The organism is Arthrobacter sp. C152 (assembly GCF_054890965.1).
In genome coordinates this window covers 1-55,969 of sequence record NZ_JBTZSU010000020.1, presented here as the reverse complement: position 1 = coordinate 55,969, position 55,969 = coordinate 1, and the positions used below count along the sequence as shown (strand labels likewise).

General features: G+C 66.2%; 58 protein-coding genes and 1 tRNA gene (1 of these 59 cut by a window edge). 35 read left to right on the top strand and 24 right to left on the bottom strand.

The window, feature by feature from the left end:
• Together ACYSM9_RS14250 and ACYSM9_RS14245 are read right to left on the bottom strand one after the other, a co-directional pair.
• On the bottom strand, positions 1–722 hold the 5' portion of the coding sequence (locus ACYSM9_RS14250) for a M50 family metallopeptidase (RefSeq protein ID WP_461857605.1). Its footprint begins 19 nt before the window's first position; only the first 722 of its 741 coding nucleotides appear in the window; the start codon lies at positions 720–722; its stop codon lies off the left edge, out of view.
• 142 nt (positions 723–864) lie between these two features.
• Positions 865–1,167 (bottom strand): DUF4193 domain-containing protein, encoded by a 303-nt coding sequence (locus tag ACYSM9_RS14245; protein WP_015937093.1) that lies wholly within the window; start codon positions 1,165–1,167, stop codon positions 865–867.
• 205 nt (positions 1,168–1,372) lie between these two features.
• On the opposite strand from ACYSM9_RS14245, the gene ACYSM9_RS14240 reads away from it, so the two are divergent.
• The 3 genes from ACYSM9_RS14240 to ACYSM9_RS14230 all read left to right on the top strand — a co-directional run bounded on the left by ACYSM9_RS14240 (position 1,373) and on the right by ACYSM9_RS14230 (position 4,028).
• Positions 1,373–2,512, top strand: a complete 1,140-nt coding sequence (locus tag ACYSM9_RS14240) for a glycosyltransferase family 9 protein (protein WP_461857604.1) — start codon at positions 1,373–1,375, stop codon at positions 2,510–2,512.
• Entirely contained in the window at positions 2,509–3,480 is a 972-nt protein-coding gene (locus ACYSM9_RS14235) for a glycosyltransferase family 9 protein (RefSeq protein ID WP_461857603.1), read from the top strand. Before ACYSM9_RS14240 ends, ACYSM9_RS14235 begins: the two co-directional genes overlap by 4 nt.
• Before the next feature lie 356 nt (positions 3,481–3,836).
• Positions 3,837–4,028 carry a three-helix bundle dimerization domain-containing protein gene (locus tag ACYSM9_RS14230; protein ID WP_461857602.1) on the top strand — a complete coding sequence of 64 codons (192 nt, stop codon included), beginning with the start codon at positions 3,837–3,839 and terminating at the stop codon, positions 4,026–4,028.
• A 51-nt stretch (positions 4,029–4,079) separates the two neighbouring features.
• Here the strand turns inward: ACYSM9_RS14230 and ACYSM9_RS14225 are convergent, their stop codons facing one another.
• The 3 genes from ACYSM9_RS14225 to ACYSM9_RS14215 all read right to left on the bottom strand — a co-directional run bounded on the left by ACYSM9_RS14225 (position 4,080) and on the right by ACYSM9_RS14215 (position 5,768).
• Complete coding sequence (locus ACYSM9_RS14225; protein ID WP_461857601.1) at positions 4,080–4,478, bottom strand: YybH family protein; 399 nt, start codon at positions 4,476–4,478, stop codon at positions 4,080–4,082.
• Positions 4,479–4,510: 32 nt separating this feature from the next.
• Complete coding sequence (locus ACYSM9_RS14220; RefSeq protein ID WP_461857600.1) at positions 4,511–5,533, bottom strand: NADPH:quinone reductase; 1,023 nt, start codon at positions 5,531–5,533, stop codon at positions 4,511–4,513.
• Positions 5,534–5,685: 152 nt separating this feature from the next.
• Positions 5,686–5,768 (bottom strand) — tRNA-Leu (locus tag ACYSM9_RS14215).
• 166 nt (positions 5,769–5,934) lie between these two features.
• Between ACYSM9_RS14215 and ACYSM9_RS14210 the strand changes: the two genes are divergently transcribed.
• Positions 5,935–7,239, top strand: coding sequence for a M20/M25/M40 family metallo-hydrolase (locus ACYSM9_RS14210; RefSeq protein WP_461857599.1), 1,305 nt, complete (start codon positions 5,935–5,937; stop codon positions 7,237–7,239).
• Positions 7,240–7,248: 9 nt separating this feature from the next.
• A complete protein-coding gene (locus tag ACYSM9_RS14205) occupies positions 7,249–8,409 on the top strand; it encodes an acyl-CoA dehydrogenase family protein (protein ID WP_461857598.1) in 1,161 nt (386 codons plus the stop codon).
• A gap of 41 nt (positions 8,410–8,450) precedes the next feature.
• Here the strand turns inward: ACYSM9_RS14205 and ACYSM9_RS14200 are convergent, their stop codons facing one another.
• Positions 8,451–8,684: a DUF5703 family protein gene (locus ACYSM9_RS14200; RefSeq protein WP_018771130.1), complete on the bottom strand. Its 234-nt coding sequence runs from the start codon at positions 8,682–8,684 to the stop codon at positions 8,451–8,453.
• A gap of 40 nt (positions 8,685–8,724) precedes the next feature.
• Between ACYSM9_RS14200 and ACYSM9_RS14195 the strand changes: the two genes are divergently transcribed.
• The gene (locus ACYSM9_RS14195) at positions 8,725–8,991 is read left to right on the top strand and encodes a hypothetical protein (protein WP_056333876.1); all 267 of its coding nucleotides are present in this window, start codon (positions 8,725–8,727) and stop codon (positions 8,989–8,991) included.
• Positions 8,992–9,019: 28 nt separating this feature from the next.
• Here ACYSM9_RS14195 and ACYSM9_RS14190 read toward each other — a convergent pair whose 3' ends face one another.
• The gene (locus tag ACYSM9_RS14190) at positions 9,020–9,955 is read right to left on the bottom strand and encodes an aldo/keto reductase (RefSeq protein ID WP_461857597.1); all 936 of its coding nucleotides are present in this window, start codon (positions 9,953–9,955) and stop codon (positions 9,020–9,022) included.
• 51 nt (positions 9,956–10,006) lie between these two features.
• On the opposite strand from ACYSM9_RS14190, the gene ACYSM9_RS14185 reads away from it, so the two are divergent.
• Positions 10,007–10,840: an undecaprenyl-diphosphate phosphatase gene (locus tag ACYSM9_RS14185; protein WP_461857596.1), complete on the top strand. Its 834-nt coding sequence runs from the start codon at positions 10,007–10,009 to the stop codon at positions 10,838–10,840.
• A 15-nt stretch (positions 10,841–10,855) separates the two neighbouring features.
• The gene (gene mshC / locus ACYSM9_RS14180; RefSeq protein ID WP_461857595.1) at positions 10,856–12,133 is read left to right on the top strand and encodes a cysteine--1-D-myo-inosityl 2-amino-2-deoxy-alpha-D-glucopyranoside ligase; all 1,278 of its coding nucleotides are present in this window, start codon (positions 10,856–10,858) and stop codon (positions 12,131–12,133) included.
• Positions 12,134–12,203: 70 nt separating this feature from the next.
• Here the strand turns inward: mshC and ACYSM9_RS14175 are convergent, their stop codons facing one another.
• Positions 12,204–13,109, bottom strand: a complete 906-nt coding sequence (locus ACYSM9_RS14175) for a PAC2 family protein (protein ID WP_461857594.1) — start codon at positions 13,107–13,109, stop codon at positions 12,204–12,206.
• A 151-nt stretch (positions 13,110–13,260) separates the two neighbouring features.
• On the opposite strand from ACYSM9_RS14175, the gene ACYSM9_RS14170 reads away from it, so the two are divergent.
• From ACYSM9_RS14170 to ACYSM9_RS14085, 18 genes are all read left to right on the top strand, one after another.
• The gene (locus ACYSM9_RS14170) at positions 13,261–13,971 is read left to right on the top strand and encodes an HAD family hydrolase (protein WP_461857593.1); all 711 of its coding nucleotides are present in this window, start codon (positions 13,261–13,263) and stop codon (positions 13,969–13,971) included.
• Entirely contained in the window at positions 13,958–15,130 is a 1,173-nt protein-coding gene (locus tag ACYSM9_RS14165) for a site-2 protease family protein (RefSeq protein ID WP_461857616.1), read from the top strand. Before ACYSM9_RS14170 ends, ACYSM9_RS14165 begins: the two co-directional genes overlap by 14 nt.
• Positions 15,131–15,225: 95 nt before the next feature.
• Positions 15,226–16,290 (top strand): tRNA (adenine-N1)-methyltransferase, encoded by a 1,065-nt coding sequence (locus ACYSM9_RS14160; protein WP_461857592.1) that lies wholly within the window; start codon positions 15,226–15,228, stop codon positions 16,288–16,290.
• Positions 16,291–16,372: 82 nt separating this feature from the next.
• Positions 16,373–18,124 (top strand): proteasome ATPase, encoded by a 1,752-nt coding sequence (gene arc / locus ACYSM9_RS14155; protein ID WP_461857591.1) that lies wholly within the window; start codon positions 16,373–16,375, stop codon positions 18,122–18,124.
• The gene (gene dop / locus ACYSM9_RS14150) at positions 18,121–19,794 is read left to right on the top strand and encodes a depupylase/deamidase Dop (protein ID WP_461857590.1); all 1,674 of its coding nucleotides are present in this window, start codon (positions 18,121–18,123) and stop codon (positions 19,792–19,794) included. The genes arc and dop overlap by 4 nt, the downstream gene beginning before the upstream one ends.
• Before the next feature lie 86 nt (positions 19,795–19,880).
• Positions 19,881–20,084 carry a ubiquitin-like protein Pup gene (locus ACYSM9_RS14145; protein ID WP_221385045.1) on the top strand — a complete coding sequence of 68 codons (204 nt, stop codon included), beginning with the start codon at positions 19,881–19,883 and terminating at the stop codon, positions 20,082–20,084.
• 79 nt (positions 20,085–20,163) lie between these two features.
• Positions 20,164–20,985 carry a proteasome subunit beta gene (gene prcB, locus ACYSM9_RS14140; protein ID WP_461857589.1) on the top strand — a complete coding sequence of 274 codons (822 nt, stop codon included), beginning with the start codon at positions 20,164–20,166 and terminating at the stop codon, positions 20,983–20,985.
• Position 20,986: 1 nt separating this feature from the next.
• Positions 20,987–21,697, top strand: a complete 711-nt coding sequence (gene prcA, locus ACYSM9_RS14135) for a proteasome subunit alpha (RefSeq protein ID WP_461857588.1) — start codon at positions 20,987–20,989, stop codon at positions 21,695–21,697.
• An 8-nt stretch (positions 21,698–21,705) separates the two neighbouring features.
• Positions 21,706–23,070, top strand: coding sequence for a Pup--protein ligase (pafA, locus tag ACYSM9_RS14130; RefSeq protein WP_461857587.1), 1,365 nt, complete (start codon positions 21,706–21,708; stop codon positions 23,068–23,070).
• 130 nt (positions 23,071–23,200) lie between these two features.
• Entirely contained in the window at positions 23,201–24,166 is a 966-nt protein-coding gene (locus tag ACYSM9_RS14125) for an FKBP-type peptidyl-prolyl cis-trans isomerase (RefSeq protein ID WP_461857586.1), read from the top strand.
• Between the two features lie 65 nt (positions 24,167–24,231).
• Positions 24,232–24,627, top strand: a complete 396-nt coding sequence (locus ACYSM9_RS14120) for an FKBP-type peptidyl-prolyl cis-trans isomerase (RefSeq protein ID WP_461857585.1) — start codon at positions 24,232–24,234, stop codon at positions 24,625–24,627.
• 100 nt (positions 24,628–24,727) lie between these two features.
• Positions 24,728–26,728, top strand: coding sequence for a helix-turn-helix transcriptional regulator (locus ACYSM9_RS14115; RefSeq protein ID WP_461857584.1), 2,001 nt, complete (start codon positions 24,728–24,730; stop codon positions 26,726–26,728).
• Positions 26,729–26,738: 10 nt separating this feature from the next.
• The gene (locus ACYSM9_RS14110) at positions 26,739–27,086 is read left to right on the top strand and encodes a hypothetical protein (protein WP_461857583.1); all 348 of its coding nucleotides are present in this window, start codon (positions 26,739–26,741) and stop codon (positions 27,084–27,086) included.
• 32 nt (positions 27,087–27,118) lie between these two features.
• On the top strand, positions 27,119–27,391 hold the full coding sequence (gene tatA, locus ACYSM9_RS14105) for a Sec-independent protein translocase subunit TatA (RefSeq protein ID WP_045731378.1): 273 nt from the start codon (positions 27,119–27,121) through the stop codon (positions 27,389–27,391).
• A 48-nt stretch (positions 27,392–27,439) separates the two neighbouring features.
• The gene (gene tatC / locus ACYSM9_RS14100) at positions 27,440–28,234 is read left to right on the top strand and encodes a twin-arginine translocase subunit TatC (protein ID WP_461857582.1); all 795 of its coding nucleotides are present in this window, start codon (positions 27,440–27,442) and stop codon (positions 28,232–28,234) included.
• Positions 28,235–28,254: 20 nt separating this feature from the next.
• The gene (locus ACYSM9_RS14095; protein ID WP_461857581.1) at positions 28,255–31,164 is read left to right on the top strand and encodes a DEAD/DEAH box helicase; all 2,910 of its coding nucleotides are present in this window, start codon (positions 28,255–28,257) and stop codon (positions 31,162–31,164) included.
• A gap of 51 nt (positions 31,165–31,215) precedes the next feature.
• Positions 31,216–32,871, top strand: coding sequence for an amidohydrolase (locus tag ACYSM9_RS14090; RefSeq protein WP_461857580.1), 1,656 nt, complete (start codon positions 31,216–31,218; stop codon positions 32,869–32,871).
• A gap of 93 nt (positions 32,872–32,964) precedes the next feature.
• Positions 32,965–33,711, top strand: a complete 747-nt coding sequence (locus ACYSM9_RS14085; protein WP_461857579.1) for a polyprenol monophosphomannose synthase — start codon at positions 32,965–32,967, stop codon at positions 33,709–33,711.
• Between the two features lie 79 nt (positions 33,712–33,790).
• Here ACYSM9_RS14085 and ACYSM9_RS14080 read toward each other — a convergent pair whose 3' ends face one another.
• The 5 genes from ACYSM9_RS14080 to ACYSM9_RS14060 all read right to left on the bottom strand — a co-directional run bounded on the left by ACYSM9_RS14080 (position 33,791) and on the right by ACYSM9_RS14060 (position 37,588).
• A complete protein-coding gene (locus ACYSM9_RS14080) occupies positions 33,791–34,138 on the bottom strand; it encodes an RNA polymerase-binding protein RbpA (protein ID WP_018761356.1) in 348 nt (115 codons plus the stop codon).
• Positions 34,139–34,396: 258 nt separating this feature from the next.
• Positions 34,397–35,341: an SPFH domain-containing protein gene (locus ACYSM9_RS14075; RefSeq protein WP_461857578.1), complete on the bottom strand. Its 945-nt coding sequence runs from the start codon at positions 35,339–35,341 to the stop codon at positions 34,397–34,399.
• Between the two features lie 22 nt (positions 35,342–35,363).
• Positions 35,364–35,837: an NfeD family protein gene (locus ACYSM9_RS14070; protein ID WP_461857577.1), complete on the bottom strand. Its 474-nt coding sequence runs from the start codon at positions 35,835–35,837 to the stop codon at positions 35,364–35,366.
• Positions 35,838–35,964: 127 nt separating this feature from the next.
• Complete coding sequence (locus ACYSM9_RS14065) at positions 35,965–36,849, bottom strand: putative RNA methyltransferase (protein ID WP_461857576.1); 885 nt, start codon at positions 36,847–36,849, stop codon at positions 35,965–35,967.
• 58 nt (positions 36,850–36,907) lie between these two features.
• Positions 36,908–37,588, bottom strand: coding sequence for a peptide deformylase (locus ACYSM9_RS14060; RefSeq protein ID WP_461857575.1), 681 nt, complete (start codon positions 37,586–37,588; stop codon positions 36,908–36,910).
• Between the two features lie 53 nt (positions 37,589–37,641).
• On the opposite strand from ACYSM9_RS14060, the gene ACYSM9_RS14055 reads away from it, so the two are divergent.
• Positions 37,642–38,055 carry a nuclear transport factor 2 family protein gene (locus tag ACYSM9_RS14055; protein WP_461857574.1) on the top strand — a complete coding sequence of 138 codons (414 nt, stop codon included), beginning with the start codon at positions 37,642–37,644 and terminating at the stop codon, positions 38,053–38,055.
• Here the strand turns inward: ACYSM9_RS14055 and ACYSM9_RS14050 are convergent.
• The 7 genes from ACYSM9_RS14050 to ACYSM9_RS14020 all read right to left on the bottom strand — a co-directional run bounded on the left by ACYSM9_RS14050 (position 38,052) and on the right by ACYSM9_RS14020 (position 45,962).
• Entirely contained in the window at positions 38,052–39,218 is a 1,167-nt protein-coding gene (locus ACYSM9_RS14050) for an FAD-dependent oxidoreductase (protein WP_461857573.1), read from the bottom strand. The two genes, ACYSM9_RS14055 and ACYSM9_RS14050, sit on opposite strands and share 4 nt — an antisense overlap.
• A gap of 1 nt (position 39,219) precedes the next feature.
• Positions 39,220–39,915 carry a class I SAM-dependent methyltransferase gene (locus ACYSM9_RS14045; RefSeq protein WP_461857572.1) on the bottom strand — a complete coding sequence of 232 codons (696 nt, stop codon included), beginning with the start codon at positions 39,913–39,915 and terminating at the stop codon, positions 39,220–39,222.
• A gap of 16 nt (positions 39,916–39,931) precedes the next feature.
• Positions 39,932–41,119 carry a type III polyketide synthase gene (locus ACYSM9_RS14040; protein WP_461857571.1) on the bottom strand — a complete coding sequence of 396 codons (1,188 nt, stop codon included), beginning with the start codon at positions 41,117–41,119 and terminating at the stop codon, positions 39,932–39,934.
• A gap of 231 nt (positions 41,120–41,350) precedes the next feature.
• Complete coding sequence (locus ACYSM9_RS14035) at positions 41,351–42,124, bottom strand: hypothetical protein (protein ID WP_461857570.1); 774 nt, start codon at positions 42,122–42,124, stop codon at positions 41,351–41,353.
• On the bottom strand, positions 42,121–43,119 hold the full coding sequence (locus ACYSM9_RS14030) for a TniB family NTP-binding protein (RefSeq protein WP_461857569.1): 999 nt from the start codon (positions 43,117–43,119) through the stop codon (positions 42,121–42,123). Before ACYSM9_RS14030 ends, ACYSM9_RS14035 begins: the two co-directional genes overlap by 4 nt.
• A gap of 51 nt (positions 43,120–43,170) precedes the next feature.
• Positions 43,171–45,252: a Mu transposase C-terminal domain-containing protein gene (locus tag ACYSM9_RS14025; protein WP_461857568.1), complete on the bottom strand. Its 2,082-nt coding sequence runs from the start codon at positions 45,250–45,252 to the stop codon at positions 43,171–43,173.
• Positions 45,195–45,962, bottom strand: coding sequence for a TnsA-like heteromeric transposase endonuclease subunit (locus ACYSM9_RS14020; protein ID WP_461857567.1), 768 nt, complete (start codon positions 45,960–45,962; stop codon positions 45,195–45,197). The genes ACYSM9_RS14025 and ACYSM9_RS14020 overlap by 58 nt, the downstream gene beginning before the upstream one ends.
• 337 nt (positions 45,963–46,299) lie before the next feature.
• Here ACYSM9_RS14020 and ACYSM9_RS14015 point away from each other — a divergent pair, with 337 nt between their 5' ends.
• From ACYSM9_RS14015 to ACYSM9_RS14005, 3 genes are all read left to right on the top strand, one after another.
• A complete protein-coding gene (locus ACYSM9_RS14015) occupies positions 46,300–46,647 on the top strand; it encodes a hypothetical protein (RefSeq protein ID WP_461857566.1) in 348 nt (115 codons plus the stop codon).
• A gap of 254 nt (positions 46,648–46,901) precedes the next feature.
• Positions 46,902–47,303, top strand: a complete 402-nt coding sequence (locus ACYSM9_RS14010; protein WP_461857565.1) for a DUF3054 domain-containing protein — start codon at positions 46,902–46,904, stop codon at positions 47,301–47,303.
• Positions 47,304–47,411: 108 nt separating this feature from the next.
• On the top strand, positions 47,412–47,693 hold the full coding sequence (locus ACYSM9_RS14005) for an Lrp/AsnC family transcriptional regulator (RefSeq protein ID WP_461857564.1): 282 nt from the start codon (positions 47,412–47,414) through the stop codon (positions 47,691–47,693).
• 9 nt (positions 47,694–47,702) lie between these two features.
• On the opposite strand, the gene trpD is transcribed toward ACYSM9_RS14005, so the two are convergent.
• Positions 47,703–48,758, bottom strand: a complete 1,056-nt coding sequence (gene trpD, locus ACYSM9_RS14000; RefSeq protein ID WP_461857563.1) for an anthranilate phosphoribosyltransferase — start codon at positions 48,756–48,758, stop codon at positions 47,703–47,705.
• 112 nt (positions 48,759–48,870) lie between these two features.
• Here trpD and ctaE point away from each other — a divergent pair, with 112 nt between their 5' ends.
• From ctaE to qcrB, 4 genes are all read left to right on the top strand, one after another.
• Positions 48,871–49,545, top strand: a complete 675-nt coding sequence (ctaE, locus tag ACYSM9_RS13995) for an aa3-type cytochrome oxidase subunit III (protein ID WP_217509392.1) — start codon at positions 48,871–48,873, stop codon at positions 49,543–49,545.
• 86 nt (positions 49,546–49,631) lie between these two features.
• Positions 49,632–50,420, top strand: coding sequence for a cytochrome bc1 complex diheme cytochrome c subunit (gene qcrC, locus ACYSM9_RS13990; protein WP_461857562.1), 789 nt, complete (start codon positions 49,632–49,634; stop codon positions 50,418–50,420).
• 99 nt (positions 50,421–50,519) lie between these two features.
• Complete coding sequence (gene qcrA, locus ACYSM9_RS13985; protein WP_461857561.1) at positions 50,520–51,590, top strand: cytochrome bc1 complex Rieske iron-sulfur subunit; 1,071 nt, start codon at positions 50,520–50,522, stop codon at positions 51,588–51,590.
• Positions 51,568–53,238: a cytochrome bc1 complex cytochrome b subunit gene (gene qcrB, locus ACYSM9_RS13980; RefSeq protein ID WP_461857560.1), complete on the top strand. Its 1,671-nt coding sequence runs from the start codon at positions 51,568–51,570 to the stop codon at positions 53,236–53,238. Before qcrA ends, qcrB begins: the two co-directional genes overlap by 23 nt.
• 86 nt (positions 53,239–53,324) lie before the next feature.
• On the opposite strand, the gene ACYSM9_RS13975 is transcribed toward qcrB, so the two are convergent.
• Positions 53,325–54,095 carry a GntR family transcriptional regulator gene (locus ACYSM9_RS13975; protein WP_221384985.1) on the bottom strand — a complete coding sequence of 257 codons (771 nt, stop codon included), beginning with the start codon at positions 54,093–54,095 and terminating at the stop codon, positions 53,325–53,327.
• Between the two features lie 166 nt (positions 54,096–54,261).
• On the opposite strand from ACYSM9_RS13975, the gene ACYSM9_RS13970 reads away from it, so the two are divergent.
• On the top strand, positions 54,262–54,555 hold the full coding sequence (locus ACYSM9_RS13970; protein WP_461857559.1) for an HPr family phosphocarrier protein: 294 nt from the start codon (positions 54,262–54,264) through the stop codon (positions 54,553–54,555).
• Between the two features lie 70 nt (positions 54,556–54,625).
• On the opposite strand, the gene ACYSM9_RS13965 is transcribed toward ACYSM9_RS13970, so the two are convergent.
• Both ACYSM9_RS13965 and ACYSM9_RS13960 read right to left on the bottom strand, forming a co-directional pair.
• On the bottom strand, positions 54,626–55,027 hold the full coding sequence (locus tag ACYSM9_RS13965) for a cytochrome c oxidase subunit 4 (protein WP_461857558.1): 402 nt from the start codon (positions 55,025–55,027) through the stop codon (positions 54,626–54,628).
• Positions 55,024–55,969 (bottom strand): cytochrome c oxidase subunit I (locus ACYSM9_RS13960; protein ID WP_461857557.1); only part of this gene is annotated, 946 nt, incomplete at its 5' end. The genes ACYSM9_RS13960 and ACYSM9_RS13965, both read right to left, overlap by 4 nt.

The following is a 55,969-nucleotide window of genomic DNA, read 5'->3' as shown; positions in this document are numbered from 1 at the left end:
ACGGCCGCGACCGGCTGCCAGGCCACAAACCACGCCCCGGCCACGAGGACGCAGAAGACGGCGATCCACACCGCGGCAGGTACAGCGGTGGCGCGGTAGAGCAGGTAGGCGTCCGAAGTTCCCAGGCGGTCCCGCCGCCGCAGGTGGACCTGTGCCAGCTTCGAAAGATCCCTGACGGCGGCGACGAGCAGCGCCATGCCGAGGCAGACAGCCGCATGTCCCGTGAACGTGGCCGGTACCAGAAGCATGAGGGCGCCAAGACCGGCGATGGCGCCGCCGGTGACCAGGAAACCTGCGAGGTTCCGGAGGAAAAGCAGGGACGCCGCCAGCGCAACCGTGCCGGCCGCCATGGCGGCCGGCCCCCAGCCGCTGACACCCGCCCAGACGAACGCCGCGCCAACGATTGCGGGGACCGGGTATCCCCAAAAGCAGGACCAGGCGGCCGCCGCCCGGCTCCGGCTGTAGCTGGTAGTGGTCCCCGAATGGTCCAGCCGAAGTCGGACGCCGGACAGCCGCTGCCCGGTGGCGACCGCGGCAAAGGCGTGGCCCAACTCATGCGTGGCTGTGGCCAGGAGGCCAAAGTAGCGCCAGGAGCGGCGGGGGACGGACAGGGCCACCGCTGCCCCAAGCGTGACCAGCATCTCGGTCCAGGTGATATCCGGAACTGGTGCCCGTGTGAAGGCGTCTGTGAACGCGTGCCAGTAACTGCCGGGGATGTCCATCGTTGCCTCCTGGCCGATCGTCGTCGTCGGAAATATCCTGTCCGCTGCCGGTCCGCGGGCTTAAAGCCGAATGGCACGCCGAAGCGTGCCTACGGATCAGGACCGGGAGGCAGCTTGCCCCGCCCCCGGGAATGCGCCCTGTTTAGCCTTCGCACTCAGTGCAGTAGCTGTGGCCATCCTTCTGGCGTGCAATCTGGGAGCGGTGCCGGACCAGGAAGCAGGAGTAGCAGGTGAACTCGTCATCTGCCTGCGGAATGACCTGGACCACGAGTTCCTCGGCGACGAACTCACCGCCAGGAACCCCGGCGCTGTCCAGCCCGTCAGCTTCGTCAAGCTCCAGCACAACGCTGCGTGCGTCGGGAGCATTTGCTGACTGGAGCTGCTCGAGGGAGTTGTCCTGCGATTCCTTGACGTCGGAGCGCAGTTCATCGTAATCGGTTGCCACTTTAGGTGCTTCTCTTTTCTTTGGTTCGCTTTCGGGTATGAAACGTACAGCATCAACCCCATATTCCCCAACAGGAGGGCGTACATCCGACGCCGATTGGGTAAAGGACCAGGAGGCAGCCAACAGGTTTGGGACCGCGTTCCGGCTGCATGGGCAACGAAGGGGCGGTGCTTGCCGTTCCCGCTGACAATGGAAGGGGCCGTGCATGGAGCAACTGACCGCAGAGTTCGGTGGTGCAGGGCAGGTGGGCATGGGCGTTGGTCCCGTCCTGGACAAGTTCGCTGGTGTTTCCAGGATTGCCGTCTTGCGCGGCGGAGGACTGGGTGACCTGATCTTTGCCATTCCAGCCATGGCGGCCCTTAAGGCCGCCTACCCGGGAGCGGCCCTGACCCTCCTGGGAACTCCCATCCACAAGGCATTGCTGGACGCGGTCGAGAGTCCGGTGGATGAGGTGCACGTGCTGCCGTTCGCCGAGGGCGTGCGGCCAGGCGAGGAAGACGCCGCTGAATTGGATCGGTTCTTCACCGGGATGCGCGGCCGCAACTTCGACCTCGCCGTCCAGCTGCACGGCGGCGGCCGCTACTCGAACCCGTTCCTGCTGCGGCTGGGCGCCCGGCACACCGTCGGCACGCGGACCGCCGACGCCGCCAGCCTGGAACGGACCGTTCCCTACCTTTACTACCAGCACGAACCCCTGAGGGCACTGGAGGTGGCCGGCTTCGCGGGCGCCTTCCCCGTTGACTTGGAGGCGCGGCTGGCACCCGCCGGCAGGGGAGCGGTGCAGGAAGACCGGGACGACGACGGGCGGCCGCTTGTGGTGGTTCATCCTGGCGCCACCGATCCACGCCGCCGCTGGCCGGCAGGGAAGTTCGCCGAGCTTGCCGCCGCGTGCGCTGCCGACGGGTCCCGCGTGGCGATCGTGGGGGACGGCAGTGAGCAGGAGCTGGCCGAACGGATCAGCGGGCTGGCGTCATCCGCGGCGGTGACATCCGTCGCCGGCACCCTCGACATGGCGGCCCTCGTGGCGCTGCTCGGAAAGGCCGATGCGGTGGTGGCCAATGACAGCGGCCCCCGGCACCTGGCCCAGGCCCTGGGTGTCCCCACTGTGGGAATTTTCTGGGTGGGCAACATCATCAACGCCGGTGCTCTGGGCAGGACAATGCACCGCGTCCACGCCTCCTGGATGACAGCCTGCCCCACATGCGGCATCGATGTGACCCAGGTGGGATGGAGGGCACCACGTTGCCCGCACGATGATTCATTGGTGGCGGACATCACGGTCCGGGACGTCCACGAGGACGTCCGCAGCCTGGTTGCCACCAGGTCCGCAACGGGGAACGCATGAGCACCAAAGAAGCCTCCTGGCCGACGGGGGACGGTCACCGGCCTGACGGCAAGCCGGAACTTCTGGTGCTCCGCGCCCTGAAGCTGGGTGACCTGCTGGTTGCAGTACCTGCGTTGAAGGGTATCCGGCGCGCGTTTCCGGGGCACCGGCTGCGGTATGCCGCCCAGGGCTGGTTATCCGAGGCGCTAGGGCTGGTGGGTGGCTACGAGCTGCTGCCCACCCACGGCCTCGACGAGCCGCTGGCGATGGAGCCGGGAGCGGTGGATGTGGCCGTCAACCTGCACGGCAGCGGCCCGGAAAGCCAAGGGCGCATCGAAGCGCTCAAGGCCCGCCACGTCATTGGCCACCGGAGCCCATACCGTGAGGGGCCGCCCTGGCGGCCGGAACTGCATGAACGCGAACGCTGGGTCCGGCTCGTCGAGTGGCATGGGGTGGAGGCCGACCCGCTGGACATCGCACTGGACAGGCCCCATGTTCCAAGCCCCGTCCCCGGTGCCACGGTGCTGCACGTGGGTGCAGCCTACGGAAGCAGGCTGTGGCCGGCTGAACGTTTTGCCGCGGTGGCCGCGGCGCTCGCAGAAGCCGGGCACCAAGTGGTCTTTACCGGCGGCAGCTCCGAGAAGGACAGGGCCATAGAGGTCTGCCGGCTCGCCGGACTGCCTTCCGCCAATGTGCTGGCAGGGGTGCTGGGACTGGGCGAATTCGCGGCGGCAATTGCCTCCGCCCGCCTGGTCATATCCGCCGATACCGGCGCTGCGCACCTGGCATCCGCGTATGGAACACCGTCCGTAGTGCTGTTTGGGCCTGCTCCGCCGGAAATCTGGGGTCCGCCGCCCGGACCACATGTCGTGCTGACCCGGGCTGAGCTCAGGCGCGGTGACACCTTCGCCGCCGAGCCGGACCCGGCCCTGCTGGGTGTCCGGGTGCAGGATGTGATGGCAGCCGTCAGGGGATTGGGGCTGCTGTAACCGGACTGTGGACCCGCGCATGCGGAATGTGGTTCTGCACAGGGTTCCCCTGCGCCGCCTGGGCCTAAAATGACTTATGGACACTGAGCTGGCGATCGCCTTGGTGTTGGGAACTGCATTCCTGTGGATGGCGGTAACGCTGACGATACTGTCCGCCATCGATCGGCCGGAGCGGAAAGCACGCCGGCAGGAACGGCGCGACATCCGCGACGCGAGGCGCATTGAATACCGCCCGGTGGCCGCAGGGTCCCATCCGCAGGGGCGGCAACGGCACCCCCGGACGCGGAGGTTGCGCGCCCACTAAAGCCCCGCAGTCAAGTCTTGACCGGGTTGGACGCAGAGCCGACACTTTTCCGATGGGTGTAAGTGAAGAGCTGCGGGCGCTGGCGGAAGTGGTGGACCGGCTGGCAGCCAGGTTTCCGGGGATAGCCAGGGAGCGCATCGAGGATGTCGTCCAGCAGGAGCACAAACTGCTTGACACCGGCCGGGTCCGGGCGTTTGTACCTGTCCTGGTGGAACACGCAGCCCGGGACCGGTTGGCGGAATAGGGATCGGCGGGACTCGGGCAGCACGGCGGGCGGCAGCCGCGCGCGCTCCAGTCACGGAGCGACTGTGTCACCGTGCCGGTGCGCCACCTTCCATTGCCCCTCTTCCCGGCGGTAGACCTGGGTGGCACGCAGGACGTAACTGCGTGGCACGCCGTCGACGGAGGCGGAGGTGTGCTCCAGGCCCGCGGTATAGGCCAAGTCGCCGTCCACGCCGTAGGCCAGCACTTCAAACTCGTAGGACGTGCAGTCCGAAAATTGCCGGGCAAGGCCGGAAAACAGGTCGTTCAGTTCCTGTTGCCCGAACGCGTTCCGCCAGGCGCCCAGAACGCTGACGGGCTCGTTGCGGGACCAGAGCGCACGGCGGGGTCCGGCATCACCGTCGTGGAGGGCCCGCTCGGCGTCGTGCAGCGTTGTCCTTACCCAGGCCAGGAAGTCATCGGAGTCAGCCATGGCTCCAGTATGCTCCCCGCCAGGGGCGCCAGCTACGGCGTGGCGACGTCGATGAGCACCTTGCCGACCGCACCGTTTTCGACGGCGTCATGGGCTGCGGCGGTCTCGTCCAGCGGGAAGCGCACCAGCGGGAGCCCATGTTCCTCCCCGACGCGCAGCGCCCCCGCCGCCAGGGCTTCAGCGACTGCTGCGACGGCGTGCCGCTTCTGCTCGTCGCTCACTGTGTAGGTCAGGATGAACTGGTACCGCACGTTCTTCGCCATGCTGTCCCGGACCGGAACCGTTACTTCTTCCCCGGGGGTCGCGGCGTAAATGGAAATGGTCCCACCGGATTTGAGTACCTGCACGTCTGTCCCGATGTTCGCGGGCGCGTCGACGTCCACGATGATGTCCACACCCTCCGGCGCCGCCCCACGGACGGAGCGGACAACGTCCTCGGTCCGGTAGTTGACGACTGTTCCGGCGCCGGCCCGGCGGGCGAGGTCAGCCTTTCGGTCTCCGCTGACGGTGGTGATGACGGTTGCTCCGGCCCACCGGGCGAGCTGGATGGCTGCATGCCCCACCGCACCCGCACCGCCGGTGACCAGGACTGTCCGGCCGGTCAGGACTCCGGGGGAGAGCCGTGCAGGCCCGTCCTCGTGTGACGTGAGCGCGCGGTGGGCCGTCAAGGCGGGGATACCGAGCGACGCTCCCGTGTCAAAGGACTCCGTCCCGGGCAGCGGCACGGCCTTGATGGCAGGGACCACGACGTACTCCTGCGCTGTCCCTTCGTCCCCGCCCCAGGCAACGTCCCACAGCCACACGCGGTCTCCGACGCTAAGTCCGGCCACTCCGGCGCCGGTTGCATCGACGACCCCGGCGCCGTCCTGGTTGGGGACTTTGGGCGCGTCGAGTCTTTTGCGCCCGGCTCCCGCCCGTGACTTCCAGTCCGTCGGGTTCACCCCTGACACGGCCACCCGGACCCGGACCTCCCCTGGACCGGGATCGGCGGCCGCCCTGTCGCGAAGCGTCAGAACCGACGACGGACCTGTTTCTTCATAAACGATCGATTTCACGCCTGCTCCTACATCCTCGGCCGGTCCGGTGTATGGGACCAACCTACCCAAAGCCGGGGGCTGGTGCTTCTGGTCACAGGGCCGGCCGGACGATGGAGGGGGAATGCAAAGAAGCCCCGGAAGATCGATGATCTTCCGGGGCTTCCGATGTGTGCGCGGAGGGGGACTTGAACCCCCACCCCCTTTCGAGGACTAGCACCTCAAGCTAGCGCGTCTGCCATTCCGCCACCCGCGCAGGTGGTATTTCGGGAGCCGTTCACACCTTCCAGTGTTTCGCGCCTCTCCGAAGCAGCGAGAAAAACTCTAACACGACTTTTCGTGAACAACGAATCGGCCCACATGGGTAGGCTGAGGGCAGCGGTTCAGCCCGTTCCACCCAATCCCAAGCGAGGAGCCTTCACATGCCTGACGTCCTGCCCGAGGATGAAGTCGTCCGGATCTGCCAGGAACTCATCCGGATCGACACGTCAAACTACGGTGACGGCTCCGGGCCGGGGGAGCGGGCCGCCGCCGAATACGCCGCAGGCCTGATCGAAGAGGTGGGCCTTAACGCCGAAATCTTCGAATCCGCCCCCGGCCGCGCCAACGTGGTGACCCGCATGGCCGGCGAAGACCCGTCGGCCAGCGCCCTGGTGGTGCACGGCCACCTTGACGTCGTCCCCGCCCTCCGCGACCAATGGTCCGTAGACCCGTTCGGTGCCGAACTGAAGGATGGCCTCATCTGGGGCCGCGGCGCCGTCGACATGAAGGACATGGACGCCATGATCCTCTCCGTCCTGCGGGGTTTCGCCAGGGATGGCAGGAAGCCCAAGCGGGACATCATCTTCGCGTTCTTCGCCGACGAGGAAGCCGGCGGCGTCTACGGCGCCCGTTACGCCGTGGACAACCGCCCCGAACTGTTCGAGGGCGCCACCGAAGCCATCTCCGAGGTGGGCGGCTTCTCCGCCACCATCGGCGGCCAGCGCACCTACCTTCTGCAGACCGCCGAGAAGGGCATCTCCTGGCTCCGCCTCGTGGCCCACGGCCGCGCGGGCCACGGGTCCCAGATCAACACTGACAACGCCGTCACCCGGCTTGCCGGCGCCGTCACGCGCATCGGCGAATACAAATGGCCCATCGAGCTCACGCCCACCACCCGCCAGTTCCTGGATGGAGTGACCGAACTCACCGGGGTGGAGTTCGACGCCGACAATCCGGACCTCCTGCTCAGCCAGCTTGGAACGGTGGCGCGCTTCGTCGGAGCCACCTTGCAGAACACCACCAACCCGACGCTCCTGAAGGGCGGCTACAAGCACAACGTCATCCCGGAGTCAGCGGAAGCCCTCGTGGACTGCCGGACGCTGCCGGGCCAGGAACAGCAGGTCCTCGAGATCGTCCGCGAACTCGCCGGCAACGGCGTCGACGTCAGCTACGTCCACAATGACGTCTCCCTGGAGGTCCCGTTCGCCGGCAACCTGGTGGACTCCATGATCGACGCCCTGCACAAGGAGGACCCGGGCGCCAAAGTACTGCCCTACACGCTCTCCGGCGGCACCGACAATAAGTCCCTCAGCAGGCTCGGCATCACCGGCTATGGCTTCGCGCCGCTCATGCTGCCGGACGAACTGGACTTCACCGGCATGTTCCACGGCGTGGACGAGCGGGTACCCGCGGACTCGCTCATGTTCGGCGCCAGGGTGCTGAACACCCTCCTGACCAACTACTAGGGCCCGGCCATGACCCCAGAGGAGCTCCTGCCGGACAGCCTCCTGGAGCGGATCCGCGGCCGCGCCGCGGGATATGACCGCGACAACGCGTTCTTTCACCAGGACCTGCAGGAGCTTGCCGCCGCCGGGTACCTGAAGCTTTTCGTTCCAGCGTCCGACGGCGGCGCGGGCCTCGGGCTCGAAGCGGCGGCGCAGTGCCAGCGCAGGCTGGCAACGGCCGCGCCGGCCACCGCCCTTGCCGTGAACATGCACCTGGTCTGGACCGGCGTCGCACACGTCCTGGCCGCCCGCGGAGACGACTCCTTGGCGTTCGTCCTCCAGGAGGCCGAACAGGGCGAAATCTTCGCCTTCGGCAACTCCGAAGCGGGCAACGACTCCGTCCTCTTCGACTCACGGACGGTGGCGGCGCCGGACGCGGACGGCAGCTACACGTTCACCGGGACAAAGATCTTCACCAGCCTGTCCCCGGTATGGACCCGGCTGGGCATCTTCGGCAAGGACCAGGCGGCCCGGGACGGCGACGGGGAACTGGTCCACGGCTTCATCACCCGGCAAACCCCGGGGTACCGGATCCTGGACGACTGGGACACCCTGGGCATGCGGGCCAGCCAGTCCGCCACGACGGTCCTGGACGGGGTACGGGTGCCCGCCGACAGGATCTTCCGGAAGCTGCCCACCGGCCCCAACCCGGACCCGCTGATTTTTGCGATCTTCGCCTGCTTCGAAATCCTGCTCGCCGCCGTCTACACCGGCCTCGGCGAGCGGGCGCTGGCGGTGGGGGTGGAGACGGTCAAACGCCGCACCTCATTCAAGAACGGCGGGCGGAGCTACGCGCAGGATCCAGACATCCGCTGGAAAGTGGCCGAGGCCGCCATGGCCATGGACAACCTGTACCCCCAGCTGAAAATGGTCGCCGCCGACGTCGACACCCTGGCCGACCACGGGACGCAATGGTTCCCGAAGCTGGTCGGCCTGAAGGTAAACGCCACGGAAACGGCGCGGCGTGTGGTGGACCTTGCCATCAGGGTCAGCGGGGGATCGAGCTACTTCCGCGGATCTGAACTGGAACGGCTGTACCGGGACGTGCTCGCGGGGATGTTCCACCCGTCCGACGACGAATCAGCCCACAACACGGTCGCCAACGCCTGGCTGGGTCCCCTGGAGGACTAGACGGTCCGCTGGACGGTTGAACTTCCTGGACCGCATAACTTTCAGACGGTCCGCTGGACCTGCATCACACGGCGGCGCAGCCAGAAGCGCCGCCCGCCCCCGACATAGAGCTTGCTCCGTTCCAATTCCCACTTGCCGTATTCGGAGTGTTCCACCAGCCGGCGGCGCGCCTCAGGCAGGGAATCATCAGGGCTGACGGTCAGCACGAGGTACTCGTACTGCCGCAAATAATCCCGTTCCCGCTGGACCGAGCTGGTGAGAAATTGTTCCTTCATTTGCTCTCCATTTTCGTCCTTTTCCGGCTAACGTGAAGTCATGAGCATCGATCCGCGTGTCGCGCTTTCGTCCCTGACCACCGCTTTGGAAGAACACCTTATAGCAGCATCGAACCGCCGCGGGGACGGTGACCCCTCCGTCGAGTCGGCTTTCTTCGCCGTCGCCGACGCCTTCGAAGTGTACGAGGACGCCCTCTACGAGGCCTACAACGAAGTCACCCCGCTGCAGGTCTTTGACGACGAGGATGAAGAGGACGAAGAAGCCGACGTGGACGAGGACGAGGACCTCGAGATCGTCGAGGAATGACACCCGGTGCACACCGGCCGCGGCAGGCCTAGCAGGCCGCGGAAACATCCTCCAGCGCCCGCGCGATCTGCGGCGGCAGCGGCGTCAGCTGCGCATCGAGGAGTTCCTTGAGCTGCACGGGCGTGCGGGGACCCACCACCGCGGTAGCCACGCTGTGCTGCGACAGCAGCCAGGACAGGGCAACATCCTGGGGTGTGCGGCCGAGCCCGTTCGCCGCCATGCACACGGCATCGACGATGCGTGAAGACTTCTCCCCGAGATAGTTCTCCACGTAGGCCGCCCCGGTTGCCGAAGCGCCGCGCGACCCGGCAGGAATGCCGCCACGGTATTTCCCCGTCAGGACGCCGCGGCCCAGCGGAGCCCATGCCATGAGGCCAAGCCCGGCGTCCTCAAGGGCCGGAACCAGTTCGGCCTCCGGCCGCCGCTCCAGGAAAGAGTATTCAGCCTGCGCCGCCACCAGGGGCACACTGCTCACGGCTGCCGCCTTGGCAGCCTGCCAGCCCCTGAAATTCGAGATCCCGGCGTAGCGGGCGCGGCCGGTCCGCACCGCGAACTCCAGCGCCGACAATGTCTCCTCCAGCGGCACATTGCCGTCCCACGCCTCGGCGAACCAGATATCCACGTAATCCGTCCCCAGCCGTGCCAGGCTCGCATCCAGGCCGGTGAGCATCGCAGTACGCGACGTGTCCACTGCCCGCCGGCCATCCGGCGTCGTCATACCCGCCTTGGTGGAAATGGAAACCTCGGTCCGAGACACCACATCGCCCAAAAGTGAGCCGACGACAGCCTCCGAGCCTCCGCCCGAATATGACGACGACGTGTCCAGGTGGCGGCCCCCGGCGTCCAGGAAGGTGCGCAGCAGCTCCGCAGCGTCCTGTTCGTCGGTTTCCCCGCCCCAGGACCGTGTGCCCAGGGAGAGGGCGGAGACTCGCAATCCACTGTTGCCGACGTAGCGCTGCTGCATAGCAGCAAGCTTACGGGCAGAACCCCCGCCGCCATGCCGTAGGGTCTTAGCGTGAACTGGTTTGAAGCGGCCCTGCTGGGCCTAGTGCAGGGACTGACCGAATTTCTACCTATTTCATCGAGCGCACACCTGCGGATCGTGGGGGAATTCCTCCCCAACGCGGAGGATCCCGGAGCCGCATTCACGGCCATCACCCAGCTCGGCACCGAAACAGCGGTGCTGATCTTTTTCTGGCGCGACATCGTCCGGATCGTGAAGGCCTGGGCCGGGTCCCTCACCGGGAAAGTGCCGCGGCAGGATCCCAACGCCCGGATGGGGTGGCTTGTCATCCTCGGCAGCCTGCCCATCATTGTCCTGGGGCTGCTCTTCCAGGACCAGATCGAATCAGTCCTGCGCAGCATGTGGCTCGTGGCCACCATGCTGATCGTCTTCGGCCTGATCCTCGCCGTGGCCGACGCCGTGGGCTCCCAGGAGCGCGACCTCAGCCGGCTCACCTACAAGCACGGCATCCTGTACGGCCTGGCGCAGTCCATGGCGCTGATTCCAGGAGTCTCCCGTTCCGGTGGAACCATCACCGCAGGCCTGCTGATGGGCTACACGCGCGAGGCGGCGGCGCGGTACTCGTTCCTGCTCGCCATTCCCGCCGTCTTCGGCAGCGGGCTCTACCAGCTCTACAAGGTGGTGACCAAAGAGGGGATCAGTGGCCCGTTCGGGCTCCCGGAAACAGCGCTGGCCACCGTGATCGCACTGGTGGTGGGCTACGTCATCATCGGCTGGTTCCTGAAGTTCGTGTCGACCAGGAGCTACCGGCTCTTCGTCTGGTACCGGATCTTCCTTGGCCTCGCCCTGTACCTCCTGCTCGGTTTCGGCGTCATCAGCGCCTAGGACTAGGCTTGGTCTGTGAAATCCTGGACGACCCGCCCCGTACCTGACCTGCCCGGAAACATGCCCGCCCTCCGGCTCTTTGACACCGCCGCAGGCAGCGAAGTGGCGCTGGAAACGGAAGCACGGCCGTCCATGTACGTCTGCGGGATCACCCCCTACGACGCCACCCACATGGGTCACGCGGCCAGCTACGTGGCCTTCGACCTGCTCAACCGCGTGTGGCGGGACGCCGGCGGTGAAGTGTCCTACGTGCAGAACGTCACCGACGTGGACGATCCCCTCCTGGAACGCGCCACGGCCACCGGCGTCGACTGGCGCGACCTCGCGGCGGAACAGGTGGAGCTCTTCCAGACGGACATGGAAGCGTTAAACGTCCTGGCCCCTGACCACTATGTGGGCGCCGTCGAGTCGATCGGGCTGATCGTTCCTGAGGTGGAGCGGCTGGTCAGCATGGGCCTGGCGTACACGGTACCGGGCACCAATGGCGAGCCCGACGGAGATGTGTACTACGACGTCGAGGCGGCCGGCAAACAGTCAACGGCCCCCGGCGCCTGGACCCTGGGTTCCATTTCCCGCCTCGCCGAAGCCCAGATGCTGGAACTGTTCGCCGAGCGCGGCGGTGACCCCGGGCGCGCCGGCAAGCGGCAGGCACTGGACCCGCTGCTGTGGCGGGTGGCCCGCGAGGGCGAACCCAGCTGGCCCGGCGGCAGTTTGGGTGCGGGCCGGCCCGGCTGGCATATCGAATGTACCGTCATCGCCCAGAAGTACCTGCCCTCGCCCTTCACGGTGCAGGGCGGCGGCTCCGACCTCATCTTCCCGCACCATGAGATGGGGGCCGGCCACGCCTTCTCGCTTGCCGGGGTGCCCCTGGCCAAGCACTACGCCCACGCCGGAATGGTGGGGCTGGACGGCGAGAAGATGAGCAAATCCAAGGGGAACCTGGTCCTCGTGTCCAGGCTGCGTGCGGCCGGGGAGGACCCGGCAGCCATCCGCCTGGCCATCCTCGCCCACCACTACCGTTCGGACTGGTCCTGGACGGATGAAGGCTTCACCGCGGCAAAAGCCGACCTCGCGGCGTGGCGCCAGGCCCTGGCCCACGCCCCCGCCGAATCCGCGGCCGCCCTGCTCGCGGACATGCGGCAAGCCCTGGCCGCGGACCTCAACGCGCCCGCAGCGGTGGCTGCCGTCTCTCGCTGGGCGCATGCGGCAAATTCCGACGGCGGCCCCGCCAGTCCCGCGGACCAGGCACTGGTGCGGGACGCCGTGGACGCCCTGCTGGGCATCCGGCTCTAGTCTTACCGCTCCGAGGGTTAACGACGGGGGCCTGGCCGGGATGACGATCCCGGCCAGGCCCCCGTCACTTTCAGGGCCGGTCCTGCCCCCGCCTCTTCAGGTACCGCTCAAATTCCCGGGCAATCGACTCGCCACTGGCCTCCGGCAGGTCGGCGGTGTCCTTTGCTTCCTCCAGCTGCCGGACGTAGGCGGCGATTTCCGGGTCCTCGGTGGCCAGTTCGTCCACGCCCCGTTCCCAGGCGTCCGCTTCCTCCGCCAGTTCGTGCGTGTCCAGGGGCACCTGCAGCAACTCTTCGATCCGGTGCAGGAGCGCCAGCTGCGCCTTGGGGGAGGGGGCCTGCGCCACATAGTGCGGCACAGCTGCCCACAGCGACACCGTGGGGATCCCTGCCAGCAGTGCCACCTCGGACAGCACACCCACGATGCCCACGGGGCCTTCGTACTGGGAAGCTTCCAGGTTCATCCGCTCCCGCAGCGGGGCGTCGTCCGAGGACGTGCTCACTGGGATGGGCCGGCTGTGCGGAACGTCCGCCAGGAGGGCGCCGACCAGCACCACGTAGTCAACGTTCAGTGCCTCCGCGTGGACCAGGAGTTCGGCGGTGTAGGCACGCCATTTATAGGACGGTTCGGTGCCCTGGACGAAGATGACATCCACGTTGGAGTTCGGGGCACTCGCCTTGTAGATCCGGGTGGACGGCCATTTGATCTTGCGCTCACCGGCGGCGTTCCGGCGGACCGTGGGGCGCGTGAACTGGAAGTCGTAGTATTCATCGGCGTCTATGGACGCAACCTTCTTGCCGCCCCAGAGCTTGTTCAGGTATCGCAGCGAATCGCTGGCCGCTTCTCCGGCGTCGTTCCATCCTTCAAAAGCGGCAAGCATGACAGTTACGCGCTGCCCCTCAGCCACTGGCTGCAGGAACCGTTCCCGCCCGGGTCCGGCACCTTGATCGGCGGTGTCTCCCTCGAAGCTATTCATTTCTTCACCCTACGTCCAAGGAGCTCACTCGTGCAGGGAATGAAGCGCCGCAAATCCCCGCGGGATGAAGGAAAAGCCACATTGGCTGCGCCCGCTTCGCCGAGGGCGTAGCCCACAGCCCGCGCCCAGACACGCCCCGTAGACTAGTGGCATGCGACTGCCAGCCCCCGAAAGCCCGCTTAAAGCCGTCCTCTGGGACATGGACGGAACGATTGTGGACACCGAGCCCTACTGGATCGCGGCAGAGCACGCCCTCGTGGAAGCCCATGGCGGGACCTGGTCCCATGAGCAGGCCATGCAGCTGGTGGGCCAGTCGCTGACTTTTTCGGCAGGGCTGCTCCAGCAGGCCGGCGTCGAACTTGAAATCCGCGAGATCATCGACACGCTCACCGCCGAGGTGATCAGCAGCGTCAGGCAGCGTGTACCGTGGCGGCCGGGCGCCCGCGAGCTCCTGGAAGAGCTCCACCTGGCCGGGGTGCGCTGCGCCCTGGTGACGATGTCCGAAGGACCCCTGGCGCGGCAGGTTGTGGACAGCCTTCCGCGGCCCTACTTCGAGGTCCTGGTCACCGGCGACACGGTCGCCCAGGGCAAGCCCCACCCGGAGGCCTACCTGACCGCGGTGGAGATGCTGCAGGAAAGTGACCCGGGCCTGGAAATCCACCATTGCGTCGCGCTGGAGGACTCCGTCCCCGGGGTTACGGCGGCTGTCGCCTCGGGCGTGGCCACCGTGGCAATTCCGCACATCGTGCCCCTGCCCGAAGACGGCAGCTACGCCCTCTGGGAAACCCTGGCCGGCCGGTCCCTCGCCGAACTTGCTGCCTTGCTGGAACCTGCCGCGGCTGCGGGGCATCCCCGTGGCTGAACCGGCCGGCGCCGTACGCCGCGAAGGCATCCCGCTCGGACGCATTGCCGGCGTTCCCGTGGTGCTCGCCTACTCCTGGTTCGTTATTGCCGCCTTCACGGTCATCGTTTACGGCCCGGTCCTGGCACAGAACAACCCCAGGCTCGGGGCCAGTGCCTACCTCGTTGCGTTCGCCTATGCGGTGCTGCTCCTGATCTCCGTCCTGGTCCACGAACTGGCGCATGCCCTGACCGCCAGGATCTACGGCTGGCCCACCCAAAAGATAGTCCTCAACCTCTGGGGCGGGCACACCCAGTTCGAAAGCTTCACGGCGTCCCCCGGCCGGTCCGTCCTGGTGGCACTGGCAGGGCCGGCCGCCAATTTCGTCCTTGCCGGCGGCGCCTGGCTGGTGCTGGCCGCGGTCAACCTCGGAAGCGTTGCCGAGATCCTGACCAACATCTTCATGTGGGCCAACTTCCTTATCGGCGTCTTCAATGTACTGCCCGGCCTGCCGCTGGACGGCGGACGCCTGGTCGAGTCCATCGTGTGGAAGGCCACCGGCAGCCAGGCGAAAGGCACGGTCGCCGCAGGGTGGGGCGGCCGGATCATTGTCCTCGCCATCATGTTCTGGTTCATTCTTCGGCCGCTGGTGTCCGGGGACGAGCCCGACTTGAGCCTCCTCATGATCACCGTCCTGGTCGGCAGCTTCCTGTGGATGGGGGCCTCGGCGGCCATCCAGCAGGGGACGCTGCGTGGGCGGCTGCCGCTGGTGAGTGCCGCGGCATTGTCGACGCCGGCGGCCGGGCTCCCTGCCAGCGGCACCGTCCAGGACGCACTGGCTTTGGGGGCGGGGGCAGGAAGATCCGTGGTGGTGTGCGGCCCCGACGGCAGGCCGCAGGCCGTCGTGGACAACGGCGCCCTGGCCTCCGTCCCGGCGGAGGTTGCAGCCACGACCCCCGTGACGGCTGTTTCCTTCCCGCTCGCCCCCGGCGCGTATGTGCCCGAATGGTCCAAGGGGCAGGAACTGATCCAGTTCCTGTCGGAGCTGCAAGGGCGGCATTACGCGGTGGTGGACCACAACGGCGTCGTCACCGGGCTGCTGACCCAGGAAGCCGTCCTGGCGGCAATGACCGGGAAGCGTCCGCCAGGCGATAGGTACCCGCAGGGCCAGAGCCGGTAGAGTTACCTGCCGGTCATGCATTGCCGCGCGGAGCCAGCGTCCGTGAAGGGCCGGCTGGCCGCGGCACCACAGGTTTACAGGAGCGAGGAAGAATCATGAGCAGCGAAACCGCCGTCAACGACGCCCAGGGAGCAGCACCGGCGCGTGCTGCCACCGGCGGCTCGCAGCCGGTGGGTGCTGCCCGTCGCCGCGGCCCGTTCCGGGAAGGGGAACGCGTCCAGCTGACCGATGAGCGGGGGCGGATGAACACCATCACCCTCGAACGCGGCGGAGCCTTCCACACCCACCGGGGCTTCCTGAACCACGACGAAATCATCGGCAAGGTCGACGGCTCCGTGGTGGTCAACAACGTGGGCCAGCAGTACCAGACCCTGCGCCCGCTGCTCTCCGACTTCGTCCTCTCCATGCCGCGCGGCGCCGCCGTCGTCTATCCCAAGGACGCCGGCCAGATCGTGACCATGGCCGACATCTTCCCGGGGGCGCGCGTGGTGGAAGCCGGCGTTGGCTCCGGGGCCCTGTCCATCTCCCTGCTCCGGGCGGTGGGCGACAACGGCTATCTGCACTCTTTCGAACGCCGCGAGGAGTTCGCGGACATCGCCCGCGGAAACGTCGAAACCATCTTTGGCGGCCCGCACCCCGCATGGCAGGTGTCCCTTGGCGACTTCCAGGAGGAAGTGGTCAAGGCTGAGGCGCCCGGCTCCGTGGACCGGGTGGTCCTGGACATGCTGGCACCCTGGGAATGCCTCGACGCCGTCGCCACTGTCCTTGCGCCCGGCGGTGTGTGGATCAACTACGTGGCCACGGTGACCCAGCTTTCCCGCACCGCAGAAGCCATCCGGGCCGATGGCCGCTTCACCGAACCGGACGCCTGGGAATCCCTGGTCCGCGGCTGGCACCTCGAAGGCCTCGCCGTCCGCCCCGACCACCGGATGGTCGCCCACACAGGATTCCTGCTGGTCACCCGGCGGCTCGCCGACGGCGTCACCGGCATCTCGGTCAAGCGCCGCCCCTCCAAGACGGAATTCAACGAGGACGACGTCAACGCCTGGACCCCCGGAGCCGTGGGGGAGCGGGCAGTGTCGGACAAGAAGCTCCGCCGCGCCGCCCGCGACGCGATTGCGGGCACGAACGTCGTGGACACCCCCGAGGTCACGAACTAGTCCAGATTTCGAGAGTCTCCATCCCTACCCGCCCTCTTGGGACTAATGTCTTAAGAGAAGCGCAGGAAGGGGCTGATACATCATGGAGACGCCAAACCAGGACTCCGGACGTACACCGGCAGAGCAGTCTGCCGCCAACGACCTCTCGGTTGCTGACCGCCAGGTCAACATACTTCGGGACAAGCTCAGGCACATCGACCGGCAGCTCGCAGCGGCAACGCAGAACAACTCGAAGCTGGTCAGCATGCTCGAGACTGCGAAGGCTGAGATCCTCCGCCTGAAGAACGCCCTCGACCAGGAAGGGCAGCCGCCCTACAGCTTCGGCACCATCCTCCAGATCAACCCCAGGCGCCAGCCCTCACCGGGCAGCAGCGGGCAGGCTGCCACGGAGGAATCGGTGGACATCTTCAACGCCGGCCGGAAGATGCGTGTGGGCGTCAGCCCGCTGGTGAACATCAACCAGCTCGCCGTGGGGCAGGAAGTCCTCCTCAACGAGGCACTGCTGATCGTGGCCGGGCTCGGTTACGAACGCGCGGGCGAACTGGCCACCCTCAAGGAAATGCTGGGGCGCGACCGCGCCCTGGTGGTGGGCCGGGCGGACGAAGAGCGCGTCGTCAGGCTGTCCGGTGCCCTCCTTGCGGAGAAGCTCCGGGTGGGCGACGCCCTGTCCGTCGACTCGCGGACCGGCTACGCACTCGAGAAAGTGCCCCGCTCGGAAGTCGAGAACCTCGTCCTGGAGGAAGTCCCGGACATCACCTACGAGGACATTGGCGGCCTCGGCCCGCAGATCGAGCAGATCCGCGACGCCGTCGAGCTGCCGTTCCTGCACCCGGACCTGTACCGGGAGCACGGGCTGAAGGCTCCCAAAGGCATCCTGCTGTACGGCCCGCCCGGCTGCGGCAAGACGCTGATCGCCAAGGCCGTGGCCAATTCGCTGGCCGCCCGGGCCGCCGAACGCTCCGGAAACGTGGACCTCAAGAGCTACTTCCTGAACATCAAGGGCCCGGAGCTCCTGGACAAGTATGTGGGTGAAACGGAACGGCACATCCGGCTGATCTTCTCCCGCGCACGGGAGAAGGCCTCGGACGGCAGCCCCGTGGTGGTGTTCTTCGACGAGATGGATTCCCTGTTCCGCACCCGCGGCACAGGGATCTCGTCCGACGTCGAAACCACCATCGTGCCCCAGCTCCTGAGCGAGATCGACGGCGTGGAACGGCTGGACAACGTCATCGTCATCGGCGCCTCCAACCGTGAGGACATGATCGACCCCGCAATCCTGCGGCCCGGCCGGCTGGACGTGAAGGTCAAGATCCAGCGGCCCGACGCCGAAGCCGCAGCGGACATCTTCAACAAGTACATCACCCCGGACTTGCCCTTCCACGAATCCGACCTGGCCGAACACAACGGGGACGTCCAGGCCACCGTCGACGCCATGGTGCAGCGCACCGTGGAGGCCATGTACTCCACGGACAAGTCCAACGAATTCCTGGAGGTCACCTACGCCAACGGCGACACCGAGATGCTGTACTTCAAGGACTTCAACTCCGGTGCCGTGGTCCAGAACGTGGTGGACCGGGCCAAGAAGTACGCCATCAAGGACCTGCTGACCACACAGCAGAAGGGGCTCCGCATCGAGCACCTGCTGCGTGCCGTGGTGGATGAGTTCCGCGAGCACGAGGATATGCCCAACACCACCAACCCGGACGACTGGGCACGGATCTCCGGCAAGAAGGGCGAGCGCATCACCTACATCCGCACCATCGTCCAGGGCAAGGCCGGGCAGGAACCCGGCAAGTCGATCGAGACCATGCCCACCACGGGACAGTATCTATGACCGCAGCACACGGACCCGCCGCCGGGGAAGGACTCCCCGTCGGCGGGGCGATGCGGGTCATGGGCGCCGAAACCGAATACGGCATCCACGCCCCGTCCGCGCCTTCGGCCAACGCCACCATGATGAGCGCCCGGGTGGTCCAGGCGTACGCCCAGGTCACCAGGCAGCGTGCCGCCGGGGGAGCGGAAACGCGGTGGGACTATACGGACGAGGAACCCCTGCATGATGCCCGCGGCTGGACCGTGGACCGGGGCAGCGCCCACCCCAGCCAGCTCACCGACCAGCCGCCGGTGCTCGACGCCGAGGCGGTGGCCCTGGCGTACGGGCGCGAGGAACTTGAACTGGACGGGCAGGACGAATCCGGCACCCTGCTGATGAACATGGTCCTGGGCAACGGAGCGCGGCTCTACGTCGACCACGCCCATCCCGAATACTCCAGCCCCGAGGTGACCAACCCGCGGGACGCCGTGGCCTGGGACGCGGCCGGGGACCTCGTAGCCTTGGCCGCGGTGCGGAGGCTGTCGGCGGACCCGGCCCTGCCGCCGGTGAACCTGTACAAGAACAACACGGACAACAAATCCGTGTCCTACGGATCCCACGAGAACTACCTCATGCCCCGTTCGGTGCCGTTCGGGGAAATCGTACGGGGGCTGACGCCCTTCTTCGTCAGCCGCCAGGTCATTTGCGGGGCCGGCCGCGTGGGGATCGGGCAGGACAGCTCCATTCCAGGCTTCCAGATCAGCCAGCGGGCCGACTTCTTCGAAGCCGAAGTAGGGCTGGAGACCACCATCCGCAGGCCGATCATCAACACCCGGGACGAGCCCCACGCCACTGCCGACAAATACCGGCGGCTGCACGTCATCATCGGAGACGCGAACCTCAGCCAGGTCTCCAACTACCTCAAGTTCGGGACCACGGCCCTTGTCCTTAGCCTCATCGAGGCGGGGCTCGCACCCAGGATAGAACTGCACGAACCCGTCACGGCGCTCAAGACCGTGAGCCACGATACGTCCCTCACGGCCAGGCTCCGGCTGGTGGACGGAAGGCGTGTCACAGCCCTTGACCTTCAGTGGATGTACCACGAGGCAGCCGCCAAGCTGGCCCAGGACACCGGGGTGGGGGACGCGGTGGACGGCGACGGGCACACCCACGAGGTCCTGGAACGGTGGGCCACCGTCCTGACCCAGCTCGACGGCGACAGGAGTGCTGCGGCCCCCTCCGTGGAATGGCTCGCCAAGCTGTCCCTGCTGGAAGGCTACCGGCAGCGTGACGGCCTGGACTGGAGCGACGCCCGGCTGGGCCTGGTGGACCTGCAATGGGCCGACATCAGGCCGGAAAAGGGCCTGTACTACCGGCTCCTGGCCAGGGAACGTATGCAGCGGGTGGTGGAGGACTCCGCCATCGCCGCTGCAGTGTCGGAGCCGCCCGCCGATACCCGTGCGTACTTCCGGGGCAAATGCATCAGCAGCTTCGGCAAGGACGTGGTGGGTGCCAGCTGGGATTCCGTGATCTTCGACGTCCCCGGGTACGGCCGGCTCCAGCGGGTGCCTACCCGGGAGCCGCTGAGGGGAACGAAAGCCCTGACCGGAGCGTTGTTCGAGCGCTACCGGGAAGCGGGCCCGTTCCTTGGTGAGCTGCTGGGACACAACACCGCTCCGCCTGCGGCGTAAACCGCGCCGGAGGGCCCGTCCCGTGGCAGGATGGGCATATATCAGGGGATCCGCCGGATCCGCTGGAAGTAACAGGAGGGATACCAATGGCAGGCCAGGAGCAGCAGCAGCCGCAGTCACGCGACAGCCAGGTCGACGACGACATTCCCGAGGCACCCCCGGCACCACCCGAGGCGCAGGCCTCTGCCTCAACCGAAGGCGTGGACGACCTGCTCGACGAAATCGACGGCGTCCTGGAATCCAACGCCGAAGAGTTCGTCCGGGCGTTCGTTCAAAAGGGCGGCCAGTAACCCGGACCGTACGGTGGCGGAAGCCGCGGACGGCCGGAACTGTACCGACGTTGAAGTACTACGTTCAAGGAGTGCATGAGTGCAGGAATCAACCGCCAACCAGGTAGCCGCCAACGCCACCTCGTCCTTTACCGAACACCTGCAACGGGACCGGCCGGAGCTTCTGCCCTTTAACCGGTCCCTCCAGGGCGGCGCAACAGCTGCCGCCCCGGTGCAGGTTCCACACGCCACCACCATCGTCGCCATGGCTTACGACGGCGGTGTCCTGATGGCGGGCGACCGGCGGGCCACCATGGGAAACGTCATCGCCAGCAGGCACATCGAGAAGGTCTTTCCAGCGGACCGCTTCTCGGTGCTGGGCATCGCCGGAACAGCCGGCATAGCCATCGACCTGACGCGGCTGTTCCAGGTTGAACTTGAGCACTACGAAAAAATCGAAGGAACCCAGCTCAGCCTCGAGGGCAAGGCCAACCGGCTTGGTGCCATGATCCGGGGCAACCTTCCGATGGCCCTGCAGGGCCTGGCAGTGGTACCGCTGTTCGCAGGCTTCGACACCAGCGCCGGTGTCGGCCGGCTCTTTTCCTACGACGTCACCGGCGGCCGGTACGAGGAGCACGAACACCACACCGTGGGATCCGGATCCGTCTTCGCCCGGGGAGCGCTGAAGAAACTCTGGCGTCCCAACCTCACTGCCGCCGAAGCACTGTCCGTCGCGGTGGAAGCCCTCTACGACGCCGCAGACGACGACTCAGCCACCGGCGGCCCCGACACCGTGCGGCAGCTGTGGCCGGTCGTCTTCACCGTCGACAACACCGGCGCGCGCCGGGTGCCCGAGGCTGAGCTGGCGGCTGCTTCCCGGAATGTCATCGAAGCCCGCACCATCGCCGGACGGGAGGCCTGAGATGACCCAGCAGTTCTATGTCTCACCCGAACAGTTAATGAAGGACCGCGCGGATTTCGCGCGGAAGGGCATCGCCCGCGGCCGGTCCGTCGTGGTGATCAGCTGTGCCGACGGCATCGCACTCGTGGCCGAAAACCCCTCGCCCTCCCTGCACAAAATCGGCGAGATCTACGACAAAATCGCGTTCGCCGCTGTCGGAAAGTACAACGAATTCGAAAGCCTGCGCCAGGCCGGCGTGCGTTACGCGGACGTCCGCGGGTACTCCTACGACCGTGAGGATGTGACGGCCCGCGGCCTTGCCAGCGTCTACGCGCAAAGCCTCGGTGCGGTCTTCACGGCGGAGCAGAAGCCCTTTGAGGTGGAACTGGCAGTTGCCGAGGTGGGTCCCTCCCAGGCGGAGGACCACCTGTACCGGCTGACTTTCGACGGGTCCATTGCCGACGAACACAGCTTCGTCGTGATGGGCGGGCAGGCGGACAAGGTGTCATCGGCCATCGATGCCGGATGGCAGGCCACACTGGGCTTCGCCGACGCCGTGCGCCTGGCACTGAAAGGCCTGACGCCTGCCCAGGAGGGCGACCAACCGGCCACGCCGTTGCCCGCCAGCGCGCTTGAAGTGGCAGTTCTGGACAGGCTTTCGGAAGAATCGCGCGGCTCGCGGCGCGCCTTCCGCAGGCTCAACGCGGCGGATATCACGGCACTGCTGGCCTAGGAGGACCAATGGACAAGAGAATCTTCGGCATCGAAACCGAATTCGGGATCTCGTACTCGAGCCCCGATTCAAGGCCTCTTGCCCCGGAAGAAGTGGCCAGGTACCTCTTCCGCAAGGTTGTCAGCTGGGGACGGTCGTCCAATGTCTTCCTCACCAACGGCTCCCGGCTGTACCTGGATGTCGGGTCCCACCCTGAATACGCCACCGCCGAATGTGACGACCTCGCCCAGCTGATCGCCCACGACCGGGCAGGCGAGCTCATCCTTGACGACCTGGTGGATGAGGCCCAGGCGCGGCTCGCCGCGGAGGGCTTCAACGGCACCGTGTACCTGTTCAAGAACAACACTGACTCCGCCGGCAACTCGTACGGAAGCCACGAAAACTACCTGATTCCCCGCCGGGGCGAGTTTTCCAGGCTCGCCGAAATCCTTATTCCCTTCCTGGTGACCCGCCAGCTCATCGCCGGGGCGGGGAAGATCCTGAAAACCCCGCACGGCGCGACCTATGCCTTCTCCCAGCGGGCCGACCACATCTGGGAGGGCGTTTCCTCCGCCACCACGCGGTCCCGCCCGATCATCAACACCAGGGACGAGCCGCACGCCGACGCAGAGTTCTACCGGCGCCTGCACGTCATCGTGGGCGACTCCAACATGTCCGAGGCGACGGCCCTGATGAAGATCGGCACCGTGGATCTGGTCTTGCGCATGATCGAAGCCGGTGTCATCATGCGGGACATGCGGATGGAGAACCCGATCCGGAGCATCCGTGAAATCTCGCATGACCTCAGCGGCCGGGCGCTGGTGCGCCTGGCGAATGGACGCCAGCTGACCGCCCTTGAAATCCAGCAGGAATACCTCACGAAGGTCACCGCCTTCGTCAAGGAGCACGGCGCCCACAACCCGCACGTCCCGCTGATCCTCGATCTCTGGGAACGGACGCTGCATGCAATCGAGAGCGGTGACACCAGGGCAATCGACACGGAGATCGACTGGGCCATCAAGAAGAAGCTCATGGACAAATACCGGGAACGCCACGGGCTGGCCCTGGATGCGCCCCGCATCGCCCAGCTGGACCTGACCTACCATGACATTTCCCGCAGCCGTGGCCTCTTCTACCTGCTGCAGTCCCGCGGTGCGGTGCGCCGGATCGTGGACGACACCGTCATCAAGGGTGCCGTCGATGCGCCCCCGCAGACCACCCGCGCGAAGCTCCGCGGCGACTTCGTCCGCCGTGCCCAGGAACTGGGCCGTGACTACACCGTGGACTGGGTGCATCTGAAGCTCAATGACCGGGCCCACCAGACCATCCTCTGCAAGGACCCGTTCCGCAGCGTCGATGAGCGCGTCGATGCGCTGCTTGACTCCATGGGGTGACGGCGCTCCGGGCTGACGTCCAGTTTCAGGGTCTATTCTGGATAGGGCCCTTTTTAAAGGGACCACCTACGATGCTGTCCGCTGCCAGGCGGGACGTCGTATCCACCCTGCCCCAACGAAAGTTTCTTACGTGCGCCGACTACTAGCAATCCTTCTTCCCGGCCTGCTGCTGCTCACCGCCTGCGGAGGTCAAAGCTCCCAGCCGGAGCCCACCAGCCAGTCAGCCGGGGAGACTGCAAAGTTCGACTCCCTCAAACTGACCGACAATGGGGACAAAAAGGCCCCGGGGGTGGAATTCGACAAGCCGTTGACCGTCACCCAGCCCACCATCAAGGTGGTTTCCGAAGGCGGCGGCGACACGGTCAAAGCCAACCAGGTCGCCAAAATCTCCATCCTCGCCCTGAACGGTTCCGACGGCTCCCAGCTCGAAGACACCTACCCCAACGAGCCCGAATCGCTTGAGCTGAACGATGAGCTCAAGACCAGCAGCGCCGTCATCTACAACGCGTTTGTCGGTGCGAAGGTCGGGTCCAGCCTGGCACTGGCTGTCCCCGGACAGCAGAGTGCCCCCGCCAGCGCCAGCCCCTCCGACGCCGCCACCCCGAGCCCCAGCGCGGCAGCCGAACCGTCCCAGCTGCTGATCATCAAGGTGCTCTCGGCCGCGGACGCCACGCCTGTCCTGGACAAGCCGCAGGGCGAGACGGTGACCCCGCCGGCCGGACTGCCCACCGTGACGGAAAAGGACGGTGTCCCGGAGATCAACGTTGCGGGCGCCGCCGCCCCCACCGCACTGGTTTCGCAAGACCTGATCAAGGGCACCGGCGCCACCGTGAAGGAGTCCGACACACTGACCGTCAACTACGTCGGCGTCAACCTCGACGGCGGCACCAAGTTCGACTCCAGCTTCGACAGGGGCCAGCCCGCCACGTTCCCGCTCACGGGCGTCATCAAGGGCTGGACGCAGGGCCTGGCCGGCAAGACCGTCGGATCCCGCGTCCTGCTGGTCATCCCCAAGGACCTGGCCTACGGCGACGCCGGCCAGGGACAGGCCAAGGGCGACCTGGTGTTCGTAGTGGACATCCTCGGGGTCAAGTAGCAAGACTTACAACCGATGCCGCGTCCCCTCGCGGCACCCATCAGCACCGACATCAAGGAGTAAGCATGTCTTTTGGACAGCGGGATTTCGACCGCCAGAAGCCCGAGATCGACTTCCCCGAAGGCGACGTCCCCACCGAACTGGTCATCACGGACCTTATCGAGGGCACCGGCCCTGAGGCCAAGGCAGGGGACACCGTCTCCACCCACTACGTCGGCGTCGCCTGGTCCACGGGCGAAGAGTTTGACGCCTCGTGGGGCCGCGGCGCGCCGCTGGACTTCCGTGTCGGCGTCGGCCAGGTCATCCAGGGCTGGGACCAGGGACTGCTGGGCATGAAAGTGGGCGGCCGCCGCCGCCTGGAAATCCCCTCCGAGCTGGCCTACGGCTCCCGTGGCGCCGGCGGGGCGATTGCCCCCAACGAGGCCCTGATCTTCGTGGTGGACCTCGTCGGCATCCGCTGACCCCTTCCAGCCGCAGCGGCACAGGCGCGGCAGTGCCGGGACTTTCCCGGTGCTGCCGCGCTTTCTGCGTTCACCCGGGGAGTTTAGTAACGTAGCGAAGGTGTCCGTACCCCGCACCGAACGACTCCTCAACCTGCTCATTGCGCTGCTGAACACCCGCTACGGGCTGCGCCGCAGCGAACTGCGCGACAAGGTCTACCACGACGCCTCCGGCAACGACGTCGCCTTCGGGCGCATGTTCGAACGGGACAAGAACGATCTGCGGGACATGGGCTTCGAGGTGGAGACGCTGACCGACCACGGCTGGAGCGAGGACGACCCCGCCACCACGCGCTACCGGATCGGCAAGGAATCCAACCGCCTTCCGGACGTCCAGCTCGGCCCGGAGGAATGGACCGTCCTGCTGCTGGCCTCCCAGCTTTGGGAACGCGCCGCGCTGGGAACCGCGGCCCGGAGCGCGGTCCGGAAACTCCAGGCCTCCGGCAGGCTTGCCGACGTTGAACTTCCGGCAGGTGTCCAACCACGGATCAAGCCGGCCGGACAGGCCTTCGATGACATCGTCGCCGCCATGCACGCCAGGCATCCCGTCACTTTCACGTACCTTGCCGGCAGCACCGGGAAGGAGGAACTGCGGACCGTTGAGCCCTGGGGGCTCGGCAGCCGCTTCGGGCAGTGGTACCTGATGGGGTTCGACCGGGAACGGAACGCGGTCCGCCACTTCCGGCTTTCGCGCATGACCAGCGCAGTCACCACCCTTGCCAGGGAACACTACTCACCGCCGGCGGACTTCAACATCCGCGCGGAACTGGACCGTTTGCCCGAGCTGCCGCTCCGCACCGCCGTCGTGGACGTCAGGGAAGGGCGCCTGCTGGCCCTGCGCAGCCGGGCACTGGGAGGCCGGGCGCTGCCTGCCCCCACGGGCGCAGGGCCCAGCAAACCCGCCGACGGCTACGACCGGCTCAGCCTGGAATACCGGGACCCGGAGACCCTGGCCGAGGAACTCGCCTCCTACGGGCCCGACGCCGTGGCCATTACCCCGGCGGAACTCGCCGGCGCGGTGCGCCGGCGGCTGCGGGCGGCGGCGGATTTCAGCGCGTCCCCCGTGCCCGCGTACTCATTTGCCGGGCCCCGGCCCCGTACGGCCACGAAAGGAACGTCGGAGGACCAGCTCAGGCGCATGCTTCAGCTCGTGCCCTTCCTGGTCCACAACCAGGGCCTCCACATCCAGGACGTGGCACGCCACTTCGGCGTGAGCCGGGAGCAGCTGGAAGCGGACCTCCGCATCCTCATCTGCTCCGGCCTGCCGGAGGGCTATCCCGATGACCTCCTGGACATCCAGTGGGAGGACGACCATGTCTTCATCACCCAGGACCTTGACCTGAAGAAGCCCGTCCGCTTTACCGTCGAGGAAGCCTGCGCCCTCCTGACCGGGCTGGAGACGCTCAACGGGCTCCCGGACCTCCCCGGCGGCGGGGCGCTGGAGTCCGTCACCCTGAAGCTGCTGGCGGCCGCCGGCGAGGAGGGACTGCGCGCAGCCTCCCTTGCCGGTCCCCAGGTGGCACCGGCCGACGCCGCTACCCATGGCACGGTGCGCCGCGCCATTGAATCACGCGCCCAGCTGCACCTGACCTACCTCTCGCCCCAGCGGGACGCCGTCACCGAGCGCGATGTGGACCCCCTGCGGCTCTACTCCCTGGACAACACCTGGTACCTCGAAGCCTGGTGCCACCGGGTGGACGGCCTTCGGAACTTCCGCCTGGACCGGGTCCAGGACGTGCACCCCAACGGCATGGCCAGCACGTCGGAGTACCCGGCGGCCGGCGGGGTGCCGGCCAAGCTCTTTACCGCCAACGACGACGACACCACCGTCACGGTGCAGCTCACCCGGCAGGGGAGGGGGCTTGCGGAGGAATATTACGCCGAGCGCACCGCCGAACTTCCCGACGGCGGATTGGTCGCCGACATCCGCTTCGGCAACACCACCTGGCTGCCGATGTTCGTGGCCCAGCACGGCGGAACCGCGCGGATCCTGGCGCCCGCCGAACTGGCCACGGCGGCGCAGGACTGGCTCGCGGCGTCGTTGGCGCGCTACGGCGGATAGACTTTCCAGCATGCCTTGGTGGTCCTGGATCCTGATATGGGTGGCGCTTGTTGCGCTGTCGCTGCTGTTCTACCTGCTGCTGGGCATCCGGCTGTTCCGCCAGTTCATGGCGACCGTGAGGGACCTGGGCGAGGCCGGCAGCAGGCTGGGCCGGCTCGGTCCCACGGACCTGCCGGCGGAGCCCGCCGCGGGCACCCTTGCCGTGCCCGGCTCCGCTGTTTTTGCCTCGCCAGCGCTCATGCGACATGATTACGAGGCATCCACATCAAAGCGGCGCGCAGAACGCCGCCGCCGGCGGGTCCAGCGCAAGAAGGACCGGGGCCAGCCCCTGACGCTCGGAGATCTCGACTTCACATAGAAGTAGGATGTATTTAGAGGAAAGGATTTCCCGTGGGAAGACTCTTTGATGGCCCCTGGCCCATCGTCATTATCATCGTTGTCGCTTTGCTTCTCTTCGCCGCTCCCAAGCTTCCGGCCATGGCCCGCAGCCTCGGCCAGTCCATGCGGATCATCAAGTCCGAGGTCAAGGAAATGAAGAACGACGGCAAGACCGAATCCACCGATGCCTCCGGCCCGGTGGAAGGCACCATCGTGAACCACCCCAAGGCGAAGCCGGGTGAGCCGACAGACGGCACCGACGTTCCGCCGTCGAACCGCGCCTGACCTCCAGTGGCACTGTCGCGGTCCCGTAAAGCCAATCCCGAGGGGCGGATGTCGCTTTGGGAGCACCTCAAGGAGCTGAAGAACCGGCTGATCAAGTCGGCTATCGGCGTCGTCATTGGCGGCATTGGGGGCTGGATGCTTTACGATCCGCTGCTGAAGGCCCTGGCCGAACCGGTGAACCGCATCTCGGATGAGACCGGCGGCCTGTCGGCGATCAACTTCGGCACCATCGCCTCGCCCTTCGACTTCAAGCTCCAGATGTCGCTGCTCATCGGCGCGGTCATCTCCAGCCCCATCTGGATCTACCAGCTCTGGGCCTTTATCACCCCCGGGCTGACCTCCAAGGAACGGCGCTACACCCTGGGCTACATGGCAGCGGCCATCCCGCTGTTCCTGGCCGGAATCTGGGTGGGCTGGCAGGTGGTCCCGCAGGTGGTGCACGCCCTGACCCAGTTCACGCCGGAGGGATCCTCCAGCGTGATCGATGCCCGTACGTACATCGAGTTCGTGACACGCATGGTCCTCGTCCTGGGTGTTGCGTTCCTGGTCCCGGTGGTCCTGGTCGGGGTCAACATGGCCGGCCTGGTGTCCGGCCGCACCATCCTCAAGGCCTGGCGCATCACCGTGTTCCTCGTCTTCGTGCTGGCGGCCATCGCCGCACCGGGCGCGGACGCCATCTCCATGTTCATGCTCGCCGGGCCGCTGCTGGTGCTGTTCTTTGCTGCCATCGGCATCTGCATGATGAACGACAAACGCCGTGCCCGCCGCCAGTCCCGGCAGGCGGAAGAGACCGAGGCCACGGCGGACATCGCCACCCCCAGCAGTGAGCTAAAGAACCTCTAGGCTGCCGCTAGGCTTGGACTATGTCCTCCACCTCCGGGCCGGTCTCCGCCGGGCCCACCGATCCCGAAGAGCTGTCACCCGCAGAAAGATACCGGGCCAGCGCCGAGCGCAGGGCCGAGGCAGCCACCTACCTTGGGGCGTTCACACGGACCCTGGACTTCGAGCTCGATGACTTCCAGCGGCAGGCCTGCCGCTCCCTCCAGGACGGCAGGGGAGTTCTGGTGGCTGCCCCCACCGGCGCCGGCAAGACCATCGTGGGGGAGTTCGCCATCTACCTCGCCCTGCAGCGGGGACTGAAAGCGTTCTACACCACGCCCATCAAGGCGCTGAGCAACCAGAAGTTCAGTGAACTCACCGCCAAGTACGGCGCCGCCAAGGTCGGCCTGCTGACCGGCGACACCAGCATCAACGGCGACGCGCAGGTAGTGGTCATGACCACCGAGGTCCTGCGGAACATGCTCTACGCGGACTCCGCCACACTGGACGACCTGGGCTTCGTGGTGATGGACGAGGTCCACTACCTCGCCGACCGTTTCCGCGGCGCCGTCTGGGAAGAGGTCATCATCCACCTGCCCAGCGAAGTCCAGGTCGCCTCGCTGAGCGCCACGGTCTCGAACGCCGAGGAATTCGGCGCGTGGCTGGACACCGTGCGCGGGGACACGGACATCATCGTGTCGGAACACCGGCCGGTGCCGTTGTGGCAGCACGTCATGGTGGGCCGGCAGATCATGGATCTCTTCGCCGGGGAGACGACCTTCGACGAGATCGCCCCGCCCGTGGATGCAGGGGACGACGGGCGAAGCTCCGCGGCGCGGCCAGCCTCGAAGGGCCGCGGCTTTGACGTCAACCCCGACCTGCTGGCGGTGGCGCGCAGTGAAAGCCAGCAGGGCTACCGGAGCAGCCCGGGTGGCCGCGGCCAGCGCGGGCGGCGCGGCAACGACCGTTCCGGCCGGGGGGAGCCCGCCGGTGTCCGCCGGGCCAGCCGCCCCCAGGTGATCGCCAGCCTGGACCGCATGGACCTGCTGCCGGCCATCACCTTCATCTTCTCCCGGGCCGGATGCGAGGCCGCGGTGGCCCAATGCGTCTCATCGGGCCTGTGGCTCACCACCGAAAAGGAGCAGCGTATTATCGCGCAGCGGGTGGATGAGGCCGCGATGGACATTCCGCCGGACGACCTCGACGTCCTGGGCTTCTGGACCTGGCGGGACGGGCTGCTGCGCGGCTTTGCTGCCCACCACGCCGGAATGCTGCCCACCTTCAAGGAAGTGGTGGAGAAGCTGTTTGCGGACGGCCTGGTCAAGGCGGTCTTCGCCACGGAGACCCTGGCCCTGGGCGTGAACATGCCGGCCCGCTCGGTGGTACTGGAAAAGTTGGACAAGTTCAACGGGGAAGCCCATGTGGACATCACGGCAGGCGAATACACCCAGCTGACCGGCCGCGCCGGCCGGCGCGGCATCGACGTAGAGGGCCACGCCGTGGTGCTGTGGCAGCCGGGCACCGACCCGACGGCGGTCGCCGGCCTGGCGTCCCGGCGAACCTACCCCTTGAACTCCAGCTTCCGGCCCACGTACAACATGAGCATCAACCTGCTGGCCCAGTTCGGCCGGGTCCGGGCGCGCGAAATCCTGGAATCCTCCTTCGCCCAGTTCCAGGCCGACCGTTCCGTGGTGGGCCTGGCCCGCCAGGTACGCAGCCGGGAGGAGTCCCTGGCGGGCTACGCAAAATCCATGACCTGCCACCTGGGCGACTTCACCGAGTACGCGCGGCTGCGCAGGGAACTGTCGGATGCGGAAAACGCCACGTCCAAGGCCAAGTCCCGAGTGCGGAAATCGCTCAGCGACGACTCCCTGGCCCGCCTGCTGCCCGGCGACGTGGTGAACGTGCCCGGCGGGCGCGCGCCCGGGCCCGCCGTCGTCCTGAGTTCCGACCACGGCAGCCGTGACCCACGGCCGGCCGTGCTCACGCTGGACAGCCAGCTCCGGCGGATCGGCATCGACGACCTTGAAGGCCCCATCGCACCCGTGACGCGGATCCGGATCCCCAAGTCCTTCAACGCCAAGGTGCCCAAGTCGCGACGCGACCTCGCCTCATCCGCCCGCAACGCCCTCCGCGAGAACCGGCCGCCGGCGCCGGGCCAGAACCGCAACCAGGACTTCGGCCGGGCGGCGGCGCTGCCCAACCAGGAGAAGCGCATCGCGGATCTCCGGCGGGCCCTGCGGGCACATCCCTGCCACGGTTGCAGCGAACGCGAGGACCATGCCCGGTGGTCGGAGCGGTGGTGGAAGCTGCGGCGGGAAACCGACGGCCTGGTCCGCCAGATCCAGGGGCGCACCAACACCATCGCCAAGACCTTTGACCGGGTGTGCGACGTCCTCTCCGCCTACGGCTACCTCGAGGATGCCGGCGACGACGGACTGCGCATCAGCCGCGACGGGCAGCGCCTGCGCCGGATCTATGGCGAGAAGGACCTGCTCATCTCCCAGGCCCTGCGGCTGGGCGCCTTCGATGACCTCGACGCCGCGGAGGTGGCTGCGCTGGCCAGCGCACTGGTCTACCAGGCCAAGCGCGAGGACCGGGGACTGCGGCCCCGCATGCCCAGTGTCTCCCTCGAGACCGCGGTGGACGTCGTCGTCAGGGAGTGGTCCGCCCTGGAAGACGTGGAGGAGGAAAACAAGCTTCCCCTGACGGGCGAACCCGAGCTGGGGCTGGTCTGGCCGGTGTACAAGTGGGCCAAGGGCCGCCACCTGCAGGATGTCCTTAACGGCACCGACCTCGCCGCCGGGGACTTCGTCCGCTGGGTGAAGCAGGTGGTGGACCTGCTCGACCAGCTGGCCAAGATCCCGGGCCTGGAACCCCGCCTCGCCCGGCTGTGTGCCGACGCCATTTCCCTGATCCGCCGCGGTGTCGTGGCTTATTCATCTGTTCTCTGATCCGTTCTGCCGGCCGCCGCCGGCCTGTTCCACTCCAGGAGCCTGCCCAGCATGACCCTCCCCGACGCCCAGTCCACGCCCCGCCCCAAGCCCGTGCTGTACCGCAACGGATCCGTCTATTCCGCCGCGGACCCGTTCGCGACGGCCATGCTCGTGGATGGGGATACCGTGGCCTGGGTCGGCTCCGAGCAAGCCGCGGCATCGATCGCGGACAGCACCATGGAGGTCATCGACCTGCGGGGGGCGCTGGTGGCTCCTGGCTTTGTCGACTCCCACATGCACCTGACCGAAACCGGGATCGCCCTGGAGTCACTGCAGCTCGGGGAGGTCGGATCGGCGCGCGCACTGCTCGACGCCGTGGCCTCCGCGTCCGGCGACGGGCCCGTCCTGGGCCACGGCTGGGATGAGACGGCCTGGGCTGACGCCACGCTGCCCACCGCCGGGGAACTGGAACGTGCCTCCCGGGGCAGGCAGGTCTACCTCGCCCGCGTGGACGCGCATTCGGCCCTGGTCTCGGCGTCGCTGGCGGAGGCCGCCGGCCTGCAGGGCAAGGACGGATACGACGGCGGCAGCCAGGTGACACGGGAAGCCCACACGGCTGCCCGGCTGGCCACGCGCCGGTTGCCGGCCGGGTCGCTGCGGCGGCACCAGGAACGGGCGCTGGCCGAGGCGGCCGCCAACGGCTACGTCGCACTGGCCGAGATGGGCGCACCACACATCTCCGGCACCGAGGACCTGCGGCTGGCCGCCGGATGGAACAGCGCCGGTCCGGCAGCACCCGCCTATCCCGAGATCCTGCCCTACTGGGGCGAACTGGTTGCCTCCGAGGAGCAGGCGCGGGCCCTCATGGACCAGTTCGGTATCGGCCTGCGGGGCCTGGCCGGCGACCTGAACATCGATGGCTCCCTGGGCTCCCGGACGGCTGCCCTCCGGACCGGATACCACGACGCCGCAGGGGAACGCGGCACCCTGTACCTTGACGTGGACCAGGCGGCTGCCCACCTTGCCGCCTGCTCGCTGGCCGGCATTCAGGGCGGTTTCCACGTCATCGGCGACGCCGGACTGGACGTCGCCCTGGCGGCCCTGGACCGTGCCGCCCAGGAGGTGGGGGAGCAGCGGGTGCGCGCCGCGGGCCACCGCTTCGAACATGTCGAGCTGGTCGATGGCGCAGCCGTGGAGAAGCTGGCCCGCTACTCGGTAACGGTCAGCGCCCAACCGTCGTTCGACGCCGCATGGGGCGGTCCCGGTGGCCTCTATGAGCGGAGGGTGGGAGGGCGCAGCGGGGCGATGAACCCCTTCGCCACGCTTTACGCTGCCGGGGTACCCGTCTGCTTCGGCAGCGACAGCCCGGTGACGCCGCTCCGGCCCTGGTCCAGCGTGCGGGCCTGCCTGGAACACCACAACACCGGGGAACGCATTTCTGCACGGGCCGCGTTCCTGGGCCACACCCGGGCCGGCTGGCGCGCCGCCCGGCACGCCAACCCCATGGCAGGGCAGCTGGTGCCGGGCGCACCGGCCAGCTTCGCGGTGTGGGAAGTGGAGGAACTGATGGTCCAGGTGGCAGACGGCCGGGTCCAGTCGTGGAGCACGGATCCGCGCGCCAGGACCCCGCTGCTGCCGGCGCTGGATACGGGTTCGGACCCCGTCTGCCTGCAGACGGTCAGGAACGGCGCCGAACTGTTCGCCGGCCCCGCACTGCGATCCTGACCCAGCAACCCGTCCTATAATGGGGAGTTGCGCCCGCCGCCGACCAGCTTGGCATCAGGTGCTCCGACCACTTCCCCGCAGGAAAGGCCCTTTGTGCGCGTCCTTACGATCATTCCCACCTACAACGAACTTGAATCGCTGCCCAAGACGCTCCAGCGGCTGCGGACGGCTGTTCCGGCGTCGGACGTCCTGGTGGTTGATGACAACAGCCCGGACGGCACCGGCAAGCTCGCCGACGGCTTCGCCGCCGAGGACTCCCAGGTCCACGTCCTGCACCGCAAAGGCAAGGAGGGCCTGGGCGCGGCATACATCGCCGGGTTCAAGTGGGGCCTGGAAGCGGGCTACGACGTCCTGGTGGAAATGGACGCCGACGGTTCCCACCAGCCCGAACAGCTGCCCCAGCTGCTCGAAGCCGTCGACCAGGGCGCGGACCTGGCCATGGGCTCGCGCTGGGTTCCGGGCGGCAGCGTGGTCAACTGGCCGCTGTACCGCCAGGCGATCTCCCGGGTGGGCAGCACCTACGCGCGGCTGATGCTCGGCCTGAAGATCAAGGACGTCACCGGCGGATACCGTGCGTTCCGGCGGACCACCCTGGAAAAACTCAACCTGGACCAGGTGGACTCGGTGGGCTACGGCTTCCAGGTGGACCTTGCCTGGCGGGTGGCCAAACTGGGCCTGCGTATCGAGGAACGGCCCATCACCTTCGTCGAGCGCGAACTGGGCGCCTCGAAGATGAGCGGCAACATCGTGGTCGAGGCCATGGTCAACGTCACCAGGTGGGGCCTGGCGGCCCGCTGGAACACCCTGGCCGGCAAACTGAAGAACTCATCCCGCCCGTAACCCGGGTGGGCCGCAACGGCACAAAAAAAGGGGGCGTTCCCGCACTGAAGTGCGGGAACGCCCCTTTTTAAGACTTGGCCTAGGCCGAACGGCGTTCGCCGCGGCGTTCGCGCAGGATGGTCAGGCGGTCCTCAAGGATCTGTTCCAGCTCCGGCAGGGAGCGCCGTTCCAGCAGCATGTCCCAGTGGGTGCGAACAGCCTTGTCATTGCTGGTATCGGGCTTTTCACCGTCAACCAGGAGCGCTTCCTTGCCGGTCTTGGAAACCCACACCGGAGGAATTTCGGCCTCGGAGGAGAAGGTGACGAAGACCTGCTCGCCGTCCTCGCAACGGTATTCGACGCGCTGGCGCGGAGCCGGCTCAACTCCGGATTCGGTCTCCATGCTCTGCGCACCAAGGCGCATGCCCCGCAGGCTGCGATCGCTCATGATTTCTCCCTCTGTTCGGTTCGCGGATAAAAACCCCGCGCCAGCCGGCAGTGACCGCGCACGGCCGGACTACTGTGTGCACTGTGCTGCATCATAGGATTCAACGCATTGCGAAGCGTGGTTGTTCCAGCTGGTATACCTTGCCGGACAAATACCCAATTATACCGGCCATATGCGGCCGGGACCAAAAACGGGGGATCCGCGACAACCGCGGATCCCCTTCCGCCAGGCAGCCAGCCTGCTGGGCCTTCGGTCCGGTTACGGCTCCGGTGACTTGGCGGCCACGTCATCGAAAAGCCCGCGGCCGGTGCTGTCCGCGCCGGGGCCGCCCAGGGCATTCCCGATTCCCTTCAAGGCTTCGCCAACCTCGCTGGGAATGATCCAGAGTTTGTTGGATGACCCCTCGGCCAGCCTCGGCAGCGTCTGCAGGTACTGGTAGGCGAGCAGTTTCTGGTCCGGGTTTCCCTTGTGGATGGCGTCGAAAACCTTCTGGATCGCCTGGGACTCGCCGTCCGCACGGAGGATGGCAGCCTTTGCCTCACCTTCGGCCTTGAGGATGGCAGCCTGGCGCTGGCCCTCCGCCGTGAGGATCGCTGACTGCTTGGTTCCTTCGGCCGTCAGGATGGCTGCCCGGCGGTCACGCTCGGCACGCATCTGCTTCTCCATCGAATCCTGGATGGAGTGCGGCGGGTCGATCGCCTTCAGCTCCACGCGGGACACCCGGATACCCCACCGTCCGGTTGCCTCATCGAGGACGCCGCGGAGCTGCCCGTTGATCTGGTCGCGCGAGGTGAGGGCTTCTTCGAGGTTCAGCCCGCCCACCACGTTGCGCAGGGTGGTGGTGGTGAGCTGCTCAACAGCCTGAATGTAGTTGGCGATCTCGTAGGTGGCGGCCCTCGGGTCGGTCACCTGGAAGTAGACCACCGTATCGATCGAGACTACGAGGTTGTCCTCGGTGATGACCGGCTGCGGCGGGAACGAAACCACCTGTTCGCGCAGGTCAAGGAGCGGCAGGAGCCGGTCCACGAAGGGAATCAGGATCGTCAGCCCAGGGTTGAGCGTCCGCTGGTATTTGCCGAGCCGTTCAACGACGCCGGCACGCGCCTGCGGGATGATCCGGACGGACCGGACCAATACGATGATCACAAACACGATCAGGACCACCAGCACGATGGCCAGGGCGGTTCCGCCGACGTTTTCCATACAACTCCTTGTTCCCCAATTGTCAGGCTGTATCTGGACCGGCAACCGCCTCCGGCGGCGCCGAAACAACTGCCGTGGCGCCGTCGATCGCGGCCACCACCACTCTTTGGCCGGCGGGCAGGACACCGGCGGCGGAGCGGGCGCTCCAAATGTCCCCGCCGATCTTCACCAGGCCGCCGTCGGAGGTCACGGCCTCCATTACCACGGCGGGTTCACCGATCAGCCGGTCCACGTTGGTCCGCTGCTCGGCCGGGCCTTTCTTCAGGTGCCGGAGGGCTACGGGACGGACGAAGGCCACCATCAGCAGCGAGACCACGCAGAAGACGACCACCTGCAGCCAGGGTTCCGCGCCGGCGAAGTCAGCCACCAGGGCGGCCAGTGAGCCGCCGCCCAGCATGATAAAGAACAGGTCGAGGGTGAGCATCTCGACCACGGCAAACGCCAGGAACGCCGTGAGCCACAGCGCCCACCAGTTTTCCCCGAGCCATTCGAACATCCGGTTCCCCCTTCGCCACGGGGAAACCGCGTCTGCGGACCCGCCGGTGGCTGTTCCTTCATCCTAGTCCGCCGGGCGCCGCGTGTGGGCCGGCGCACACCACCGCGGGGGCTTAGTGGCCAAGTCGTTACGCGGCACCGTGCTTCCTTGGCCGGAAGACCATGATCCGGAACCTCGCCCCGGCGGTGACCGGTTCCGGCGAGGCTGCGAGCCGGTCCGCGATCGCGTCGCGGTCCAGGTGGTGGCCTGCCGGGCCCATGTACGCGAGGTCGGTGGCTTCGCGGCGCGTGAGCTCCAGTGCAATGTCGACGTCGGTGCTGGTTCCGGGCTCGAAGTGCTGCGCCATGGATTCGGCGAGCCGGTTGTCCTTGCCTTCCTCGATGCCCAGCATCCCGGTGATTGCGGCGATGCCGGCGAGGTGGCCGGGCCTGGGCGTGACGACCACCAGCGCGCCCCCGGGCCGCAGGACCCGGGCGAATTCTGCGGGGTTGCGCGGGGCGAAGATGACGGTGACGGCGTCCACGGATTCGCTGGCCAGGGGCAGCGGCTGCCAGATGTCCCAGACGAGGTTGACGGCGTCCGGGTTGAGCCGGGCGGCGCGGCGCAAGGCGAATTTGGAGATGTCGAGGCCGACGGCGGCAGGGTGCAGCCCGCGGGCGGCCGCCGTGTCGAGGATTTCCCGGAGGTAGTGCCCGGTCCCGGTGCCGGAGTCCAGCACGGGTCCGCCCTCATCCCGCAGGAGGGGCACGACGGCGGCAGCCACCGCCTGTGCCAGCGGCCGGTAATGCCCGTCCCCGAGGAAGGCGGCGCGGGATTCGACCATCGCCGCGGTGTCGGCTTCGAAGGCTGTGCCCTTGCCCACCAGCAGGTTGAAGTAGCCCTGCCGCGCGGCGTCGAAACTGTGCCCTGACGGGCAGCGCAGACGGCCCTGGCGGCCGGCGGCCTCCGCCGCGGGTTCGAAGCGGTTCCTGCACACCGGGCACAGCAAGGGAGGGTCGGCGGGGGAAGGCATGGGAACCATCTTAGGGCCGCACCTGCCGGGCATGGGCCGCCCGCGCCGGCAGCCCGGGTCATTGAAGGGATAGTCCTGCCGGTCCGTCGTCGAACCCCAGCCCCTCGCGCGCCTTCCCGATGCCGGCTTCCGCCCAGTGCGCGGCGTACTCTGCGTTGCTGCTCAGGGAGCGGAGCTGGGCGCGGTCAATATAGAGGATCCCGTTAAGGTGGTCGGTCTCATGTTGCACGATGCGTGCCTGCCAGCCGGTGAACTCCTGCTGCCGGGCATTCCCGTCGGGGGTTTCGAAGTCGAGCAGCACAGTGTCCGGGCGGGCCACCACTGCCTGCAATCCGTTGAGGGAAAGGCAGCCCTCGTAAAAAGAGGCCAGCCCCGGACCCACGGGTGTGTAGCGGGGGTTGACGATGGCCAGGAAGTCCAGCGGCTCCCGGTTGCGCAGCGCCGCTGCCGCGGGATCGACGTCGTAATGGTCCTCCAGGACGGCCAGCTGCAGCGGTATGCCAAGCTGCGGCGCCGCCAGACCCACACCGGGGGCCTCGTGCATGACCTGGCGCATGACCGTAACCAGGCGGTCCAGCTGCCCGGCGGAAAGTTGGCCGTCGACCCGCGCCGCCCGCTGGCGGAGCGCCGGATGCCCCGCCTGGACGATCGGCGGCAGGGAGCCGGCGGACAGGATCCGCTCTACGGTTTCCACGATCTGTTCGGCGGTGGCAGCGGTGGGGGGAGCGGTGGAGGTCATGGTCACAGCCTACTGGCGGACGGGGCGTGGCCAGCTGGGCTAGTGTCAGGTGCATGGCTGATGATTCCACAGTGCCCGCCACGCCCCTCGAACATGTCCTGGCGTTCCTTCAAGTGCTCGAGGCGGGCGGTGGGGCGGAGGCCATCCGCCCCTACCTGGCCGAATCATTCGTGTTGACCGAGGCCCCGCATCTGCTGGCTCCGGAAGGTTCCACCCGGACGCTGGAGGGAGTACTGGCGGGGGCCGACCAAAGCCGGCAAGTGGTGGCGGACCAGAAGTTCGTCATCCGCAGGACCACGTGCCAGGAGGGACGGGTGGCGGTGGAGGCCGACTGGTCCGCCACAGTGCTCATGGACCTTCGGTATTGGGACCGCGATGAGACCATCCGGGCCAGGACGTCGTCGGTGTTCGAGGTCAATAACGGCGTTATCACCAGCCAGGACAGCTACGACTGCTACTTCCGCTAGCCGCGCGGCGCATCCCAGGCCATGGTGAACCGCCTGGCCGCCCACCGGTTCACGGCGGGCCTCGACGCCGCTGCGCCGAGGGCGGCGGTCCGGATCCGGTGCAGCGCAGGCGGAAACGGCCTGCCCAGCATCATGTTGATTTCCGCCTGCCGCCGTGCCACGACGGCCGCCCGGCGCCGGCCCTTGTCAAAGCGCTCCAGCTGGCCTGCCACGGTGTGGCCCTGAAGTGCTCCGCGCAGCACCGGTACCAGGGCGTGGGCGTCGAGCCACCCAAGGTTCATGCCCTGGCCCCCGATGGGGCTGATTTCGTGGGCGGCGTCGCCCAGCAGGATGCAGCTCCCGGCGACGGTGCGGCGGGCAAGCGTGGACTGCACGCTGAACGCGCTCAGCATGGAGTTGGTGCGTGGATCCGGCCGGATGCCGGTGCGGTGCAGGACCAGCGCGGCGAGGTCCTCCTTCCCGGCCATGGTTGCGGGCCGGCTGAGCCGGACCACCCAGCGGCGGACCCCTCCGGGCAGGGGAAAGGATTCGACAATCCCGGACGGCTCGAGGAAAAGGACAGCGTCATCGCCGCAGCCACTGTCGTCTGCAAAATCGCCCATGAGGTAGTGGTCCGGATACGTCCTGCGGGTTGTCGCCACGCTGAGGGCGTCACGCAGCCGTGAGCGTGCGCCGTCCGCCGCCACCAGGAAGGCAGCCGTGGCGCTGCCACTGCCGCGTGCGGCACTCCCGGCCGCCTGGAACGTTAAGGTGACGCGGCCGCCGTCGTCCTTGACTCCCGTCACCCTGGCGCCCGCGACCAGCGCCTCCGGGTCCAGGGCACGGACCCGCTCTTCCAACAGCTGCTCGGTCCTGGACTGGGGAAGTGCAAGCACGAAGGGGTAGCGTCCGGACACGGCGCCGAAGTCCATGGAGCCCACGGGCTTGCCGCCGCTCACCGCCCGGCCCGTCCTGATGTGCACCCCCTCACGCACCATCGCCGATGCCACCTGGACCGTGTGGAGGGCCTCCAGGGCGGGCGGATGGATGCCGATGGCGCGCGTGTGCGGGTTCCGGGTGTCCCGCTGTTCAAGGACCCGCACAGAGACGCCGTCCTGGAGCAGCGCGGCGGCCAGGTAGAGTCCCACCGGGCCGGCGCCGGCGATCAGCACCTCCGTATCCACGTCAGTCCCGCCGGAAGGTGAGGACCTGGTGGAAGGCTGACGACATGCCCACCGACCACCCGGGCGGCGCCACGGCGGCCAGTTCGGACGGCTTGTAGCTGCGGCGGATGGATGTGAGCCCGTCTTCCCGGATGAATGAGTGCCGGAACGGCAGGGCGGCAACGCTGAACAGGGCGAAGGCCGCCGGGCTGCGGACGAGGTCGTTGTGCAGGGCTTTGCGGGCGGCCAGGAGCTCTGAGTGCGCCAGCAGCTGCTGCAGTTCGTCGGGTGCGAGGTGGTGCAGGACGTGGTTGGAGATGACGACGTCGAAGGTGCGGCCTTCGCCGACCAGGTCACTGGTGTGGGCCTGGCGGAATTCGACGCCGGGCAGCGGAGGGCGCCGCGAGGCGAAGTGCGCGGCACGGGGGTCCGGGTCGATGCCGGTGACGTGGAGTGCCCTGCCGTCGCGTTGCGCCCAGCCGGCGAGCATGACGGCGAGGTCGCCGCCGCCGCAGCCGACGTCGAGGACGGTCAGCGGCCGGCGCGGATCCGGAACCACAGCGCGCAGTTCCCTTCGGTAGAGCCCCCGCCATCCGGACAGGGCGCGGTTGACGGCGCCGAATTGCCGGTAGGTGTTCTCCAGGAGCCGGGCGTCACAGTCGGGGCGATCCATGTTTTCGACGCTCTCGATGGCGCGCCGGCGCAGCAGCAGTCCCATGCCGCCGTTAGCCCTGTCAGCCGGCCTGGGCTTGTGCAGGGAGCGGCAGCGCGGAGGCCAGGGCAGGTGCCTGACGGAGCTTGGCAAACAGTCCGGTTTCGACCGTGAGCCCCGGGCCGAAGGCCATGGAGCAGATGCGTTCACCGCCGCCGGCTTCCTGCAGGGGCTGTTCCAGGATGTGCTTGAGGACGAACAGGACGGTGGCGCTGCTCATGTTGCCGTAGTTGCGCAGGGTTTCCCGCGCGGGAACCAGCTGGGCGTCGGTGAGCCCGAGCCGGGACTGGACCTTGTCGAGGATGCTGCGTCCGCCGGGGTGGATGGCCCAGTGGGGGACCGCTGAGTAGGGGAGCGCCGCCACTTCCGGTTCGCGTGCGAGGAGCGGCTGCAGGGCCCCTACGATGTGGTCGTCGATGATGTGCGGGACGTAGTTGCCCAGCACCATCTCGAATCCGTGGTCGCCGATGTTCCACGCCATAGAGTCCTCGCCGACCGGGGTGAGCACGGTTTCAAAGTGGTCCAGCGTGAGCAGTGCGTTGTCTTCAGAGCCCGGCCGGGCGGTGACGACGGCGGCCGCGGCGCCGTCGGCGAACAGGGCCGAGCCCATGATGGCGTCGGGGTCGTTGGACGTCCGGACGTGGAGCGAGCACAGTTCGGCGCAGACAACCAGGACGACGGCGTTGGGGTCGGCTTCGCAGAACAGCTTGGCGGCGCGGAGTGCAGGGAACGCCGCGTAGCAGCCCATGAAGCCCAGGTGGTAGCGCTGGACGGCGGGGTTGAGGCCCAGTTCGCGGACCACCTTGTAATCGGGGCCAGGGTTGAAGAATCCGGTGCAGGAGACGGTCACGAGATGAGTTATGTCAAGTAAATCGAGTTCCGGCGCCGCCTCCAGGGCAGCGCGGGAGGCCTCGACGAAGAGCTTCGTGGCTTCCCGGGCGAAGATGTCATTGCGGACTTTCGTGCTGGGGTTCAGCAGGAGGCCGGTGGCCGGATCGTAAAACTGCGGGTCCTCGGAACGGAACGTGTTGGTCAGTTCCTCGACGGCGGTGAACCTCGTGTCGATGGCAGCGCCGTCAAAACAGGTATTGACCAGCCGGGAACCCAGGCGCGACAAGCCCGGCTGGGCAGCAAACACGTCACGCGCCTCAGACTGGATCAGCATCGTCGCCGGGACTGCAGTTTCAAGTGAACGCACAAAGACCGTCATTGACACATTCTTGACGGCCGCCCGGGGAAAGACAATGGGTTCAGTGACGTTGTCCGCCGTCTTTTGTGGCTCTGACCTGCATGTTTGTCCCGATTACGGGACTGCCTTCCAGTGTCCGTTCTCAATGTAGTTGTCAGTAACGACGTGGGAACTGACAGGTTGGATGCGAGAGATTCGGGCTGATTTTTCTCATTCATGTTGTCAGTTCCGTATTTTCGGTTCCTGGGGGCGTTAGGTCATCCAGTTGATGCCGAGGCGGGAGAGTTTTCGGAGTGCTTTCTCGATCCGTTCGGCTGAGCGGAGACGGCGGTTTTCCCCGGTGGGGATGATTGAGGATGCAATTTCTCTGGCCATCCGGTCGCGTTGTTGCTCGGGTGGGTGGGCCGGGTCGTGGAACCAGTTCTTAAAGGATGTTTGAGTGATCAGGCGGGCGATTTTTATGGTTTCGGGGTAGGTCAGCATTTCGGGGTCGTAGGTTCCTGCCCGCGTGGTTCGTTCTTCGAGGGTGGAGAGCGTGATGCCGGCTCGTGCGCATTCGCGGGCGGTTACCATGACCGGTGTGCCGACATGGGCCCCGCGGGAAACCAGTGTTGACCGGAAGTGTCGTTCGGCGGCGAGCAGTTCGGGGAGTTCGCGGATGTCGAGTTGGTTGTGGCCAATCCAACGCCGGTGTGCGATGCAAACCCAGCCGACGGTTAGGGTCCGTCCCACTCGCTGGGTTCCGGCTGCGCATCGTAAGCATAGTGCCCGTTCGAGGATCGGGTGCCCGTGGAGCGTTGAGCGCTGATCGAAGGCTCGAACATCGAGCTTTCCCAGTTGTTTCCAGGCTTGGATGCGTTCAGGGTGCCGCCGGGAGCGTGAAGGGGGAAGGATCCCGGCTTCCCTGAGAGCTTTTTCGATTTGTTCGACGGTGGTGCCGTTGCGTTGGGCGTGCCGGGACGCGTAGTTGTCGATGCCTTCGCCGTGTGTCAGGCGGGTCGGGACGGGGAGTGGGGCCAGGGTCACTGTGCCATCTTGAGCCCGCGGCTCGGGGATTTGTGGCCGTGGGACCTGTTTTGGGAGCGGTGGTGTTCTTGGGCTGCCAGGTCTGTGGCTGTTGCTTCGAGCCTTTGCCGGTCGATCAGTTCCGTGCCGTCCAGGATCGCTCCGATGGCGGCGTCCGAAAGGAGACCGCGGAGCGCCCCGATCCTTCCTCCGGTGCGATCCCACAGGTAGAGGGATTCGTCAGCAAGAGAACCTGGCCGATGCTCAGCCAGCGGCAAGAGGTTTTCGACGCCGAGCACCAGATCGGTCCATGCTTCGCGGTCCGCTTTCGAGCCGATGGAGTAGGCGGTCATCTCGTGCAGGATCATGCGGGCTTTGATCTGTCGGCCCATGTCACCGGCGAAGAGGTCGGTTGTTGGAAGATCGATTCCGGCGTAGAGGAAGGTTGCGTCGAGCCGATCCGCGAACTGTTTCAGGGTGCTGGCCGCTTCGGCACCGATCTGCTTGTTCGTCCTGAGATTGTGCACCTCGTCGACGATTACCAGCGAGGTGCCCATGGCGCGGAGGACTGTTATTACCTGTTCGGTGAGCGTCGGTGCTGTTGCCCGGTGAAGTACCGGTAGTCCGAGCCATTGCGCGAAGGCCTGCATGAGCATCTTTGGTGTGGTGGCAGGCGGAACGACGGCGTAGACAACCGGAGCGAAACCCCAGTCAGCCTGGCGCCCGAGTCTTTTGCGCTCTGATCTGTCGTGACGTTTGCCCAGCAGCAGGGCCGCCGTGGATTTCCCCATGCCCGCCGCGCCTGAGATGGCCAGCCCGCGTCTCGCGGTCGCCGTGCTGGCCGCGTTGCGGGCGATTGCGATGCGGGTTTGCAGGGAGAGCGCCTGAGTGTCCGTAGTTTCCAGAACTGTGTCTGCTGCAAGCCACGCGAAGCGCGCGAGGTCGTAGGTGGCCTTCTCGTCGGCGGAGAGCGCCTGCATCTCTGACAGAGACAGGATCGGGGGCTCTTCGGGCACGTGCGCTACGAAATCGCGCCAGGCCGTCAGGCTGTCCGGGATGGCGATGTTTCAGTCCTCCAGAAGATCAATACGTCGTCCATGGCGGCGACGTGGAAAGTCGATGACTACCGGGTCCGGCGCCTGGATCGGGACTGGTGCCGTAAGCGCAGGGTCTACGACCGGTCTTGGGGGCGCTTCCGGAGCCGGGACGGCCGCAGGTGTCAGATGTGTGCGTTGTGCAGCTTGGCGTTCGGCTCGTCCTGCCGGCGTGGTGAGGATCCGATTGATCTGGGCAAGGAGGTCTCTGCCGGCAACGGTCTCGCCTCTCCTGTCCAGTGCCTTCTTCGCGGCGGCAAGGACCTCGCGGGAAAAGGGGCCCACAAGGTGCGTGGTGAGCGTCCAGCTTGCCTCGATCCACCGGCCCTTTTTGTGGTCACGGACGTAGATCGCCTGGAGCCTGTAAGGGTCATACCTCACCTCCCAGCGTCCGTCGGCTGGTGCGGGGAGCCCTGAGGGGACCCCGCGGTATGGATGAAAATCCGGGCTGTCGTAGTGCAGACCGTGAAAATTGATCCCGTATGGCTGGATGCGCCGCCATTCGATTGGCAGGAGCGACAGATAGTCATCGCGGGTCAGTGCTACAGGGACCTGTGGTGCGACACTGGACAGGGCCGCGAATGCCTCGTTGGGCGTGAGGTCTTTCCGGGGCATGGCTGGGTGACGTAGTCCCTGATGGGGCCGGTTCTGCCAGATCGCGACAAGCCACCAGTCAAGAAGGTTCTGGACTTCCGCAAGAGTGAATCTGGCCTCCGCTGCCGGATCTTTGCCCCTGCGAACTGTGTTGGGCCCCGTGTATCCGTCCAGGTACTGGGTGAACCCGGAATTAACGCCGGCAAAGAACCGTTCGATGTGCGGCTTGTCAGTGGGCGTCCGAGGAGCCGCTTTAGTGATGCTGATCTGCAGGCGCTCACAAGCTGCCGTGAAGGTTGAGCCGATAAATACCTTCCCGCGGTCAACCGTGATGGATTCGGGAACGATGACGGGCTTGGCGGCGATCGCGGAACGCAGGTCCTCGTCGCCTGGAAGCATTCCCTGGGGAAGCACGGAGCGTGAGTAGCTCAACGACGCGTCCCATCCTGGCTGCATCGGCAGGGGAGTCATGGCGCGGGCAAGCAGCAAGGCCGCGTCCACGGCCTTCGTTGCCACCGGCCGGAGGATGACAGCCAGCGGGGTGCGGGTTGCGATGTCCAGCGCGACGGTCAGATCCACCCGACCGCTGCTGCCGTCGGGATAAACGATCATGAGGTCCATCGGGGTGGAGTCAATTTCCACGAGCTCGCCTGGACGTGATGGGGCTTGGCGTCCCCATGACCTGTCCGGCCTGTTCCCCTGGGTCCGTCGCGTTGTCGCGTTCCCGAATGGGTGCCTTGAACCCTCGATCTTCTTCAAAATGCGGTAAAGGGTCGCATCCGACGGCACGTCGAGACCGGACTTGGCCGCTGCCGCCCGAACCCGGGCAATGACACGAGACCTGGTGCCCGTGGAAACATCCTTCTGCCCAGACACCTCAGCTTCGATCAAAGCCAGGACTCTGAGGTCGGTCCGCCCGGAAACACTCGCTTGACGGGTGGCCCTGCCATCCGCGAGGCCCCCAATGCCCCGGGCTCGGTAATCGGCGAGATGACGGAACATTGTCCGCTCGGTCATGGCGATCCCACAGGTGGCGAGCTCCGTCAGTTTCGCCGCGATTCGGGCCTGCAACGGGTTGGTGAGATCGTACTCGGGCTTCGGCGTGCTTCCCGGCGATGACCCGGGCGGAAGTCCGTGGAGCACTTCGTGGACGTGCCCGTGCAAGGCAAGGACGTCGTCACGGGCGGCAGGGGAGAGCCGCTCCAGAGCAGCCGCATTTTCCAGCGAGGGGAGGGGCCGGGGATCGTCCGGCAGGTATGAATCATCGATCAACAGGTCGACCGCCGGGACACGTCGGATGCGATTGGTCGCGAGGTTCTTCAAGGCCAACTCAGGCCCGTCCTGGGCCACAACCTGCCACGATCCACAGTCGAACTGGATCAAATCAAACAACCTGACGGCTTTCATGACGCAGCCGCCGTGCTCGGCATCGGCAACACCTTTTGAGCCGGTGCGATCCAAGCATCCATCGACAACGGCTCGTCCAGGCCAACTTCAAGGATCCCGACGAAAGCCAGATGCAGGAGATAGGCCTGAACAACGGAGGGCTCCAGCACCAACATCCGCGAAGCCCGCCGCACGGCCGCGGATACAGAGACGCCCGAACCGATTGCTTCCAGGATCACGGGCACGACAGTGCCCGCCGGCGCGTATCTCTGAAAACGATAGCCAGAGAGCCACCGAAGGTTCGAAGACCGCGGCTCGGGTATCCCCGAGAACACCTCGTAATCCCAGCCAGCCTCATCACATAACGCCCGGGTCAGGGTGAACTGGCGGGACCCGGCCTCCAAATGGTCGCGGTGCCGCACATCCACAACGCGTCCGCCGCCGTCCCGCAGCCGCACGAAGAAATCCGGGACATGGCCACGGCCGCCATCAGTCCCGTTAGGCCAAAGCACAGCAAATGGCTGAGACGCGATACCCACAACGTCCTGGTCGTAATCGGCAAGCATCAGGAAATCCCGCTCCAGCAGGCTCTCAAAGCTCACGTGTGAGCCGGTCGTGCTCGACCACCACGAACCCTCATAGTTCCGCTTGCCGGGCCAGGAAAAGAACGACCGAACAGGCAACGCATGCTCCAAGCCCAGCGACGCCCAGGCCGACAAGACCGGCTCATCCAGCATGCAGCCGCCCAGCCGAGCAAGAATCCGAGCAGAGTCAGTCGCGTTCACCGGCAACGACCTCAACGCGTCACGTTCAACCACGCTGACAACTTAACTGAGAAACACCCCAAATCCGTTAACTGACACGTTCAGTGCGAAAACTGACATCTGGAATGAGAACGGACATCCAGGATCCTGTGGGCCCCTGTCCCAGCAGGGTTCCAAAACGCCGATAATCTACATTATGTAAAGTAACGTGAATCTACCCCTGTCCTTGCCATGTCTGGTAGTTCGCTTCGCGATACGGCGCAGGACCTTGTGCCCTGCCCGGCGTTTCCGTGTTCCCGTATCGTCCATGGCAAGAGTTCCACGTGCGGGAATCCAGTGGAAAGGGGCCTGCGCAACCATGCATTGGGATCTTGGTTTTTGGGGCCTTGCGCTGCTCGCGCTCATGTCGCTGGTCTTCGGCCTGCTCTTCCACTTCATTGTGGGCTTCAAGGTCATGCGCTGGGTCTGGGTGATGGCGGCCGCCGCCTACTTCCTTGCCGGCGTGCTGGTTAGCGAGGTGTGGTTCGGGTGGGCCACGGCGGAAGACCTCCAGCCCAACATTGACGGGCTGTCGTTCGACGAGGTCAACCTGGTGACACTCGCCGGACTGATCGTGGCCGTGTTTCTTCGGCAATCCACCAAGAAACGGCGCGCTGCAGCCGCGAGTGCTGCCCGACGTGCAAGGCCTAGTGCCGGCGGCGGATAGACGCGCCCACAAAGGCACCGAGCCCGAGTCCTGCGGCAAAGCCCCAGAATGGCGTATGGAAGATCGCAAGGCCCAGGCTGATCCCCAACGCTGCGCCCATCAGGCTGCAAATCCACAGCGGTTTGTTCACATGACCTCCAAAAGCGGGGCCCGGCGGGGCAATTCCATCCCGCGGTCCAACAGATTCCAGCAACTGAGCCGAGCCTACTCCCCCGATGCGTCAACTGTTCCGGCGGCCCGATAAGCTCGAATACATGAGTTCCATGAAGACGAAGCCGGCCCGGACGGCCACCGCGGCCGTGGTGCTGGCGGCGGCCGCTGCCGACGTCATTCTCATCCTTGCCTTCGCCGCCATCGGACGCGACGCCCACCACCGCGAAGACCCCGTGGCAGGCGTCCTCCTGACCGCGTGGCCGTTTCTGGCCGGCGCGCTCCTGGGCTGGATCGCCGCCAGAGGCTGGCGGGCCCCGCTTTCGATACGTCCCACCGGCCTCGGCGTGTGGCTCGGCAGCCTGGTGGGCGGCATGCTCCTGAGGGGCATTACCGGCCAGACGGTGGTCCTGCCGTTCGTGATTGTGGCCACGCTGAGCCTGGCGCTCTTCCTGCTGGGCTACCGCCTTGTGGCAGCGGCGGCAGTGAAGTTGCGCGACAGATGACGCAGGAGCCGGAGGCAAGCCGCCTGCTGGCACCGATGTAATAGGCTGGCAGCAGAGAAAAGCTTGCCGGGCACTGGCAGGGCGCTACAGATCCGAAGGGGTTTAGACGTGGTTACCGCATTCGTTCTGATCAAGACCGACGCCTCCCGCATTCCCGAGACCGCCGAGGAGATCTCGGCCATTGACGGCATCAGCGAAGTGTATTCCGTTACGGGCGAGTGGGACCTGATCGCGGTGGCCAGGGTCCCCCGCCACGAGGATTTGGCGGACGTCATCGCAGACAAGCTTTCGAAGGTCCCGGCGGTGGTCCATACCACCACCCATATTGCTTTCCGGGCGTATTCCCAGCACGACCTGGACGCCGCCTTCTCCCTGGGCTTCGAGCAGTAGGCGCGGCCGCTAGGAGCGGCTGAGGGACACCCAGCGGTCGAGCACCGCGGCAGCGGCACCGGAGTCGATCGATTCCGCCGCCCGGTCGAACGCCTTCTGCATGCGCCCCAGGAAAGACCCCTCAGCGTTGAGGTCGAAAGCGACGAGGCCTGCGGCCGCGTTCAGCAGGACGGCGTCACGGGCCGGCCCTTCCTTCCCGGCCAGGACTTCACGGACGACGCCGGCATTCGCGGCGGCATCCCCGCCGCGCAGCTGCTCGACGGTGGCAAGGCGGATGCCCAGGTCCTGAGGCGAGAACAGCAGCTCAGCGACTCTTCCCTCACGGATTTCCCATACGGTCGACGGGCCCGTGGTGGTGAGCTCGTCGAGTCCGTCGTTGCCCCGGAAGACAACCCCCCTGCTCCCCCGGCGCGCCAGGACACCAGCAACCAGCGGCGCCATCCGGGCGTTTGCGACGCCCACCGCGGATGCCTGCACCTTGGCGGGATTGGTCAGCGGTCCCAGGAAGTTGAATGCGGTGGGGATTGCCAGTTCGCGGCGCGGCACGGCTGTATGGCGGAATGACGGATGGAAGACCTGCGCAAAGCAGAACGTGATTCCTGCCTCTTCGGCGTTGCGGGCCACCCGATCGATGGACAGGTCAAGCCGTACGCCAAGGGCCTCCAGCACGTCCGCGGATCCCGACGACGACGACGACGCCCGGTTGCCGTGCTTCACCACCTTCGCCCCTGCCCCGGCCGCCACGAGTGCTGCCATGGTGGAAATGTTCACCGTGTTGAGCTGGTCGCCACCGGTGCCGACGATGTCCAGTTTTTCGCCGGAAATCGCCACCGGGTTGGCGTGGGCAAGCATCGCCTCCACGAGGCCGGACAGCTCATCCACGGTCTCGCCTTTGGCGCTGAGTGCCACCAGGAACCCGGCAATCTGGGCGGGCGTGGCCTCCCCGGACATGATGGTGTCCATGGCCCAGGATGTGTTGTCCGCGGTGAGGTCGGTGCCTTGGATGAGAGCCGAAATCAGTCGGGGCCATGTGTTGCCGGGCGCTGCCGATGCCTGTGAAGTCACCTGCTGATGCTATCGAGGGAGGGCACGCGCTGACCAATGTGAACGGTCGCGGGAACTTTTCCGCGCGATTTCGCGTCTTTGTAGAAAAAGTCCTCCGAAAAGGCGGTTTGCGTTGGGCAGCACGGACTTTTACCGACATAATGTCTATGTGACATCTGCGACCCATGCCCCCAGTACCCCGGCGCACCCCACGCTGAACCGCCCCAACATGGTTTCTGTCGGAACCGTTGTGTGGCTGTCCAGCGAGTTGATGTTCTTCGCCGGTCTCTTTGCCATGTACTTCACGCTTCGCTCCACGAGCGGACAGATGTGGGCGGAAGAGACGGCCAAGCTCAACTTCCCGTTTGCGCTCGTTAACACCATTGTCCTTGTGGCCAGTTCCTTCACTTGCCAGATGGGCGTCTTCGCCGCAGAGCGGCTGCAGCCCCGCCGGACCGGAGGTGCACTGCAGTTCGCCCGCTGGGGCATGAACGAATGGTTCACCCTGACGTTCCTCATGGGCGCCTTCTTCGTCGCCGGCCAGACCACCGAATACGCGATGTTGGTTTCCGAGCACGTATCGCTCTCCTCCAACGCCTACGGCTCCGCCTTCTACATGACAACGGGCTTCCACGGCCTTCACGTCATCGGCGGCCTGATCGCCTTCCTGCTCATCATGGGCCGGTCCTTCGCCGCGAAGAAGTTCGGACACTTCGAGGCAACGTCCGCGATTGTCACCTCTTACTACTGGCACTTTGTGGACGTCGTGTGGATCGGCCTCTTCCTGGTCATCTACGTACTCAAGTAGCCAGCTTTGATTCTTTTTCTACAAGAGGCAGAATTTCAGGTAGCGGCTCCCGGAGCCGGCGCAGGATCGAATAAAGGAACCACCACGTGAAGGCACTCTCACAAAAGCGGCGTCACCCACTTGCAGCAATAGCGCTGCTTCTGATGGGGCTCCTCATCACGGGTGGGCTGTACGCCGTGGCAACCTCCATGAATGAGGCCAAGGCGAGCACCACCACCGCAAGCGCAAGCGACGTTGAAGAGGGCGGCAAGCTGTTCGCCGCGAACTGCGCCACCTGCCACGGCATGGGTGCAAGCGGTTCCAAGGATGGCCCCTCGCTGGTGGGTGTCGGTGCTGCTGCCGTCGACTTCCAGGTCGGTACCGGGCGTATGCCGATGCAGATGAACGGTCCCCAGGCCATGAAGAAGCCTGTCCAGTTCAACGAAGAGCAGACCTCACAGCTTGCAGCTTATGTCGCTTCCCTGGGAGCCGGCCCGGCAATTCCTTCGGAAGAACTGACAAGCGGGGGCGGCGACGCCGCGGCCGGTGGAGAGCTGTTCCGCACGAACTGCGCCATGTGCCACAACGCTGCGGCCGCCGGCGGTGCGCTGACCCGCGGAAAGTTCGCACCGGCACTGGCTGACGTGACCGGTGAGCACATCTACGAGGCCATGGTCACGGGCCCGCAGAACATGCCGGTGTTCAGCGATGCAAACATCACCCCCGAAGGCAAGAAGGACATCATCACCTTCCTGAAGCAGATCGAAACCACGGGCTCCCCGGGTGGCGCCGATCTCGGATCCCTGGGCCCGGTGGCCGAAGGCCTGTTCGTATGGGTTGCAGGCCTTGGCGTCATCATCGCCTTCACCATTTGGCTGACGTCCCGGACATCCTGACTTTCCGCAGGAAACCAGAAACTTCTGCTGACCTGTCAGCAGCTTGATATTAGAAACTAACCCGGCAACCGCCGGGACGAGAGAAGGATGAGGCGAATTATGGGCAACCATAGTGACGGCAGTCCGAACCACTCGGGCACCGTAGCTACGGCTGGTCAGAATGAGGTGGAGAAGTTCCAGGACCCTGGAATTCCTCCGCACCGTTTGCGCCTGGCTGACACGGACCCGAAGGCCGCCAAGCGGGCAGAACGGCAGGTCGCCTTACTATTTGGCATTTCTGTTGTTGGAACCCTGATCTTCCTGGTGGCGTACTTCGCCATCGACCTGGGGCACGACTCCAGCATTGCCACCATCCGGCTCCAGAACGCCTTGCTGGGTGTGGGCACTGCCTTCGCCATGCTGGGCATCGGTACCGGCATCGTGCACTGGGCCAAGGCCCTGATGCCCGATCACGAAGTCTCCGAGGAACGCCACGCAATCCGTTACGAGGAGGACCGGCAGGCCGCCGTCCGCATCGTTGACGACATTGTCGAAGAGACCGGCATCAAGCGCCGTCCGCTGATCCGCAACACCCTGCTGGGTGCGGTTGCGCTCGCTCCGCTGCCCGCCGTGGCCATCTTCGGCGACCTTGGGCCCCGGCCTGACGACAAGCTCGCGCACACCATGTGGGCACCCCAGGACGGCAAGCTCAAGCGCCTTACCCGCGACCCCGATGGTACCCCCATCAAGGCCTCGGACGTCACCCTCGGTTCCGCCTTCCACGTCATCCCGGAAGGCCTGAACGAACTCGAGGAAGGCAAGCTCAACGAGAAGGCAAAGTCCGTTGTGCTGCTGATGCGCCTGGATCCCTCATCGCTGAACCCGTCCAAGGGACGCGAAGAGTGGGGTTACAACGGCATCGTTGCCTACTCGAAAATCTGCACCCACGTCGGTTGCCCCGTTGCTCTGTACGAGCAGCAGACGCACCACCTGCTGTGCCCGTGCCACCAGTCCACCTTTGACCTCACGCAGGAATGCAAGGTGATCTTCGGCCCCGCCAGCCGTCCTCTCCCCCAGCTGCCCATCGCAGTTGATGACGAGGGCTACCTCGTCGCTACCAGCGACTTCCATGAACCCGTAGGACCAAGTTACTGGGAGCGTGATATGCATGAGCGCAGCATCAACAGCTGAGCCCGCTTTCGTCGCCAAAACCAAGACAGGGCGGTTTACCGACTTTGTCGATTCGCGTGTTGGCGGTTCCGGGATCCTCCGCGAGTTCGGCCGCAAGGTCTTCCCCGACCACTGGTCTTTCATGTTCGGTGAAGTGGCGCTGTACTCGTTCGTCATCCTGCTTCTCTCCGGCACCTTCCTGACGTTCTTCTTCGACCCGTCCATGGCGGAGACGCACTACGACGGCTCGTACGTCCCGCTCAAGGGCGTGGAGATGTCCGTGGCCTACAGCTCCTCCCTGGACATCTCCTTCGACATCCGCGGCGGCCTGTTCATGCGCCAGGTGCACCACTGGGCAGCCCTGCTGTTCGTGGCGTCCATCGCGGTCCACATGCTGAGGGTCTTCTTCACCGGCGCGTTCCGCAAACCGCGTGAAATGAACTGGGTCGTGGGCGGCGTGCTGCTCATCCTGGCCATGGCTGCCGGCTTCACCGGCTACTCGCTCCCCGATGACCTGCTCTCCGGCAACGGCCTGCGCATCATCGACGGCGTGATCAAGTCAATCCCGGTTATCGGCACGTACATCTCGTTCTTCCTGTTCGGCGGCGAGTTCCCCGGCACCGCCATCATCAGCCGCCTGTACATGCTGCACATCCTGCTTGTCCCGGCCCTGATCCTGCTGATGATCGTGCTGCACCTCTTCATGGTCGTCGTCCACAAGCACACCCAGTACCCCGGCCCCGGCCGCAACGACAACAATGTTGTCGGCTACCCCCTGGGTCCTGTGTATGCCGCCAAGGCCGGTGGCTTCTTCTTCATCGTGTTCGGTGTGATCGCGCTCATGGCAGCGTTCTTCACCATCAACCCGATCTGGAACTACGGCCCCTACGACCCGTCGCCGGTTTCCGCCGGTACCCAGCCTGACTGGTACATCGGATTCGTTGACGGCGCCCTGCGCCTGATGCCGGGCACGTTCGGCAACTGGCACGTCGAGCAGATCTTCTTCGGACAGGTCTTCACGTTCAACGTCCTGCTGCCTGCCCTGGTGCCGGCCGGCATCCTTTTCACCGTCATGTTCACCTACCCGTGGATTGAGCGCTGGGTGACCAAGGACGACCGTGAACACCACGTCCTGGACCGTCCGCGCAACGCCCCGACCCGTACGGGCATCGGCGTGGCAGGTTTCATCTGGTACTGCGTCATGTGGGCAGCGGCCGGTTCGGACCTCATCGCCACGCACTTCCACGTTTCCCTGAACGACGTGACGTACTGGCTGCGGGCCTTGTTCTTCGTGGGTCCGATCATTGGTTTCATCGTCGCCAAGCGTGTTGCCCTTGCGCTCCAGCGCAAGGACCGCGAAATCGCACTGCATGGCCGGGAAACCGGGCGTATCGTGCGGCTCCCGCACGGTGAGTTCATCGAGGTGCACGCGCCGCTCGACGAATACAAGCGCTACAAGCTGGTTGGCTTCGAGTCGCCGCAGGTGCTCCCCGCCGTGCCGAACGAGCATGGCGTGGTGGACCGCAAGGAAAAGCGCCGCGCTGCTCTGTCCCGCTGGTTCTTCGAGGACCGGGTTGCTCCGGCAACACCCGCCGAACTCGAGGCTGCACATGGCCACGGCCACGCTGCCGTCGAGAGTGCAGAGGAAGCAAAGAGCCTGACGCACTAGGCTTCAAAGCCGAACAGGAAGGCCCCGGTCCGTGTTGGACCGGGGCCTTCCTGCATCTGCCGGGATCTAGTGGTTCCAGGCGCGATCTAGTGGTTCCTGGCGCGCCGTGCACCCGGCCGCTGCAGGGGCACCCAGAGCTTGTAGCGGTCGGCGCGGTAGTACGACACCGAATAGTCCACCATCGCCCGCGCCACGAAGGCGTGGCGCTGGATCTTCAGGAGCGGCGCACCGACGTCCACGTTCAGCAGCCTCGCAGTGGACGGCGAGGCAGCGGTTGCCTCGATCATGTCCTCGCCCCACTCCATGACCAGACCGAATTGTTCGCTGAGGACGTTGTAGAGGGAGGTCGGCGGTTCACCGTCGAGAAGGCCCGGAACCCGGTGGGCCGGGATAAAGTTTTCGTCCACGCTCATGGGCTCGCCGTCGGCCAGCAGGAGCCGCCGGAAACGTACCAGCGGGGTGCCTTCATCCAGCTGCAGCTCGCGGGCCAGGAAAGCGCTGGCGCCTATCTGTTCGAAGCTGAGCACCTTGGCGGCAGGCACCATCCCGCGGCGCTGCATCTCTTCGCTGTAGGAGGTCAGCTTGACCTGCAGGTCGAGCTTGGGCTTCCGGACAAAGGTTCCCAGGCCAACAACACGTTCGATGACCTCCTCCCCCACCAGCGCGTCGATGGCCTGTCTGACGGTCATCCGCGCCAGCCCAAACCGCTCGGCGAGATCCCGTTCCGACGGAAGGGCCGAGCCCGGCGGGCAGGACTGGGCGATATAAGCCCGCAGTATTTCGCGCAGCTGAACATAAATGGCGGTGCCGCTGGTGCGGTCTATTTCGCCTGTGATTGCCGTGGCGCCGGCTGCCATCTGTACCTCTCCTGCTGTCGGGGGCTGTCCCTCAAGTTTAGGACGGTCTAGACCAGTCTCAAGACAGCCTGCCTGCTTTCGCTGCGAGGGTTTTCCGCCAGCTATATTTGGTCAGGAAATTCAGACAACAGACGGGAGGGGGCCCGTCGCGACGAAGGAGTCCCCTTTGCCAACACAAAAGGCCGTGGTCACCGCCCCGGTGGGCCTGCACGCCCGTCCCGCCGCGACGTTCGTCAGGGCGGCCACAGAAACAGGCCTTCCCGTGACCATCAGGAAGGCCGGAGCCGGGGACGTTGACGCCACCTCCCTGCTGCAGGTCATGGCTGCCGACTTTCCTTCGGGCTGCGAGGTGGAACTGGCCATCAGCGACGGCGCCGTGGACGGCGCACAGGGCCGCCAAAAAGCCACGGAGGCACTGGACGCCCTCCGGCGCCTGCTGGAGTCGCAGGGGGCGTCCTAGCCACCTATAAACGCCAACGACGACGGGCCCCACCAAAAGGTGGGGCCCGTCGTCGTTGGTTATTCAGTTCCTAGTGCGCGTGGTCTCCGCGGCTGTACTCGTAGACCCAGCCCACGAGCGCGACCACGGCGATGCCGCCTGCGATGAAGACGATCCAGAAGCCGACGGCCAGGCCCAGGAAACCCGTGGCGCAGGCGATGCCGAGGACCAGCGGCCACCAGCTCCAGGGGCTGAAGTGACCCTGTTCGCCGGCACCTTCATGGATTTCGGCGTCGCTGCGGTCCTCCGGACGCATGCCAACACGCTTGCCGGTGAAGCCCAGGTAAGCACCGATCATTCCGGCAAGGCCGCCCACGAGGAGGACGCCGAGGACGCCGACCCATTCGCTCCAGTTGGTGAGGAATCCGTAAACCAGCGATACCGGGACGAAGAAGAAGACGCCGGAGCCAAAGATCCAAGATTCGATTTTCACTGTGCGGTGTCCTTCTGGTCGGCGTTGCCGAGAACGCTGGCCGCAGGTGCCGGGGACTCGACGGTGTGGACCTGGCGAAGTTCAGGGTGGTGCAGGTCCAGGGCGGGACGCTCCGAACGGATCCGGGGCAGGGAGGTGAAGTTGTGGCGCGGCGGCGGGCAGGACGTGGCCCACTCCAGGGAGGCACCGAAACCCCAGGGGTCATCCACCTGGACCTTCTCGCCGTTCCGCCACGTGATGTACACGTTCCAGAAGAACGGGATCAGCGATGCGCCGAGCACGAACGAGGCCACGGTGGAGAACTGGTTCATCCAGGTGAAGTTGTCCTCCACCAGGTAGTCCGCGTAGCGGCGGGGCATGCCTTCAACGCCTAGCCAGTGCTGGATCAGGAACGTGCCGTGGAAGCCGAGGAACAGGAGCCAGAAGTGGATCTTGCCCAGACGTTCATTGAGCATCTTGCCGGTCCACTTGGGCCACCAGAAGTAAAACCCGGCGAACATGGCGAACACTACGGTGCCGAACACCACGTAGTGGAAGTGCGCCACCACGAAGTAGGAGTCGGAGACGTGGAAGTCCAGCGGCGGGGAGGCCAGGATGATGCCGGTCAGGCCGCCGAAGAGGAACGTGATCATGAAGCCGATGCTCCACAGCATCGGGGTTTCAAACGTCAGCGAACCGCGCCACATGGTGCCGATCCAGTTGAAGAACTTCACGCCCGTGGGGACCGCAATGAGCATGGTCATGAACGAGAAGAACGGGAGCAGGACAGCGCCGGTGACGTACATGTGGTGCGCCCACACGGTCACGGAGAGGGCGGCGATGGCGATGGTGGCGTACACCAGGCCCTTGTAGCCGAAGATCGGCTTGCGGCTGAAGACCGGGAAGATCTCGGAGACGATGCCGAAGAACGGCAGCGCGATGATGTACACCTCGGGGTGGCCG

Excerpts from the sequence above, each read along its gene's own strand:
- ACYSM9_RS14205 (WP_461857598.1), top strand. The coding sequence starts at position 7,249 with ATGACCCCAGAGGAGCTCCTGCCGGACAGCCTCCTGGAGCGGATCCGC.
- arc (WP_461857591.1), top strand. The coding sequence starts at position 16,373 with ATGGAGACGCCAAACCAGGACTCCGGACGTACACCGGCAGAGCAGTCT.
- ACYSM9_RS14010 (WP_461857565.1), top strand. The coding sequence starts at position 46,902 with ATGAGTTCCATGAAGACGAAGCCGGCCCGGACGGCCACCGCGGCCGTG.
- ACYSM9_RS14240 (WP_461857604.1), top strand. The coding sequence starts at position 1,373 with ATGGAGCAACTGACCGCAGAGTTCGGTGGTGCAGGGCAGGTGGGCATG.
- dop (WP_461857590.1), top strand. The coding sequence starts at position 18,121 with ATGACCGCAGCACACGGACCCGCCGCCGGGGAAGGACTCCCCGTCGGC.
- ACYSM9_RS14045 (WP_461857572.1), bottom strand. The coding sequence starts at position 39,915 with ATGGGACTGCTGCTGCGCCGGCGCGCCATCGAGAGCGTCGAAAACATG.
- ACYSM9_RS14230 (WP_461857602.1), top strand. The coding sequence starts at position 3,837 with ATGGGTGTAAGTGAAGAGCTGCGGGCGCTGGCGGAAGTGGTGGACCGG.
- ACYSM9_RS14060 (WP_461857575.1), bottom strand. The coding sequence starts at position 37,588 with ATGACCTCCACCGCTCCCCCCACCGCTGCCACCGCCGAACAGATCGTG.
- ACYSM9_RS14170 (WP_461857593.1), top strand. The coding sequence starts at position 13,261 with ATGCGACTGCCAGCCCCCGAAAGCCCGCTTAAAGCCGTCCTCTGGGAC.
- qcrB (WP_461857560.1), top strand. The coding sequence starts at position 51,568 with ATGAGCGCAGCATCAACAGCTGAGCCCGCTTTCGTCGCCAAAACCAAG.
- ACYSM9_RS14175 (WP_461857594.1), bottom strand. The coding sequence starts at position 13,109 with ATGAATAGCTTCGAGGGAGACACCGCCGATCAAGGTGCCGGACCCGGG.
- ACYSM9_RS14190 (WP_461857597.1), bottom strand. The coding sequence starts at position 9,955 with ATGCAGCAGCGCTACGTCGGCAACAGTGGATTGCGAGTCTCCGCCCTC.
- ACYSM9_RS14080 (WP_018761356.1), bottom strand. The coding sequence starts at position 34,138 with ATGAGCGATCGCAGCCTGCGGGGCATGCGCCTTGGTGCGCAGAGCATG.
- ACYSM9_RS13975 (WP_221384985.1), bottom strand. The coding sequence starts at position 54,095 with ATGGCAGCCGGCGCCACGGCAATCACAGGCGAAATAGACCGCACCAGC.
- qcrA (WP_461857561.1), top strand. The coding sequence starts at position 50,520 with ATGGGCAACCATAGTGACGGCAGTCCGAACCACTCGGGCACCGTAGCT.
- ACYSM9_RS14210 (WP_461857599.1), top strand. The coding sequence starts at position 5,935 with ATGCCTGACGTCCTGCCCGAGGATGAAGTCGTCCGGATCTGCCAGGAA.
- ACYSM9_RS14160 (WP_461857592.1), top strand. The coding sequence starts at position 15,226 with ATGAGCAGCGAAACCGCCGTCAACGACGCCCAGGGAGCAGCACCGGCG.
- prcA (WP_461857588.1), top strand. The coding sequence starts at position 20,987 with ATGACCCAGCAGTTCTATGTCTCACCCGAACAGTTAATGAAGGACCGC.
- ACYSM9_RS14225 (WP_461857601.1), bottom strand. The coding sequence starts at position 4,478 with ATGGCTGACTCCGATGACTTCCTGGCCTGGGTAAGGACAACGCTGCAC.
- ACYSM9_RS14095 (WP_461857581.1), top strand. The coding sequence starts at position 28,255 with ATGTCCTCCACCTCCGGGCCGGTCTCCGCCGGGCCCACCGATCCCGAA.
- ACYSM9_RS14145 (WP_221385045.1), top strand. The coding sequence starts at position 19,881 with ATGGCAGGCCAGGAGCAGCAGCAGCCGCAGTCACGCGACAGCCAGGTC.
- ACYSM9_RS14070 (WP_461857577.1), bottom strand. The coding sequence starts at position 35,837 with ATGTTCGAATGGCTCGGGGAAAACTGGTGGGCGCTGTGGCTCACGGCG.
- ACYSM9_RS14235 (WP_461857603.1), top strand. The coding sequence starts at position 2,509 with ATGAGCACCAAAGAAGCCTCCTGGCCGACGGGGGACGGTCACCGGCCT.
- ACYSM9_RS14200 (WP_018771130.1), bottom strand. The coding sequence starts at position 8,684 with ATGAAGGAACAATTTCTCACCAGCTCGGTCCAGCGGGAACGGGATTAT.
- ACYSM9_RS14055 (WP_461857574.1), top strand. The coding sequence starts at position 37,642 with ATGGCTGATGATTCCACAGTGCCCGCCACGCCCCTCGAACATGTCCTG.
- ACYSM9_RS14090 (WP_461857580.1), top strand. The coding sequence starts at position 31,216 with ATGACCCTCCCCGACGCCCAGTCCACGCCCCGCCCCAAGCCCGTGCTG.
- ACYSM9_RS14195 (WP_056333876.1), top strand. The coding sequence starts at position 8,725 with ATGAGCATCGATCCGCGTGTCGCGCTTTCGTCCCTGACCACCGCTTTG.
- ACYSM9_RS14040 (WP_461857571.1), bottom strand. The coding sequence starts at position 41,119 with ATGACGGTCTTTGTGCGTTCACTTGAAACTGCAGTCCCGGCGACGATG.
- ACYSM9_RS14110 (WP_461857583.1), top strand. The coding sequence starts at position 26,739 with ATGCCTTGGTGGTCCTGGATCCTGATATGGGTGGCGCTTGTTGCGCTG.
- ACYSM9_RS14065 (WP_461857576.1), bottom strand. The coding sequence starts at position 36,849 with ATGCCTTCCCCCGCCGACCCTCCCTTGCTGTGCCCGGTGTGCAGGAAC.
- pafA (WP_461857587.1), top strand. The coding sequence starts at position 21,706 with ATGGACAAGAGAATCTTCGGCATCGAAACCGAATTCGGGATCTCGTAC.
- ACYSM9_RS14120 (WP_461857585.1), top strand. The coding sequence starts at position 24,232 with ATGTCTTTTGGACAGCGGGATTTCGACCGCCAGAAGCCCGAGATCGAC.
- tatC (WP_461857582.1), top strand. The coding sequence starts at position 27,440 with ATGTCGCTTTGGGAGCACCTCAAGGAGCTGAAGAACCGGCTGATCAAG.
- ACYSM9_RS14075 (WP_461857578.1), bottom strand. The coding sequence starts at position 35,341 with ATGGAAAACGTCGGCGGAACCGCCCTGGCCATCGTGCTGGTGGTCCTG.
- ACYSM9_RS14015 (WP_461857566.1), top strand. The coding sequence starts at position 46,300 with ATGCATTGGGATCTTGGTTTTTGGGGCCTTGCGCTGCTCGCGCTCATG.